This window comes from Bifidobacterium pseudolongum subsp. globosum, from assembly GCF_004155535.1.
Taxonomy (GTDB): Bacteria; Actinomycetota; Actinomycetes; order Actinomycetales; family Bifidobacteriaceae; genus Bifidobacterium; species Bifidobacterium pseudolongum_C.
In genome coordinates this window covers 1-57,671 of the sequence record NZ_RYUH01000012.1, presented here as the reverse complement: position 1 = coordinate 57,671, position 57,671 = coordinate 1, and the positions used below count along the sequence as shown (strand labels likewise).

The following is a 57,671-nucleotide window of genomic DNA, read 5'->3' as shown; positions in this document are numbered from 1 at the left end:
CGCCGGTGATCTTGGTCATCATCGGGTCGCCGCCGGGTAGGCGGTATGTGCGCTTGCCGTCGGTGACCAGATCGGTTTCGCCCGAGACCGCCACGGCGCCCAGTCCCTCGGCATCCCTGGAACGCAGGTACAGGGCCAGACGTTCGGCGGCACGGGCGGCGGTGTCCACGTCGTCGGTGGATTCCACGCCGGCCGGCCCATGCGCGCCGTCGTCGGCGGGGCCGGCGTGTGTGGGGTTCCACATCGATTCGAGGGTGAGGATCTCGGAGGCGTTCGCGCGCACGACCGCCGGCGGCACGTCACGCATGCCGCCGAGGATCTGTGTGCGCGTGGCGCCGAGTCCGGCGGCCACCGGGTCGAGCACCCAACGGTGGCGCTTCTCGTGCAGCGCCTTGGTGATCTCGCCGAGCGCGTCCTTGTAGAACGGCAGCAAGGTGCCCACGTTGATGTAGGTGGCCCCGCTGATCGCCGCGATGTCGATCACATCGTCGGGCAGGAAGCTCATCGCGGCGGTGCCGCCTGCGGCGAGCTGCGCGTTGGCCACAAGGTTGATGGTGACGAAGTTCGTGAACGACTGTGCCATTGGCGTGTCCGCGCGCACCGATTCGACGGCGGAGCGGATGGCTTCGCGAAGCGGGCTCGAGGCCGGTACAGAGGTGGTGGATGGTGATTGGTTCATAACAATGCTCCCTACGATGGCGTTACCCAAACAGGTTCAAAGGGTCAGGCGGCATGCCTCTCTCAACTTCCCCAAGCGGAAGTTCCCCTGCACGTACCGAACCTATAGGGCGCTTGGGACACGTGGCGCGGACGCGTGGCGTTTCACGGTGTTCCACGCGTGGTCTCGGGTGTCACTGTGTGCCGGTAGGCTTGTGGGCTTGTACAAGACCCCAAACCGTTCAAACCAGAAGGTGCATTGTGGCTAATTCCAAACTTGATGAAGTCGTCTCCCTCGCCAAGCGTCGAGGCTTCGTATTCCCGGCCGGCGAGATCTATGGCGGCACGCGTTCCGCCTGGGACTACGGTCCGCTCGGCGTGGCGCTCAAGGACAACATCAAGCGCGAATGGTGGCGTGCGATGGTCGTCACGCGTCCGGACGTGGTGGGCGTCGACACGTCGATCATCCTGCCGTCCGCCGTGTGGGTGGCCTCCGGCCACGTCTCGGTGTTCAACGACCCGCTCATCGAATGCCTCACATGCCACAAACGCCACCGCGCCGACAAGCTCGAGGAATCCTACGCCGAAAAGCACAACGACCAGATGCCTCCGAACGGCCTGAAGGACATCGTGTGCCCCGACTGCGGCACGCGCGGCAACTGGACCGAACCGCGTGACTTCAACATGATGCTGCGCACGCATCTGGGCCCGGTCGAGGACGACAACTCGCTGCACTACCTGCGCCCGGAGACCGCGCAGGGCATCTTCGTCGACTTCAAGAACGTCATGACGAGCTCGCGCTCCAAGCCGCCGTTCGGCATCGCGAACACCGGCAAGAGCTTCCGCAACGAGATCACGCCCGGCAACTTCATCTTCCGCACGCGCGAGTTCGAACAGATGGAGATGGAGTTCTTCGTCGAACCCGGCACCGACGAGGCATGGCAGCAGTACTGGATCGACGCGCGCACCCAGTGGTACCTCGACCTCGGTGTGAAGCCCGAGAACCTGCGCCACTACGAGCATCCGAAAGAGAAGCTCGCGCACTATTCGAAGCGCACCGTCGACATCGAATACCGCTTCGGCTTCCAAGGCTCCGACTGGGGCGAGCTCGAAGGCATCGCGAACCGCACCGACTTCGACCTGGGCGCGCACTCCGAGCATTCCGGCGAGGACCTGAGCTACTTCAACCAGGCGACGGGCGAAAAGTACATCCCGTACGTCATCGAACCGGCGGCCGGCCTGTCGCGCTCGCTCATGGCGTTCCTCGTGGACGCCTACGACGTGGACGAAGCGCCGAACACGAAGGGCGGCGTCGACAAGCGCACAGTGCTGCGCCTCGACCCGAGGCTCGCCCCGATGAAGGCCGCCGTGCTGCCGCTGAGCAAGAAGCCCGAACTGCAGTCGATCGCGCAGGACCTGGCCAGTGACCTGCGCCTCAACGACTGGATGATCGACTACGACGAGTCCGGTGCGATCGGCCGCCGTTACCGCCGTCAGGACGAAATCGGCACGCCGCTGTGCATCACCGTCGATTTCGACACGCTCGACGACCAGGCGGTCACGATCCGCGAACGCGACACGATGCAGCAGGAGCGCGTGGCGCTCGCGAATGTGGCCGAATACGTGGCCAAGCGCATCAACGACAAGCGCACGCGTGTGCCGATGAAGCCCGTCGAGATGGGCGGCGAGGCATGGCCCGACAGCGTGCACATCGCCACCGCCGGCGGCCTGTACTGACCGCACCCGCGCCGCCGCACGCCACGGCCGCAATTGCCCACGGACGCCCCGCGCGCCGTGGGCAATTGCGATGCCGGCGGCACGCACCGCACGTTTTTCAGGAATCTCTCAGGCCGCGTCTGTACGCTGGCTCGCGACCGCTCGAATGGGGATGCATGCACGAAACAGTAGTGAATACCGCCAATGAGACGACGCGACTCGATCCGAGGACGGACAGTGCGCCGGCCCGGCTCGACCATGCGCTCGCGCCGGTGCGGCTCGGTCCGCTGACCGTCGGCACGCCTGTCATACTCTCGCCGATGGCCGGCGTGACGAACTGGCCGTTCCGCGTATTGTGCGAGGAATACGGGCCCGATGGGCTGTATGTGGCGGAGATGATCACGGCGCGCGCATTGGTGGCGCGCAATCCGAAGGCGCTGCGGCTGTGCCGATTCGCGCCGAGCGAGCATCCGCGCTCGCTGCAACTGTACGGCGTCAATCCGGCGATTGTGGAACAGGCGGCCCGCATCGTGGTCGACGAATCGATGGCCGACCATGTGGACCTCAACTTCGGCTGCCCCGTGCCGAAGGTCACGCGCAGGGGAGGCGGATCCGCGCTGCCGTGGAAGATGGACCTGCTCGAAGAGATCATCCACCGCGTGGTGCGCGTGTGCGAACCCGCCGGCATACCGGTGACGGCCAAATTCCGCGTCGGCATCGACCACGACCACGAGACGTTCCTCGAATCCGGCCGTATCGCGCAGGGCGAGGGCTGCGCCGCGGTGACGCTGCACGCGCGCACGACGGCCGAATACTACGGCGGCCACTCCGATTGGACGCGCATCGGCGAGCTCGTGGAGCATCTGGACATCCCGGTGTTCGGCAACGGCGACATCTGGGGCGCCGACGACGCCGTGGCGATGGTGAACGAGACCGGCTGCGCCGGCGTGGCGATCGGCCGCGGTTGCCAAGGCCGCCCGTGGATCTTCGCCGACATCCGCAACGCCTTCGAAGGCAGCGACGCGCGCGTGCGCCCCACACTCGGTGAGGTCGGTGCCGTCGTGATGCGCCATGCGCGTTTGCTCGTCGAGTTCTTCGACGGCGACGAGCGGATGGCGGTGCACGACCTGCGCAAACACATCGCGTGGTATCTCAAGGGATTCCCGGTCGGCGGCTCCGTGCGCGCCGCGTTCATGGGGTGCGAGAGCCTCGCCGAAGTGCAGGCGATCATCGATGGATTGGACCAGCAGGCTCAGCTGCCGGACCGCATCGTGGATAAGCCCAGAGGCCGTGTTCGCTTTGCGAAAAAAGTCCATCTTCCCTACGGCTGGCTGGAAAGCCGGCGGACTACGCGCGCCGAGCGTGAGCAACTGTTTGGAGACGATCCGATGGATGCGGAGTATTGATGCAACGCTGACCGGAACGTCGAAGAAAAACCCACACCAGCACACAACCGCATCTGCTGTATTGCGCAATGGATTGAAAACGGTGAAACACGTAACATTTATCGACCCGTCTGCGATAGAGTAGAGCAAGATACGTAAATGACAGGAGAATACCGTGAGCGAGATTGCCCAGACTGACAATTTCAACGACAAAACCAACATTAAGGTCGTCGGTGTCGGTGGCGCGGGCGGCAACGCAATCAACCGCATGATCGCAGAGGGGCTGCAGAATGTGGAATTCGTCGCCATCAATACGGATGCGAAGGATCTGCTGCGTTCGGACGCCGACGTCAAGATTTCGCTGAACGACGCTTCGAGCCGTGGCCTCGGCGCTGGAGCCGACCCGGAGAAGGGCGCCAAGGCGGCCCAGGACCACCAGTCCGACATCGAAGAGGCCGTCAAGGGCGCCGACATGGTGTTCGTGACCGCCGGCGAAGGCGGCGGCACCGGCACCGGCGCAAGCCCGCTCGTCGCGCGCGCCGCCCGCCAGCAGGGCGCGCTCACGATCGCGGTCGTCACCCGCCCGTTCTCGTTCGAAGGCCCGCAGCGCGCCGCTTCCGCCGCGATGGGCATCGAGAACCTACGCAAAGAGGTCGACGCGCTCATCATCATCCCGAACGACCGCCTGCTCGAGCTCGCCGACCGTTCAATCGGCATCGTCGAGGCGTTCAAGACCGCCGACACCGCGCTGCTGGCCGGCGTGCAGGGCATCACCGACCTGATCACGATGAATTCGTACATCCACGTGGATTTCTCCGATGTCACGTCGATCCTGCGTGACTCGGGCACCGCGATGTTCGGCATCGGCTCGGCACGGGGCGAGGACCGCGCCACACAGGCCGCCGAGATCGCGATCAGCTCGCCGCTGCTCGAAGAGAGCATCGACGGCGCCAACGGCGTGCTCATCAACATCGCAGCCGGCACCGACCTCAAGCTGCAGGAGGCCACGCAGGCCACCGAGCTCATCCGCCGTTCGGCGCATCCGGAAGCGCAGATCATCTGGGGTCTGGCACTCGACGACGCCTATGGTGACGAGATCCGCGTGACCGTGATCGCCGCCGGATTCGACTCGAAGGGCGAAAAGCCGAAGCCGGCCGCCGCGCCCGCCAACCCGTTGCCGCACACGCGCGCCGACGACCCGGTGATCAAGCCGGTGAGCCATACCGGCAGCCTGCCGACCATGGTGACCTCGCCGGCCCCGAACGCCACGCCGATCTTCCAGACGGCACCCGCGGAACAGCCCGCCCAGCCGGTTGTGCCGCAGACGCCCGAAACGCCGGTGTTCGACCCGACCACGGGGCCGGACTATTACGGCTCCAACGACTCGGGCGACCTCGATATTCCGGAATTTCTGCGCTAAAGCACACTGAGACGAAGCGGAAAGGAACACCACAATGCCTGGGTTTATGAAGCGTACGATGTCTTACCTCGGTATGTCAGACGTCGTGCCCGAGGACGAAGACGAGTTCGTTGAGGAAGAAGAGAGCGAATCGTCATTCGATTCGGACCGCTCCGTGACCCCCATCCCGTCCACGGCGCCTGCAACCGCCCCCACGAGCCGCAAGACCGCGGCCCCGTTCCAAGGGCGCGTGAGCCGCATCACCACCATCCACCCGAACTCGTATGAGGATGCCCAGATGGTGGGGCGCGCGTTGCGCGACGGCGTGCCGGTCGTGCTGAACCTGACGGGCGTGTCCGAGGCCGTGGCCTACCGCATCGTCGATTTCTCGTCCGGCGTGGTGTTCGGTGTGGCCGGTTCGATCGAACGCGTCACACCGCGTGTGTTCCTGCTGAGCCCCGCCCGCGTGGACATCGTGGCCGAGGAACCGGAGCAGAGCGCCACGCGCGATTTGTTCTCGGAGTGAACAATACAGCTGTACCCCCAAGCATGCTCCCAGCCTTACGGTAGGCTGGGAGCATGCTTGCTTCATTGGTCTCTGTATTGTTTCACATCATTGACTGGCTGATCGAAGCGTACATCACCGTATTGTTTGTCCGGATGATTCTCGATTGGGTGATGGTGCTCGCACCCCGCTGGCACCCGAGTGGCATTGTCGCTTCGCTGGTACGCATTGTGTATCGGCTCACCGAACCACCGTTGCGTTGGCTCCGCAGATACATCAAACCCATTCCGATGGGGCCGATTTATTTTGACACCAGTTTTTTGGTGCTATATTTCGTGCTGATTATACTACGGGTGCTGATTTAACGGGAATACCGGCAAAGAATATGGTGCGGAAACGCTGTTATCGCAGGTTTCGTGATAGCATCTGACATTAAGACTAACTTAGCCGGGCACAAGCCCAAAGCGAGGTGGAAGATATATGGCTCTTTTGACGCCTAAGGATATTCGGGAGCACACCTTTCAAACGGTGCGTTTCAAGGAAGGGTATGACGTTGACGAGGTAGACGACTTCCTCGATCAGGTCACTGAAACCGTTGAGGCTTTGGGCAAGCAGGCCGTTTCCGGCGGCCAGTCCACGCAGGCCCTCGGACCGGATGTCTCGGCCCTCAATACCAAGATCTCCGAGCTGACCGCACAGGTGCAGTCACTCTCGCAGGAGAATCAGGCGCTCAAGGCCGCCGCTGCACAGGGGCAGGGCGAGCAGGCGCAGGCGCAGATCGCCCAGGCGAACCAGGCCGCCCAAGCCGCGCAGGGCAAGCTCGCGGAGACCGAGGAGAACAACCGCGCCCTCGCCGCACAGAACGAACAGCTCAAGTCGCAGGTCGAGCGCCTGTCCGCGCAGATCGACCAGCTCACCGCCCAGACCGCGCAAGACGCGAACCAGCCGGATCTGGCCGCCGAACTCAACTCGGTGCGTCAGGAGCGTGACCAGTTCCGCGCCGACACCGAGAACCTGCGCCGCGAGCTGAGCTCCGCACACGAGCAGACCGTGCGTGCGCAGCAGCTTGACGCACAGGTCAAGGAACTCAGCAAGCAGCTCGAGGAGTCCAAGCAGCGCGAAGAGCAGCTGCGCAACCAAGTGGCCAAGGTCGAGCCCGACACCGAGACCGGCAGCCTGCAGAAGATCAAGAGCGCCGCCGCCGCCGCCAACAGCGAGCCGGAGCGCGCCACCGCGATGCTCACGCTCGCGATGCAGCTGCACGACCAGTACGTCGACAAGGGCAAGGCCACCGCGAAGGAAATCACCGAGCAGAGCCAGCGCAAGTACGCCGAGACGATTGAGAAGGCGAACGAGTACTCGAGCCGCACGCGCACCGAGGCCGACGAATACAAGCAGCGCACGCACGAAGACGCCGACGCCTACAGCAAGCACACGCGTGAAGACGCCGACAACTACAGCAAGAGCGTGCACGACCAGGCCGACGCGTACAGCGAGAAGACGCGCCAGGAAGCCGACGCCTACAGCGACAAGACCCGCGAGGACGCCGACACCTACATGCAGAACAAGCACGCCGAAGCCGACCAGTATGTGGCCGACAAGACGACCGAAGCCAACAACTACGCCGAAACGAAGACGAACGAGGCCAACACCTACGCGGATTCCAAGGCGCATGAGGCCGACCAGTACGCCGAGCAAAAGCGGCAGGAAGGCGACTCCTACGCCCAGCAGAAGAAGGACGAAGCCGACCAGTATGTGTCCGACCGCCATCAGGAGATGGAGAAGTTCGAAGCCGACGTCAAGGGCCGTGCCGACGACTACAGCCAGACGACCCGCTCCGCGGCCGACGACTACGCCAACCAGGTGCGCGCCAACCTCGAGAACCAGTCCAAGGTCATCGAGGGCAACATTCAGGGCCTCAAGCAGTTCGAGACCGAATACCGTGCGCGTCTGACCGAGTTCCTGACCCAGCTGCAGGCGCAGGTCTCCGACACGAACAACTACAATTCCCTCGAAAACAACTGAGACGGATTGTGACTGAACACATTCAGCGGCACAGACGGCCACGCACACGCGCGGCCGTCTGTGCGTGTATCACCGTAGTGGCACTGGTGGCCGACCAGCTCACCAAGGTCCTCGCCCAAACGTACCTGGCCAGCCACCGTTCGGTCAGGGTGATTCCCAACATGCTCTCCCTGACGCTTGTGCACAATCCCGGCGCATCGCTGGGCATGGGGTCGAACATGACATGGCTCATCGCCCTGCTGGCGATCGTGGCGTGCATCGTGCTCGTGCTGCTCGCGACGAAAACCGATTCGATGCTGTGGACGGTGTGGTTCGCCTTGGCGTTCGCCGGCGCGTTTGGCAATCTGATCGACCGCTTTGCCTATGCGGACGGATTCCTCAACGGCAAGGTCGTGGACTTCCTCGATTACGGCTGGTCCGTAGGTAATGTGGCCGACATCTTCCTGATGGTCGCCGGCGTGGGCATTGTGGTGACGATCCTGTGCAATGTGCCGTTCCGGTCCACCGACACCACCGAGGATGGCGCCACCGGCGAAAGCGAGTAGGCATGGGCACGATCATTCCCGCACCTGATGCACTCATCGGACGTCGGTTCGACGTGGCCGTGGCCAAGATGATGGGGATCTCACGTGCCAAGGCGGCTGACCTCATCGAGACGGGCCAGGCCACGATCGTGGGGCGCACGCCAAGCAAATCGGACACGCTGCAGCTGGGCGACCTTGTGGAGATCACCCTCGAGGAACGCGAGGAGCGTCCCGAACCGGTGGCCACCGACATGGCGATCGCCTACGAGGACGACGACGTGGTGATCGTCGACAAACCGGTCGGCGTGGCAGCCCACGCCTCGGTGGGGTGGACGGGACCCACCGTGCTGGGGTCGCTGCTTGACCGCGGCGTGCATATCACGAGCCTCGGCGCGCCGGGCCGCCAAGGCATCGTCTCACGACTCGATGTGGGTACATCGGGCCTCATGCTCGTGTGCAAGTCAGATCTGGCCTACACCGAGATGCGCCGCCAGTTCGCCGAACACGAGGTGGTCAAGACCTACCATGCTCTGGCGCAAGGCAACCTCAAAGAGAACAAGGCCACCATCGACGCGCCGATCGGCCGCGCCAAGGTCTCCGACTTCCGGTTCTGCGTGACGCCAGCGGGCAAAGACGCGGTGACGCATTGGGATGTCATGGAACGCTTCGGTGAGGCGACACTCGCTTCGGTCAATCTCGAGACCGGCCGTACGCACCAGATCCGTGTGCATTTCTCGTCGATCGGGCACCCGCTTGTGGGCGACGCGATGTACGGGGCGAATCCCCGGCTCAGCGAGGAACTGGGGCTGGAGCGCCAATGGCTGCACGCGATGCAGCTTGAGTTCCGGCACCCGCGCACGCACGTCACCACGGTCGTCACCTCGCAATATCCGGCGGACCTGCAGCATGCGCTTGACATGATGCGCGCGCATCACGCAGATCACTCCACGCCGTCCACGCCACAATAGTGCAGATGGTGAATCCGACGGTGGCGCCCGCGGCGAGCATCCCAAGCGGCAAGAGGCCGAGCATCACCAGGATCATCACGGGGCTCGTGTGCCCCGCGAACAGCGACTGAACGCCGAGCGCGAACAGCACGACCGTCACAATCACGGTGATGAGGCATGCCACGGCGCCGATCGTGCAGCCACGTGCGCGTGCCTGCAAGGCGGCCGGGGCACGGCCACGGCTTGACGCGGTGGCGCGCACAGTGGCGAAGCGGGGCATCGCCTGCATGGGCTGGAGGTACGGCGTCGGCGGTGTCTGCGGCTGGTGAGCGGTCCGGGGCGCCGGCCGGTTGGTCTGTGTTGTGTGTTCCATACGCCCACGCTAGCGGAGCGCCTTGCACGGTGCAAACCGTGCGCGGGCATGTGCATGGACGGCCCGAACGGCGTGTCGGCGCGCCACGCGCCGCATCATGCGCATGGCGCGCAGCCGGTGCCGCAGACCCTTGCGCACCGTCATGCGAAACGGGTAGATTTGAACCTTATGGCTCAATCCGCAAACTTTGTTCAACTGCACAACCACACGCATTATTCGCTGCTTGACGGCGCTTCGAAGATCCCGGATTTGGTCAAGTGCGCCAAGGAGCTGGGCATGCCGGCGGTCGGCATCGCCGACCATGGCAATATGCATGGCGCGTATGAGATGTGGAGCGAGGCGGTCAAGCAAGGTGTCAAGCCGATCCTGGGCATCGAGGCGTATGTGACGCCGGAGACGGCGCGCGGCGACAAATCGCGTGTGCACTGGGGCACCGAGGCGCAGAAAGGCGACGACGTGTCGGGTGGCGGCCTGATCACCCACCTGACGTTGTGGGCGGAGGACGACGAGGGCCTCGTCAATCTGACGAAGGCCTCGTCGGTGGCGAACCTTGAAGGACGCGTGATGCGCTATCCGCGTATGGACAAGGATGTGCTCGCCACGTACAGCAAGGGCGTGATCTGCGGGTCGGGCTGCCCGTCGGGCATCGTGCAGACGCGCTTGCGCCTGGGGCAGTTCGACGAGGCGCTGCGCGCCGCCGGCGAACTGCAGGACATCTATGGCAAAGAGAACTTCTACATCGAACTGATGGACCATGGGCTCGAGATCGAGCGCCGCGTGACGAACGACCTGCTCGACATCGCCAAACGGCTTGGCGCGCCCCTGCTCGCCACGAACGACTCGCACTACGTGCACAAGGAGGACGCCGGCGCGCAGGATGCGATGTTGTGTATCAATTCGGGGTCCACGCTTGATGAGCCGGGGCGGTTCAAGTTCGAGGGCGAGGGCTATTACATGCGGTCGGCCCAGGAGATGCGAGAGTTGTTCCGGGACCTGCCCGAGGCGTGTGACAACACGTTGGAGGTCGCGGAGCGGTGCAATGTGATGTTCGACGACCATGAGGACGGCGCGTTCATGCCGCAGTTCCCGTGCCCGCCGGGCTGGGACGAGACCTCGCTGTTTTTGAAGAAGGTCGAGGAGGGCCTGGAGAGGCGCTATGAGGGCAATGTGCCGGCGCATGTGCTCAAGCAGTCGGATTACGAGTGCGGTGTGATCTGCCAGATGCAGTTCCCGGGCTACTTCCTGGTGGTGGCGGACTACATCCAGTGGGCCAAGGACCATGGGATCATGGTCGGCCCCGGGCGTGGTTCGGCGGCGGGTTCGATGGTCGCGTACGCGATGGGCATCACCGAGCTCGACCCGTTGGAGCATGGCCTGATCTTCGAGCGGTTCCTCAACCCCGAGCGTGTGAGCCTGCCGGACATCGATGTGGACTTCGACCCGGAGGGCCGTCTGGAGGTCATCGACTACTGCCGTGAGAAGTACGGGCATGACAAGGTCGCGCAGTGCGTGATCTACGGCACGATCAAGACGAAGCAGGCGCTCAAGGACTCGGCGCGCATCATGGGCTACGAGTTCTCGATGGGCGAGAAGGTCACCAAGGCACTGCCACCGGCCGCGACCGGCGGCAAGGACGTGCCGCTGCACGACATCTTCGACCCTAAGGCCAAGAGGTACGCCGAGGCGCGTGAGTTCCGCGAGTTGTACGAGTCGGACCCGGACGCCAGGCGCATCACGGATGAGGCGATGGGCATCGAGGGCCTGATCCGCCAGACGGGTGTGCATGCGTGCGCCACGATCATGGGTTCGGAGCCGATCACGGACACGTCGCCGTTGCTGGAGCGCACCGACGGGACGATCACGACGACGTTCGAGTACCATACGTGCGAGACGCTGGGCCTGGTGAAGATGGACTTCCTGGGGCTTTCCAACCTTACGGTGATCGGCGACACGTTGAGGAACATCGCGGCCAACGGCAAGGAGCCGATCGACTACACGAAGATCCCGTTGGACGACAAGCAGACGTACGAACTGCTGTCGCGCGGTGACACGCTGGGCGTGTTCCAGTTGGATTCGGACGGCATGCGCGCCTTGCTCAAGAGCCTCAAGCCGGACAACTTCAACGACATCTCCGCGCTGATCGCCCTGTACCGGCCGGGCCCGATGGATATGGACTCGCACAACAACTACGCCAAGCGCAAGAACGGCCTGCAGCAGATCACGCCGATCCACCCGGAGGTGGCCGAACCGCTCAAGGAGGTGCTCGACGAGACATACGGCCTGATCGTGTACCAGGAGCAGGTGCAGTCCGCGGCCCGGATCCTGGCGGGCTATTCGCTGGGCAAGGCGGACGTGCTGCGCCGCGCGATGGGCAAGAAGAAGCCCGAGGTGCTGGCCCGCGAGCAGATCCCGTTCTTCGCGGGCATGAAGGAGCACGGCTACTCCGAGGAGGCCGCGCAGGCGGTGTGGGACATCCTGGTGCCGTTCTCGGGCTACGCGTTCAACAAGGCCCATTCGGCCGCCTACGGCCTGATCTCGTACTGGACCGCGTACCTCAAGGCGCATTACCCGGTCGAGTTCATGGCCGCCCTGCTGCAGGGCGCCGCGAGCAACAAGGACAAGACCGCGCTCTACCTGGGCGAGGCGCGGCGCATGGGCATCAAGGTCCTGTCCCCGGACGTCAACGAATCCGTCTACGCGTACTCCGCCGTCGGCGACGTCGTGCGCTTCGGCCTCGGCGCCATCAGAAACGTCGGCGAGCAGGCGGTGAACGACATCATCGAGGAACGCAACGGCAAGCGCGGCAAATACGTCAACTTCCTCGATTTCGTGCGCCGTGTGCCGCTCAACGCGCTCAACAGGCGGCTCGTGGAATCGCTGATCAAGGCCGGTGCCTTCGACTCGATCGACCCGAACCGGCGCGCCCTGTTCACCGTGCACGAAGCGGCGATCGAATCGGTCGTGGACCTCAAGCGCAAGCAGGCGGCCGGCCAGTTCGACCTGTTCGCCGACGTGGACGGCGACGGCGAGGACGAAGACGCGATGGGCGACGCCTCTATCAGCGTGCCCGACGTGGAGGAGTGGGACAAGAAGACCAAGCTCAACTTCGAACGCGAGATGCTGGGCCTGTATGTGTCCGACCACCCGCTGTCGGGCATGCAGTCCGTGCTCGCGAATCTGCGTGAGATGTCCATCGCGCAGTTCATCGACCGCGCCGACCGTCTGCCCGAACGCACACAGGTCGTGCTCGCCGGGCTGATCACCAATGTGGACCGCCGCATGTCGAAGAAAGGCAATCCGTGGGCGATCGTGACGATCGAAGACATGGAAAGCTCGATCCAGTGCATGATGTTCGGCAAGGTGTACGAAGCGGCGGCGGCCGACCTGGCCGTCGACACCGTGGTGCAGATGCGCGGCACGCCCGAAGTGCGCGACGAGACGGTGAGCATGCGCGCCACCGAGATGCAGGTGCCGTCGCTCGAAGCGGAGGACGAGCGGCCGGTGATCGTGACGCTGCCGTTGCACGCGCTGCAACGCGACCGTCTTGAGCAGCTCGGCTCGATCCTGTCGAACCATCCGGGCTATTGCGAGGTCAAGCTCGCCGTCTTCGATGACAACGGCAACGCGCGCGTCATGACGATGGGCGACCGGTTCCGCGTCACACGCGACACGAGCCTGTTCGCGGACATCAAGGTCGTGTTCGGGCCGAACGCATTGCTCGGCGCATGACGGCAAGGGGTCAGGTAATCACATCGTGAGATGCGGCGACGCGTGAATCATGCTCGTGACAGGCCATTGTTACGATAGTGCGGTATGAGTGCTGAAAACTACATGCGCATCATTGACCTGCGCGGAAAAACCCTGACCCGTGCCGAAATGCTCGCCGCGATGCCGCGCGCCGAGATGGGCACCGACGAAGCCACCGAACTGGTGCAGCCGATCCTCGACAACGTGAAGCGCAATGGTGCCAAGGCGTTGCGCGAGTATGCCGAGCGGTTCGACCACGTGGTGCCGAAGAAGCTGCGCGTGCCGGCCGACGTGATGGACGCCGCGGTGGCGCAGCTCGACCCCGAGGTGCGCGCCGCGATCGAGGAGTCGATCCGCCGCGCCCGCGCCGTCGCACAGAACCAGGTGCCCGAGGACTTCCACACCGACCTGGCCGAAGGCGCGCGCGTGTCCGAACGCTGGATCCCGGTGCAGCGTGTGGGCCTGTATGTGCCCGGCGGCAAGGCCGTCTACCCGAGCTCGGTCATCATGAACGCCGTGCCGGCGCAGGCGGCGGGCGTCGAATCGCTCGCGATCGCCACGCCGCCGAACCGCAACGACCCGGACGGCTGGCCGAACAAGACGATTCTCGCCACATGCGCGATGCTCGGCGTCGATGAGGTCTATGCCGTCGGCGGCGCCCAGGCGATCGCGATGTTCGCGTACGGCGCGACCGACGTGGACGATCCCACGAACCCGGTGCTGTGCGAGCCGGTCGACAAGATCACCGGCCCGGGCAACATCTTCGTCGCCACGGCGAAGCGCCTCGTCTCCGGCATCGTCGGCATTGACGCCGTGGCCGGCCCGACCGAGATCGCGATCATCGCCGACAAGGACGCGAACCCCGAATTCGTGGCGGCCGACCTGATCGGACAGGCCGAGCACGACGAGCTCGCCGGCTCGGTGCTGATCACCGACAGCCCCGAACTCGCCGATGCCGTGCAGGCGAGCCTGCTCAAGCGCGTGCCGCGCACCGAGCACGCCGAGCGCGTCGAGACATCGCTGCGTGGCCAGCAGTCGGGCATCATCCTCACCGATTCGGTCGACCAGTCGATTGACGCCGCCAATGCGTATGCGGCCGAGCACCTCGAAGTGCAGACCGCTGACCCCGATGCGGTGATCGCCAGGATCCGCAACGCCGGCGCCATCTTCCGTGGCCCGTATTCGCCGGTGCCGCTCGGCGACTACATGTCCGGGTCGAACCACGTGCTGCCCACCTCGGGCACCGCGCGATTCGCCGCCGGCCTTGGCGTGCACACGTTCATGAAGCCGGTCGAAGTGATCGAATATGACGAGCAGGGACTCAAGGAGCTCGCCTCGCGCGTCAACGCGTTCGCCGTCTCCGAAGACCTGCCCGCACACGGCGAAAGCGTGCTGACGCGCTTCGTGGCCGACCCATACGACAAAGAGACGCTCACGAGCCAGGAAGAGGAGGCAGGCCTTCGATGAACGAAGGGATGATTCCCGCGGATCTGCCGCTGCGCAATGACCTGATTGGTGAGGAGCCCTACGGCGCCCCGCAGATCGACGTGCCGGTGTGCCTCAATGTGAACGAGAACCCGTACCCGCCGAGCCACGCGGTCGTGCGCAGCATCGAAAAGCGCATCCGCGAGATCGCGCCGACGCTCAACCGTTACCCGGACCGTGAACACATGGAGCTGCGTCAGGCCTTCGTGGACTACCTGGCCAAGGAATCCCAAGCCTCGCTCACGACCGATCAGGTGTGGGGCGCGAACGGGTCCAACGAGATCATGCTCCAGATATTCCAGGCCTTCGGCGGACCGGGGCGCGCGGCGCTCGGCTGCGACCCCACGTATTCGATGTACCCGGAGTATGCGCGCGACACGTTCACCCAGTGGCACACGGCCCCGCGCAACGCCGACTTCACCCTCGACATGGACCGCACGATCGAGGCGATTCGCGCGATCGAGCCGTCCATCGTCATGCTCACGAGCCCGAACAACCCGACGGGCACGGCGCTGCCGATGACCGACCTGAAGCGGATCCTCGACTTCTGCCAGAACGCGCGCGTCGCGGGCGCCGCGCCCGGTGTGCACCCGATCGTCGTCGTCGACGAGGCGTACATCGAGTTCCGCGACCCGGGCACGCCGTCGGCCACAACGCTCGTCAACACGTACGCGAACCTCGCGGTGAGCCGCACGATGAGCAAGGCGTTCGCATTCGCGGGCGCGCGCGTGGGGTACGTCGCGGCCAGCGCGGGCATCATCGACTGCCTGCGCATCGTGCGCATGCCGTACCATCTTTCGGCGGTCACGCAGGCGACCGCGCTCGCCGGGTTCGACCACACCGACGACCAGCTCGCGCAGGTCGACCATCTGCGTGAGCTGCGCGAGCAGACCGCGCAGTGGCTCAGGGAGCAGACATACAAGGGCGAGCCGCTCGAAGTGGCGCCGTCACAGTCGAATTTCCTCATGTTCGGCGGGCATTTCGACGACCGCGGCATGATCTTCGACGAGATGCTGCGCCGTGGCGTGCTTATCCGCGTGGTGGGGCCGGACGGCTGGCTGCGCGTGTGCATGGGCACCGACGACGAGATGGCACGGTTCCGCGAGGCGCTCACCGCATCGATGCGCGCCGTCGAGGAACAGACGAACCAAGCGAACCAGCAGTAAGGAGCGAGCATGGCACGCACGGCCACGATCACGCGGCAGACAAGCGAATCCACGATTGAACTCAGCCTCGACCTCGATGGCACGGGCAAGACCGACATCGAGACGTCGGTGCCGTTCTACAACCATATGATGACGGCGTTGGGCAAGCATTCGCTCATCGACCTGACGATCCGCGCCACCGGCGACACCGACATCGATGCGCACCATACGGTGGAGGACACGGCGATTGTATTCGGTGAGGCGCTCAAGCAGGCGCTCGGCGACAAACGCGGCATCCGCCGCTTCGCCGACGCCACGGTGCCGCTCGACGAGGCGCTCGCCAAGGCGGTCGTGGATGTGTCGGGCCGGCCGTACTGCGTGTGCACGGGGGAGCCGGAAGGCTTCCAGTACGCGATGATCGGCGGGCATTTCACCGGCTCGCTTGTGCGCCATGTCATGGAGTCGATCGCGTTCCATGCCGACATCTGCCTGCATCTGCACCTCATCGCGGGCCGCGACCCGCACCATATCGCCGAAGCCGAGTTCAAGGCGCTCGCGCGCGCGTTGCGGTTCGCGATCGAGCCCGACCCGCGCGTCGAAGGCATTCCGAGCACGAAGGGCGCGTTGTGATGGCAGACGAACCTGACGAACCCGAACGGCCGGACGACGACGGCGAGCATTTCGACGACGCCGAATTGGAAGCGATGCTCGAGAACTTCGAAGAGGAGTTCCACGAGGGCGAAGGCGGCGCCGGCGAGCCGGCCGATCCCACTGGCGACGAGCCCTCGTTCGAAGACGAGCTCGAAGGCCTGCTGGGCGACAAGGCGAAGGCGGCGTTCATCTGCACGCGGCTCAACTCCGCGGAGCTGCTGGCCGCGTTCTGCCAGATCTCCGACATCTCCGCCGAATGCATCGGATCGGAGCAGGGCGCCGTCGCCGTGTTGCACAACCTCGACGGAGACGGCCCGGAGGCCGCGGTGAAGGACCTGACGAAGGTCGTGGGCGGCCTGTCCGGGCTGCTCGTGGTCAACCGCGCCGACAAGGTGGAAGCGACGGTGTATTACAACGGACAGGCCGGCGAACAACTGCCACCGCCCTTTGTGTTCCCGTCGCTCGCCCCGTTCGTCGAAGACGTGATGCTGGGCATCTCGACGGTGCAGGACGTGCTTGCGCAATCCGACGACGTCGTGTCGTCGGACGCCATGGGACAGACCCGCGCATACGGGATCATCGCGAAGCACACGCACATGGGCGGCGGCCAGTCGTCGATCGAATAGCCGCGGCCACGGCGGAACACTGGAAGGAGAAAGCTATGAAGACGGTTGTCGTGTTCGACTATGGGTTCGGCAACGTGCGGTCCATGGTGCGCGCGCTCGCGGACCAAGGGCTCGACGTGACGCTCACGTCCGACTACCGGCAGGCACTTGAGGCGGACGGCCTTGTGGTGCCCGGCGTGGGTGCGTACGGCGCCTGCATGGAGGGCCTGCGCAAGGTCAGTGGCGACCGGGTCATCTACGACCGGTTGCGTGCCGACCGCCCGGTGCTCGGTGTATGCGTCGGTGAACAGATCATGTTCACCGAAGGCGAGGAGCACGGCGTCGACACCGAGGGCCTTGGCCTGATCGGAGGCGCGGTGACGCGCCTGGACGCCGATGTGGTGCCGCACATGGGCTGGGACACCGTGCAGGCGCCCGAAGGCTCGATTCTGCTTGACGGCGTCGAGGACGAACGGTTCTACTTCGTGCACTCGTACGCCGCATGCGACGTCACGCCGGCCGATACGAGCGAATACCAGATCGATTTCGCCGACGCCCCCGAGCGCGTGGCATGGTGCACATACGGGCGCAGCCGTTTTGTGGCGGCGTACGAGCACGGTCCGCTGTTCGCCACGCAATTCCACCCCGAGAAATCCGCGCAGGCCGGCGCACGGCTGCTGCGCAACTGGGCGAACGTGCTGTAAGCCCCCGCATCTGTAGACCAACCGACCAACCCAACCACCGAAGGAACACATTATGGCATTGACACTGCTCCCGGCCGTCGACGTTCGCGATGGCAAGGCCGTCCGGCTGCGCCAAGGCGAGTCCGGCTCCGAAACGGATTATGGTTCGCCGCTCGACGCCGCCCGCACATGGGTGGACGCCGGCGCGCAGTGGATCCATCTGGTGGATCTGGACGCGGCCTTCGGCACTGGCGACAACCGTGCGCAGCTGCGGCGGATCGTGGCCGAACTGGGCGACGTGGTGAACATCGAGATGTCGGGCGGCGTGCGCGACGACGCCTCGCTCGACGCGGCGCTCGACGCCGGCGCCGCGCGCGTGAACATCGGCACCGCCGCGCTCGAGAACCCCGAGTGGACGGCGCGCGTGATCGCCAAGTACGGCGACCGCGTGGCCGTGGGCCTCGACGTGCGCGGGCACACGCTCGCCGCACGCGGCTGGGTCAAGGAAGGCGGCGACCTGTTCGAGACGATGCGCTTCCTCGACGACGCCGGCTGCAGCCGGTACGTGGTGACCGACGTGACACGCGACGGCATGATGAGCGGACCGAACATCGACCTGCTGCGCGAAGTCGCCGAACGCACCGACGCGAAGGTCACGGCTTCAGGAGGCATCTCCAAGCTCGCCGACCTCGAGGCGATCAAGACGCTCGACGATCTGGGCGTGGACTCCGCCATCCTGGGCAAATCGCTGTATGCGGGGGCGTTCACCCTGCAGGAGGCCCTTGCCGTCGCGGCGGACTGACCTCCGACTCATTTCTTTGAGCAGGGCAGTTCGCCGTCCTTGATCATCTGCTTGAAGACGTGGTAATCCTCTTCGTTCTGGTCCGCATAGGAATCGGCGAATGAGGTCATCGCGTCGTCGAACGTGTCCGTGCCGCCGAGGTAGTTCGCGATCGCGATGCCGTCGCCGGTGCGGGCATGGGCATGCGCAAGGCACCATGCGCACATGCGCCCCAGATCGTTCAACGCCACGTCGTTGAGGTGATTGATGTCGATCGACCCCTTGCCGTTCCACAGCTGGCGCACGTAATAGTCACGCGGCAGGCCGTCGTTCGCCAGGAATTTGGTCCAGCCGAGCATGATGTCGGCGGTGGTCTGGATCAGCTTCTGGCCCTGCACCACGCGTTCGCCGTGCGACGCGTACGGGCTGCGGCCCACAAACCGTTCGAGCACCGAATCGGTGGCCTCCTTCATCTGCAGCATGAGCGGGTCGTGGATGTCACGGCCCGTCAGGATCGACACCCATGCGCGCGTGCCGACGGAGCCGACGCCCACGACCTTGCGCGCCGTGTCGTGGTACGTGTATTGGCTCAACACATGCCGGCGGTCCTCGTACAGCGAATCGCGGTATGAGTCGAACAGCTGCCGCAGCCGCTCACGCAGCGCATCCAGGTCGTTGTATCCCTCAAGGTCGCGGATGGGGACGAGCTCGGGCGGCATCGACTTGAACCGCAGCGTGTCCCCGTCGAGCACGGTGAGCTTCGCGGCGGCGCCGTCGGAGTCCTTGGCGCGCGCCTTCATCACCGCCGCGCGCAGCGTGCGGTTGCGGTGGCCGTCATGCGCGCTTTCGAACTGGTCGAGTGTATGCTCCACGTCCAGATGGTCATACCACATGTCGAGGTAATCCATCTGCGCGAACTGGTCGATCATCTGCCGGTAGGTGCGCACGCACGCGCGCACCGCCTTCTGTCGGTCCTTCGAATAGATGTTGTTGGCGCGCCCGCAGATCTCCACCGACGCGGCGAGGCGCTTGATGTCCCATTCCCACGGGCCGGTCGTCGTCTCGTCGAAGTCGTTGATGTCGAACACCAAGTGGCGGGTGGGGGAATAGAACAGGCCGAAATTGCCGATATGCGCGTCGCCCACCGCCTGCACGGGAATGCCCGTCACGGGCATGCGCGCCAGATCGTTGGCCATGATCAGCGCGGTGCCGCGGTAGAACGTGAACGCGGAGTCGCTCATGCGGTAGTACCGCAGCGGGATGAGGCTCTGCAGGCGCGTCTTCGACTGCTCCTCGAGCAGTCCGATGACCTCGCGCCGATCCGGGTGCACATGCCAGATGGCGTGTGATTCGAGCGGCGCCCGTTCGCGTGCGTCCAGGCCGGCGCGCGCCCGCTCCTTGGGTGTGGCCGCCTGATGCCATGTCAAGTCGATGATGGGGTTGTCTGCGGTCGAATCGACGATCGTGCTGGATTGTGCGCTCATAGTGCACCACGATAGCGCAGCGGTGGCATGGGCCACGTGCCGGGCGAGTCCGCAGAATGGGCATGTTAACGTGCTCCGTAACATCGCCATGGAACGATGGGCTGTTATGGATAAGCAGCAAGAGTTCGCGCTCCGTACCGTTGAGGAGCGCGACGTACGTTTTATTCGCTTGTGGTTCACCGATGTGCTGGGCACCTTGAAATCAGTGGCGATCGCGCCTGCGGAGCTGGAGGCGGCGTTCGAGGAGGGCATCGGGTTCGACGGTTCCGCGATCGAAGGCATGACGCGCGTCTCCGAAGACGACATGATCGTCAAGCCCGACCCGAGCACCTTCCAGATCCTGCCATGGCGCGGTGGGCCGCAGGGCACCGCGCGCATGTTCTGCGACGTGCTCACGCCCGAAGGTGAACCCTCGCTCGCCGACCCGCGCCACGTGCTCAAGCGCGCGCTGTCGAAGGCGAAGGACAAGGGCTTCACGTTCTACGTGCACCCCGAGATCGAGTTCTACCTGTTCGAACGGCAGGACGACTATGCACAGCCGCCCGTGCCGATCGACCAAGGCGGCTATTTCGACCATGTGCCGCGCAGCCCGGGCATGGACTTCCGCCGCGCGACCGTCAACATGCTCGAGCAGATGGGCATCTCGGTCGAATACTCGCACCACGAGGCAGGACCGGGGCAGAACGAGATCGACCTGCGGTACGCCGACGCGCTGACGATCGCCGACAACATCATGACGTTCCGCACGGTCGTCAAGGAGATCTCGCTCGAACGCGGCATCCATGCGAGCTTCATGCCCAAGCCGCTCGCCAACGAGCCCGGCTCCGGCATGCACACGCATCTGAGCCTGTTCGAAGGCGATGCGAACGCGTTCTATGAGGCCGGCCAGGAATTCAACATGTCGATCACCGCGCGCCAGTTCGCCGCCGGCATCCTGTACCATGCGGCGGAGATCTGCGCGATCACCGACCAGTTCGTCAACTCGTACAAGCGCCTGTGGGGCGGCAACGAGGCGCCGAGCTACATCTGCTGGGGCCACAACAACCGTTCCGCGCTGCTGCGCATTCCGCAGTACAAGCCGGGCAAAGGCAATTCCGCGCGCATCGAGTTCCGCGCGCTCGATCCGGGCGCCAACCCGTACCTCGCCTACTCGGTGCTGCTCGCGGCCGGCCTTGACGGCATCGAGCAGAAGATGCAGTTGGGTGAGCCGACGAGCGACGACGTGTGGGAGCTCACCGACGCCGAACGCCAGGCCATGGGCATCCAGCCGCTTCCCGAATCGCTCGACGAAGCGCTGCGCATCATGGAGAAATCCGATTTCGTGGCCGACGTGCTCGGCGAACACGTCTTCGAATACTTCATCCGCAACAAGCGCAAGGAGTGGGAGGAGTACCGCGGCCAGGTCACGCCGTTCGAGCTCAAGGAGTACCTCGCCAAGCTCTGAGCGCTAGACGCGCGGGTCGCCGAACCAGCCCGAATAGATGATCGAGAAATTGCGGTTGCCATAGGTCGAACACGCATCGCCCTCGCCCGCGCCCGCTTCGAGCGCGGCGAGGTTGGGCTGGTACGGCGTGTAGATGTACAGCAACGCGGTGGCCGTGTTCTCGATGTAGACCTCCGAGCCGCCGCATGCGGCGTCCGGATTGAACGGCACATAGTTGAGCGCGCCCGCGTGGAACCCGTATTGGTCCTCGTGCCGCACGTAGTACTGGTAGCGTTCCGCCGACCCGAACACCTGTCGGAAGAACCCGGCGTACTGGGGGTCGCAGCTGTCGTCGTCCGGGCAGCTCAACCCCATGGCGGCCTTGAACCGGAACTCGCTCGGCGTCTTGGTGGCGGTCACGAGCTGTTGCTCTTTCTGCAGCATCGTCAACAGCACTTTCGGCGAGACGTTGCAGGCTTTGGCGGCATCGGCGATGATCGCCGACGCCTTCTGTTTGGACGAACCCTTGTATTCCGTGCAGTAGTCACTCGCCGCACGCGGCTCGGTGCGGAACGCCGCGTTGCGCAGGCAGCCACGCTCGGTGCACTCGGCGCCCTTCTCGTCGAGGAACGCCTGGATCTCCTTCTGGTTCATCGCGGAGCCGTTGAAGAACTGCGTGTTCGAGATGATGTTGCCGGGGTTGAAATCGAACTGCTTTACCAACTGCTGCTGTTCGGCGCGCGCCTGATGCACCTCGGCGCGCCACGAGACGAAGCGCACAAGGCTGATGACGAGCGCGAGCGCCACGATCGAGGCGAGCAGCCCGATGGTGGCCAACGCCGTGCGCTGCCGCACGTTGCCGTGCTTCCACGCATGGGCCACGGTTCTGGCCGCGGCCCGTATGCGCTGGAAGGGGATGTGGCGCGACTGCGTACGTTTGGATGGGGTGTTGTTCGAAGCCATTGGGTCGTCCTTGGAAACCTGGTGGATTGCGCGTGCTCAGCGCAGCGCCTTGGTGATGCGCTGCACGCTGACCGGTTGGTTGGTGCCGAGTTCCTGCGCCCACAGCGAAACATAGAACTCCTCAAGCATCCAGCGTGCGCGGCTGGCCTTGGCCATCGCCTCGTCGCGTGCGGCGCCGACCGGCAGTGCCTTGGCGCGCGTGAGCGCGGCATCCACGAGCTGTTTCGCTTCGTCGGCCTGCCAGGCCCAGCGCACGTCGCGGTTCTTGTCGGTCTTCGCCTTGGCAAGGCGCATCAGGTCGGCGCGCAGGTACACGGGGATGCGCGGCAGGGCGAGTGGGGGCGTGCGCCCGATGAACCCGGGGTTCACGAGTGTGGCGGCGTGTTCGCGCACTGACTGCAGCACCGAAAGCATCGGCAGGTCGGCCACGCCGCCCACCGCCTTCTCCACTTGCGCGTATTGCGCGAGGACCTCCACCACGTCTTTGGCCACGGCGTAGACGGTGTCCTCATACACCTGCCCCACGCCGGCCACGGCCTGGTCGAGCGCGTCGTCGGAGCCGACCTTGTCGATGTCGGGCAGCAGCCGTTTGACGGCGGCGAGCTGCAGGTCGTCGACGAGGGCGGCGGTGGATTGGTACGGCGCGGCGGCCAGACGCAACGTCTCGGCGCCAAGCCAGCGCGACGAGATGCGCTCGGTGGGCAGTTTGAGCCGGTCGAGCGCCGCATGCCACAGCATGTCGGCGCGCGATTGCGTGGTGGCGCCGGCCTTGTGCAACAGGTTCGCCTGGGTGACCGCCTTGCCTTCGTCTGCGGCGCGCTCGGCCTGTTTGCGCACCACGGTGCGGGCCGAGGCCTGTGCTTGGCTGGCGAACCGGCGCTGCAGGTCTTCGAGTGATTTGCCGCTCGCCACGCGTTTGGCCGCATTCGGCGCAGGCTTCCTGCCATGCGCGCGTTTGGGGCGCGGCGCGGGCTGTTCGATCACGAAGGTCATGCGCAGGTACGGCGGCAGCTTGGGCATCAGGCCGTCGAGCACTTCGGGGTGGATCTGCGCGCCGACGACACTGATCGCGGCCTGCGTGAACACATGCGCGAAATCGGGCCATGGATCGCCGTCCGGCGTTTGGGCCGGATGGTCGCGCGTGCCCGAGCCCGGGTCGGCGGGGTAGTGCGCGTCGATCCAAGCCTCGATCTTGGCGGCGGTGTCGGGCGCCGGCACGAACTGCACGCGTAGCTGCTTCGGCAGCGCCTTGATCATCGCCACGATGAGCTCATTGCGCAATCCGGGCACATTCCAGCTGAACTGCGCGGCGCTGACGCGCGAGAGCGCGGTCATCGGGATGTGCACACTCACGCCGTCCTCCGGGTCGGCCGTGTCGTAGATGTAGCTCAAGCGCAGCGACAGCGCGGTCCCGTCCGATCCGACGGTGGTCCAATGGTCGGGGAAGTCGTCCAGGCTCACCGACTCGACGCCGTTGAGGCGGTCCACCTCCTCGGGGTCGAAATCGAGCAGCGTGGGGTTGGTGGTGTGCTCGGTCTTCCACCAGCGCGCCAGTTCGGCCACATTCGTCACGTCTTGTGGCACGACCCGCTCATAGAAGTCGTAGAGGTCCTCGTCGCTCACCGTCTGGGCGATCTGGCGGGTGCGGCTCGCGTCGTCCTGCGCGTCTTCGACGATTGCGCGGTTGCGCGCGATGAAGTCGTCGTATGGGAAGCGCTGTTGGATGTCGCCTTCCACAAGGCCCTGCCGCAGCAGGAAATCACGGGCTTCGAGCGGATTGATGCGTCCCCATTGCACATGCTTGCCGCGCACGATCGGCAGTCCATACAGCAGCACGGTGGCTTCGGCGACCGCGCTGCCGCGTGAAGCGGACCAGTGCGGGTTCGCGTACGTGGTGCGCGTGAGGTCCTTGGCGAGCGGTTCGGCCCACGCCGGGTCGATCTGCGCGCAGTACCGCGCCCACAGGCGGCTCGTCTCCACGAGTTCGGTCGTCATGATCCACGGCGGTGTCGCGGTCGAGGTCGCGGAAGCGGGGAAAATCGCGAAATGCGTGCCGCGTGCGCCCTGATAGTCGTTCTTCGCCATCTTCTGGGCGCGTTTGAGCGCGCGGGCGCGGGCGGCCCCCTTGAGATTCGCATAATCCGAGGCCTTCGGTTCGCGCACCACCTGCATGCCGAGCATCGACAGCAGGCCGGCGAGCATCGACGTGTGGATGCCCTGCGCGTCCCACGAACAGCACAGCGAGTGTGCGGCCTGCTGGTTGGTCGGCAGCGCGCGTATCTGTTCGCTCGGGCGGCTGATGGGAATCGGCTCGCCCACAGTGAACTTGAGCTCGCGGCAGAGCGATCGCAGTTGCGAGACCAAGTCCTTCCACTGGCGCATGCGCAGGAAGTGCAGGTATTCGGTTTTGCACAGACGGCGCAGCGCATTGTTGCTCAGTTCGCCGTCGGCGCCGTACGCGCGGTCCCACAGGTTGAGCGCGGTCAGGAAGTCGCTTGTGGCGTCCGCGTAGCGGTTGTGCAGACGGTCCGCCTCGTCGCGCTTGTCTTCGGGGCGTTCGCGCGGATCCTGCAGGCTCAGGAACGCCACGATCACAATCAGCGCGGCGAGCGTGTTCGGGGTCGTGGCATGCGCCGCCTCGATGAGCATGCGGCCCAGGCGCACGTCGATCGGGATGCGCGCGAGCTGCCGGCCGATGTGCGTGAGGTGGATCTGCCCGCGCTTGCGCGAGATCGCGCGCAGTTCGGTGAGCTCGTTGAAGCCGTCGGAGACCGCCTTCATGTCGGGCGGGTCGATGAACCCGAAGTCGGTGATGTCCTCGGCGGTCTTCGCCACACCGACCGACAGCATGTGGAGCACCACCGCGCCGAGCGACGTGCGCAGGATCTCCGGTTCGGTGAACCTCGGGCGGCTTTCGTAATCCTCGGCGGAGTACAGGCGGATCGCGATGCCGTCGGCGATACGGCCGCAGCGGCCCGCGCGCTGGTCCGCGCTCGCCTGCGAGATCGGCTCGATCGGCAGGCGCTGCACCTTGGCCGTCTTCGAATACCGCGAGATGCGCGCCGTGCCCGGGTCCACCACATACCGGATGCCCGGCACGGTGAGCGACGTCTCCGCCACGTTGGTGGCGATGACGATGCGCTGGTGCCGGTGCGGTTCGAACACGCGGTGCTGGTCCTTCGCGCTCAGGCGCGCGAACAGCGGCATGATCTCAATCGCGTCCGGCCTGCGCATGTCCGCGCACCGCGGGCCGAAGGCATGGCGGATCGACTGTTCGAAATCGCGGATGTCGCGCTCGCCGGACGCGAAGACGAGGATGTCGCGCGGGCCCTGGTCGCGCGCCGAGACCGTCACGAGTTCGACGCACGCGCGCGCCACGGCCGTGGTCATGTCCATCGCCTCGGTGTCCGGACTGCCCGCGTCATTGCCGGACGCGCCGTCGGCGAACCCCGGCACATGGGCCGTCAGCGCGGGCGGTCCGCCGAGCGGCTCATAGCATATGGTGACGGGGTAGGTGCGCCCGGAGACCTCGATGACCGGCACGGGCTTGTGCAGCGCGTCCTCGAAGTGCTTTTGGAACTTGACCGAGTCGATTGTGGCCGAGGTGACGATGAGCTTGAGGTCGGGCCGTTTCGGCAGCAGCGCGGTGAGGTAGCCGAGCAGGAAGTCGATGTTGAGCGTGCGCTCGTGCGCCTCGTCGATCACAATCGTGTCATAGCGGCTCAGGTTCGGGTCACGTTGGATCTGCGCGAGCAGGATGCCGTCGGTCACCACGCGCAGCCGTGTCTTCGGCGAGCTTTCGTCGGTGAAGCGCACCTGATAGCCCACTTCGTCGCCCAAATGCACGCCGAGCTCACTCGCGATGCGTTCTGCCACAGTGCGCGCGGCGAGCCTGCGCGGCTGCGTGTGCACGATCTGGTGGCCGTGCGTGCCGCGGCCGAGTTCGAGCAGGATCTTCGGCAGCTGCGTTGTCTTGCCGGAACCGGTCTGGCCGGAGACGATGACGACCTGTGACGATTGCACCGCCTCGCGGATCGCCTGGCGCGCGCCGCTGACCGGAAGTTCTTCTGGATATTCGAATTTCATAGGGGAAAGGGTCACTCTTTCAATGGGATGCCATGGGAAGCCATGGCTGCAATACGTCGGATCGGTGCGGGCTCAGGGCAGGCGGTGGACTTCGATGACGCGGTAGCCCTTCGAACTCGCATACTTGGCCACGGTGAAGGTGCTGTCAAGGGCCTGCGCCAACCAGCGCATCAGCGAATCGGAGCCGAGGTTCTTCTGGACCACAAGATACGCGTATCCGTCGGGCGCAAGCCTCGGCAGCCACGTCATGAGCAGTGTGTGCAGCTCCTGTTTGCCGATGCGGATCGGCGGGTTCGACCAGATGAGCTCGAACTCGAGCCCCTCGGGCACATCAGCGGCCTCGCCGGCGTGGATGTTGGTGCAGCCGTTGAGTTCGGCGTTGTGCTCGGTCAGTTCGATCGCGCGCTCGTTGACGTCGATTGCGTAGACGCTGGCTGCGGGGGATTCGAGCGCGAGCGCGAGACTGATCGCGCCCCAGCCGCAGCCGATGTCGAGGAAGTCGCCGTGCGCGGGCGGCATCGGCGCATGGCGCAGCAGCACCGATGTACCGAGGTCCACGCGGCCGCCCGAGAAGACGCCGTTCGACGTCTCCACATCGGCCTCGTGGCCGCGCAGTGTCACATGCATCTCATGCCGCACATCCGCCGACGAGGGCGACGCGGTGAAATACTGTTCCGCCTGCTTGTGTGGGTCCTGTGTGTTCATGGCGCCTCGTTTCGTTCCTGATGTATACTTGCGTGTCTGCTGCTTTTCGATGATAGTAAGGCAGACGTAAGTTTTCACGAACAATGTGAGGTGCCTTTGACCGAATCGACCCAATCATGGCAGGGTGACCAGGAATTGACGGACCAAGGTGCGCCGGGCGCGCATGGTCTGCTCGCCGACCAATCCGACGTGCTGCTCGACGACGACGGCATGGGCGCGCAGCCGGGCGACGAGATCTGGCGTGAGCGCGAATCACGCAACCAGCTCAAGCATGTGGTGGGCCTGGGCGAACTCGAGGATGTCACCGAAGTCGAATACCGCAAGGTGCGCCTTGAGCGCGTGGTGCTCGTGGGGGTCTGGTCGTCACGCAACGGTTCGCAGCGCGAGGCCGAGGAATCCCTGCGCGAGCTCGCCGCGCTCGCCGGGACGGCGGGCGCGCAGGTGTGCGACGCCGTGCTGCAGCACCGCTACCGCCCTGATTCCTCCACGTACGTGGGATCGGGCAAGGCGCAGGAGATCGCGCAGATCGTGGCGGCGAACGACGCCGACACGATCATCGTGGACGACGACCTGCCGCCAAGCCAGCGCCGCGCGCTCGAAGACGCCACGAAAGTGAAGGTCGTGGACCGCACTGCGGTGATCCTCGACATCTTCGCGCAGCACGCCACGTCGCGCGAAGGCAAGGCGCAGGTCGAACTCGCGCAGTTGCAGTACATGCTGCCGCGCCTGCGCGGTTGGGGCGCGGCGCTGTCCCGTCAGGCGGGCGGCCGTGCCGCCGGCGCCGACGGCGGCATCGGCTCGCGCGGCCCGGGCGAGACGAAGATCGAGATGGACCGGCGCGTTATCCGCACGCGCATCGCACGTCTGCGCCGGCAGATCGCGCAGATGGCGCCGGCGCGCGAGGTCAAGCGCGGCTCACGCAAGCGGTACGCGCTGCCCACGATCTCGGTCGTCGGGTACACGAACGCGGGCAAATCGTCGCTGACGAACCGGCTCACCGGTTCGGACGAGCTCGTGGAGAACGCGTTGTTCGCCACGCTCGACACCGCCGTGCGCCGTGCGCGCGCGAAGGACGGACGGTTCTACGCCTATGTGGACACGGTCGGATTTGTGCGCCGACTGCCCACACAGCTCGTCGAGGCGTTCAAGTCGACGCTCGAGGAGATCGGCGAATCGGACGTGATGGTGCACGTCGTGGACGCCTCGCACCCCGATCCGTTCGGGCAGATCGACGCGGTGAACGAGGTCCTCAAAACAATCGACGGTGTGGACAGGCTGCCCGTCGTCACCGTGTTCAACAAGGTCGACCTGATTGACGCCGTGACGCGTGAACGCCTCAAGCAGCTCGCGCCGGGCGCGTTCTTCGTCTCGTCGGCCACTGGCGAAGGCGTCGACGCGCTGCGCGCGCGCATCGAGGGGATGCTGCCGGCGCCCGGCGTGCATGTGGAGGCGCTGCTGCCGTACACGGCCGGTTCGCTCGTCTCGCAGATCCGCGAATACGGCAATGTGGACGCGGTGGAATACCGTGACACCGGCATCCTTCTGCAGGCGGACGTGGACGAGCGGCTCGCCGCGCAGATCATGGACCAAGCGCTCGAGGACCCTGTGGACTGATGCGGCGCCGGCCGTGGCCTACACCGCCGCGGCCGGCACACGCCGCCTCTTTATCGCATTGTGAACAAATTGTGGTCTGCTACAGTGAAGATGAATAAACCATGGTTCCGTCACAAGCGGATAAGCTATGCATAAAAGAGGTAGACACATGTCCGATTCACCAATTAAGCCTACAAAGCTTGCCATCGTCGGCGCCGGCGCCGTCGGCTCCACCCTCGCCTTCGCCGCGGCGGAACGTGGCATCGCCCGTGAGATCGTGCTGGAAGACATCGCAAAGGAGCGCGTCGAAGCTGAAGTGCTCGACATGCAGCACGGCTCCAGCTTCTTCCCGACCGTGTCAATCGACGGCTCCGACGATCCGGAGATCTGCCGTGACGCCGACATGGTGGTCATCACCGCAGGCGCGCGCCAGAAGCCGGGCCAGTCCCGTCTGGATCTGGCCGGCGCCACGATCAACATCATGAAGTCCATCATCCCGAACCTCATCAAGGTGGCGCCGAACGCCATCTACATGCTCATCACCAACCCGGTGGATGTGGTCACGCACGTGTCGATGAAGCTTTCGGGCCTGCCGTCGAACCAGATGTTCGGCTCGGGCACCAACCTGGATTCCGCCCGCCTGCGCTTCCTGATCGCCCAGCAGACCGGTGTGAACGTGAAAAACGTGCACGCCTACATCGCCGGTGAGCACGGTGATTCCGAAGTGCCGCTGTGGGCCTCCGCCACGATCGGCGGCGTGCCGATGTGCGATTGGCAGCCGCTGCCGGGCCATGCCCCGCTTGACGCCGACATGCGCGAACAGATCCACCAGGAGGTCAAGAACGCGGCGTACAAGATCATCAACGGCAAGGGCGCCACGAACTACGCCATCGCCATGTCCGGTGTGGACATCATCGAGGCCATCCTCAACGACACCAACCGCATCCTGCCGGTCTCCTCGCTGCTCGACGACTTCCATGGCATCTCCGACGTGTGCATGTCGGTGCCGACGCTGCTCAACCGCGAAGGCGTGAACTCGCGCATCAACACACCGGTTTCCGACCGTGAGCTCGCGGCGCTCAAGCGTTCCGCCGAGACGCTCAAGGAAACCGCCGCACAGTTCGGATTCTGATTTCCGTAAGACATCAGGTGCGTTCAGGGAGGTCGGGCGAGCCCGGCCTCCCTTTGTGTTATGGCACCGCATGAGGGGAGAGGCGAATCAATGGCACATCAACATGGGGCGGGGACGGCCGCGCACACAGCCGGCCACCATCAGCGTCTGCTGACCACCTTGGTGCTCACCGGCACCATTTTCGTGGCCGAGGTGATCGGGGCTGCGGTCACCGGGTCACTCGCGTTGCTCGTGGACGCAGGGCACATGCTCACCGACGTCTCGGTGCTCGCGGCATCCACCGTCACCGCGTTCATGATGCGGCGCAAACCCACGAAGTCGCGCACCTGGGGATGGGCGAGGCTTGAGGTGATCACCGCCGCGGCCGGCGGCCTGCTGTTGCTGTTCGTGGGGCTCTATGCGCTTGTGGAGGCGGTCATGCGCCTCACCGGGCAGGAGGCCGACGGCATCAAGGACGTGCGTCTGCTGCTGTTCTTCGGCGTTCTGGGACTTGCCGCCAACATCGGGTCGATTATGGTGCTGCGCGCGCAGTCGGGTGACAACATGAACATGCGCGCCGCGTTCCTTGAGGTGGTCAACGACGCGCTCGGATCGGTGGCGGTGATCGTCTCGGCCGTGGTGATGATGGCCACCGGCTGGGATGGCTTCGACGCGGTGGCCGGCGGCGTGATCGCGTTGATGATGATTCCGCGGGCATACGTGTTGGTGCGCGATGCGATGCGTGTGCTGCTGGAGGAGACACCGAGCGGGTTGGATCTGGACCAGGTGCGCGCGCACCTGGAGGGTGTGGACCATGTGATCGCGGTGCATGACCTGCATGCGAGCACGGTGGCGTCGGGCATGCCGATCCTGACCGCGCATGTGGTTGTGGACAAGCGGATGACGATGGAGGAGGCCGGCAAGGTGCTCGAACAGCTGCAGCTGTGCCTGTGCGAGCATTTCCCAGTGTCGGTGCCGCACACGACGTTCCAATTGGAGCCGGAAGGCTACACGGGTCCGTCGTCGGCGCAGACCCACGCCTGAGGGCCGCCTGTCACATCTTGCGCAACACCGTGACGACCTTGCCCATGATCTGGGCGTGGGTGCCGTCAATCGGCGCATAGTTGGGGTTGTGGGGGATGAGCCAGATATGGCCGTTTTCGTTGCGGAAGGTCTTCACGGTGGCCTCGTCGTCGAGCAACGCCGCCACGATGTCGCCGTTCTCGGCGGTCTGCTGCTCGCGCACCACCACGAAGTCGCCGTTGCAGATGGCGGCGTCGATCATCGAATCGCCATGCACTTCGAGCATGAAGAGCCTGCCGGTGCCCGTCAGCCGCACGGGCAGGCGCATGACGTCTTCGACATGCTGCTCGGCGGTGATCGGCGCGCCGGCGGCGATCGCGCCCACAAGCGGCACGTCGGTGGACGCTAGGAACGACGCCGATTGGGCGTCGGGGAACGGGCTGACGTCCACGGCGGTGGGGGAGTCGTCCACCACTTCGATGGCGCGTCCCTTGTTCGGGTCCCTGCGGATGCACCCCTTGGACTCCAGCACATTGAGCTGATGCTGCACCGACGACGTGCTCTTCAATCCGCACGCCTCGCCGATCTCGCGCAATGACGGGGCGAAGCCATGTTCGGCGTGCAGCGCGCGGATCGCGGCCATGATGCGCTGCTGGCGCTCCGTCAGGTCGGGTGCGCGGCGTTCCGCGGCCGCGGTCGGGTCGTGTTCGATGCTGCTCATGGTGGGTCCTTTCGTTATGGCACAACAGTACCGTGCCGCACGGAGAAAATCAAACAGATGTTCGAATGCAGGCTTGACAAGTTCGAACATCTGTGCGAATATCGAAACCACAATTAGAACAAACGTTCGAAAGAAGGTTTCGATGAGCGCGTTGGCGTCACATATCTCACGGGCATCCGGTGCAGTGCAGACGGCGGGGGCCAAGGCCCATGTGCGCATGTGGCTCATCGTGCTGGCGGCGTTGCTGTGTCTGGGATGCGCCCTCGCGTCCCATATGCCAGGACTGGGCGAACAGACGGCCTATGCGGGGTACGAGTCGACGGAAGTCGTGCATTACACCGTGCGGCCCGGTGACACGTTGTGGTCGATCGCCAGTCGTTTCACCGATGCGCCGGCGGTGCAGGTGGTGGAGCGCCTCAAAGCCGTCAACGGCCTCGATGACAGCCGCATCGTGGCAGGCCAGCACCTGATCATCCCGGTCTGATAAGGCCATGGCATTGGGGCTGATGGTGCGCGGCGAGCGGAACATGGGTGCACCCGTTGAACAAAAGGCCGAACGTCGGGCTATTGTGAGTGGTATGCATTGCCCATTTTGCCAGAATCCCGACACCAAGGTGATCGATACGCGCATCAGCGACGACGGCCATTCCATTCGCCGGCGCCGTGAATGCCCCAAATGCGGGGGCCGTTTCAGCACGATGGAGACGGCCATGCTGCTGGTGAAGAAACGGTCTGGCAATGTGGAGCAATTCGACCGCAACAAGGTGATCTCCGGTGTGCGTAAAGCGTGCCAGGGCAGGCCGATCGACGAGGAAAGCCTCAAGCACCTCGGCCAGCAGGTCGAGGAGAGCCTGCGTGCGCAAGGCATCGCGCAGGTGCCGTCGGAGGAGATCGGCAAGGCCATCCTCAAACCGTTGCGTGAACTTGACGAAGTGGCCTATCTGCGCTTCGCCAGCGTCTACCAGAATTTCGAAGGACTTGAGGACTTCCAGCACGCAATCGACGAGTTGCGTGTCGAAGACCGCGCGTGAGGTATGGCAAAGGCCCGGAGCTTGAAGGCTCCGGGCCTTTGCCATACCTCACGGCCTATTCGATGACGCGCATGCGGATCGTGCCCGTCAGTGAGGCCAACGCGTCGAGCGTGCGCTCGTCGGGTTTGTTGGCCACGTCGGTCACCACGTACCCCAGGTCGCCTTCGGTTCCGAGCGCCTGCGCCGAGATGTTGATGCCCTGTTCGCCGAGCACCTGGTTGACCGAGGCGAGGATGCCCGGCAGGTTGGCGTGCAGGTGGGCGATGCGTGCGGCCCCGCGGTAGTCGCTCAAGGTGATCTGCGGCAGATTCACGCTGAGCATCGTGGAGCCCTTGAGCCAGTAATCCTCAAGACGCTGCGAGACGAACTGGGCGATGGCCTCCTGCGCTTCGAGCGTGGAGCCGCCGATGTGCGGGGTGAGGATCATGTTGTCCTCGTCGGCGAGCGGCGTGACGATGGGGTCGCCGCTCTTCTTCGGCTCGACCGGGAACACGTCCACGGCCGCGCCGGAAAGGTGCCCGCTGTCGAGGTGGCGCTTGAGCGCGTCGAGGTCCGCCACGAACCCGCGTGAGCAGTTGATGAAGATCGCATCCTGCTTCATGTGGGCGAACTCGTCTTCGCCGAAGAACCCTGTGTTGGATTTGCGTCCGTCCACGTGGATCGTCACGGCGTCGGACTGCTCGAGCAATTCATTGAGCGTGTCGCAGCGCTGGGCGTTGCCCATCGCGAGCTTTTCGTCGAGGTCGTAGAACACCACGCGCATGCCGAGCGCCTCGGCGAGCACCGAAAGCTGTGAGCCGATGTTGCCGTAGCCGATGATGCCGAGCGTCTTGCCGCGCACCTCGTGCGAACCGGACGCCGTTTTGTCCCACAGCCCATGCTTGAGGTGGTGCGTGTGCGCCGGGATGCGGCGCATCAGGCAGATGATGTCGCAGATCACCAATTCCACCACGGACCGTGTGTTGGAATACGGCGCGTTGAACACCGCCACGCCACGGCGGCCCGCATGGTTGAGGTCGACCTGGTTGGTGCCGATGCAGAAGCAGCCGATCGCGGTGAGCGTGGGGCGCGCGTCGAGCACCTTGGCGGTCACGGTTGTCTTCGAGCGGATGCCGAGCAGGTCCACGCCTTCGAGGGCCTCGATGAGCTCGTCCTCGGCAAGCGCGCCCTTCATCGTCTCGACTTCGAACCCGTGGTCGCGCAGGGATTGGGCGGCCAGGGGATGGATGTTTTCAAGTAATAGAGCTTTCGGCATATGCACCACCTTACAAATCGAGCAGCGTTTCGTCTGCTTGTGTCCGGACTATAAGCAGACGCTGCGTGGGGCGGGTGAGCGCCACATACAGGTCGGAGGCCGCGGAGAGCCGTGTGGGCGCCTCCTGCTCGATGAGTCCTGGTTCCACAACCATAACCGCATCGTATTCAAGGCCTTTTACCGATTGCGCGCCGCACACCATGATCTGCTCGTCGAACCGGACGCCGCTGCGCGCGAGCGTGCTGTGCGCCACGGCTTCGTGCACGGCGGCCCGCACGGCATCGCGCAGTTCGTCGGGGACGATGACGGCCACGCGGCCTGTGCCGTCGCCCACAAGGTACGAACCGGCCAGATCAAGGGTCTGCTCGGCGACCTCGGCGTACAGCGCCGCACGATCCGCCACGCTCACGCGCTGCACCGAATCGGGCACCGAACGAATCGCCTTGACGGTGGAGATGTAGAGCCCTTCGCCTTCAGCGAAACGCGCGGCGAGGTCGGAGACCTCACGCGGGTTGCGGTAGTTGATCGTCAGCTCGTTGAGGCTCCAGTTCTGTGGGCCGAACAACGCGTTCATCGACGTGCGCCAGTCACGCGTGCCGCCGAGCGCCGAGGTCTGCGCCACGTCGCCCACGATCGTGAACGAGCGCGACGGGCAGCGGCGGATGAGCATGCGCCAGTCCATGGCGGTCAGTTCCTGCGCCTCATCGACGACGATGTGCCCATAGGTCCATTCGCGGTCCGCGGCGGCGCGCTGCGCGACCAGTTCCGACGAATCGCCGCGCATCTGGTCGGCGAGCATCTTCGACGAGACGATGCCCGACCCGATGCCCGCCTGCGCGAGCGTCTCCTGGGCGTAGCGCTCCTCTTCGGCGCGCTGCGCGTCGCGCGACGCCTGGCGCGCCTGTTCGTGCGGGTCGGGACCCAGCAGTTCGAGCGCCTCGTCGAGCAATGGAATGTCGGACAGCGTGAGCGGGGCGCCCTTGGGCCGGGTGAGCATGCTGACCTGCTCGTCGCTGAGCCATGGCGCGAACCGGCGCAACTGCGCGGGCTTCGAGAACAGCTGGTCGAGCAGCCAGCGGCCGTCCATCGGCAGCCACGCCAGGTTGAGCGTGACGCGCAGTTTGTCGTTCATGCGCAGCTGCGCCATGATGTCGTTGAGCTCGGCCTGTTCGGGCGTGTAGTCGAGCTCTTCGACGACGCGCGTGCGCACCATCGAGAGCATCGACGAGACGAAGGTCTCGCGGGCCTTGTTGTGCGGCTGGCGTGTACGGCGCGCGTCGGCGATCGCCGTCTCGAAATCGGCGGCGCGCAAAGGCGCCGACACGCCGTTGACCGTGATCATGGGCAGCTGCGAGGGCACGCGTTCGCGCGCGGCCACCGCGTTCGCGATCATCTTGGCCATGCGCCGTTCACCCTTGAGCTGGGCCACGTGCGGTTCGTCAACGTGCTGCGTGACGACGCCGGGGATCAGATCGCCGATCGTGCGGCTCACCACGCCGGTCTCACCGAGGGAGGGGAGCACCTGGTCGATGTAGTGCAGGAAGTCCTCGCTCGGGCCCACCACGAGCACGCCGGAGCGTTCGAGCCGGCGGCGGTGCGTGTACAGCAGGTAGGCGGCGCGGTGCAGCGCCACGGCCGTCTTGCCGGTGCCGGGGCCGCCCTGCACCACGAGGGCGCCGGCGAGGTCGGTGCGGATGATCCGGTCCTGCTCGGCCTGGATCGTGGCCACGATGTCGGTCATCTTGCCGGTGCGCCGCGAGCCCAGCGACGCCAGCAGCGCGCCTTCGCCGGTCAGCGTGCCCTGCTCGCTCGCCGTGTTCACATGCGCCGAATGCACGTCGAGCACCTCGTCTTCGATGCCTGCCACGGTGCGGAAGTGCAGGGTGATGTGGCGACGCATCACGATGTCGCCGTGGTGCGACGGCGTGGCCTCGTAGAACGGGCGCGCGGCCTCGGCGCGCCAGTCGGTGAGGATCGGTTCGTGCCGCTCGTCGGAAAGGCCGATGCGCCCGATGTACCGCCGTTCGCCCAAGGTGTTGTCGATCCTGCCGAACACGAGGCGGTCCTCGACGGCGCGCAATTGCGCCAGGCGGTCCTCGTACATCGTGGCGAAGGAGTCACGCTCGGTGCGTTGCGTGGGCGAACCGTGCGACCCCGCGGCACGCACGTCGCTCAACCGTTCCCTTGCCTGCGCCCGCAGCGCGTCAAGGCGCGCGTATGCGCGGTCCGTCATGCGCTGCTCTTCCTGCAACTGTGCTGAATACTGTGACATTTGAACGTTGGTCCCCTGTCTGAAACTTGAGCCACACAAGCGTAGCAAACGGCGGCTACGAGCGCCACATCGTGTGGAAATGGTGCATGTTGGTCACGCCGACGGCGTGTTTTGGCGGCCGGTGGGGATTTTAGGTGAGTGGTGGGGTAAAGTGGGTACCTGAAGGCAGATGCGGACATATTGAGGTGCGGTTCGGAGGTGACTGATGGCAAGCCTGACCGATGCGCAGTTGCCATCGACTGACGAGCCCGCCCCCGATCCGATGTCGCTGGAGATGCCACCGATGCTTCTGGGCACATACACCCCCAAGATCGACGCCAAAGGGCGTGTGGCGTTGCCGGCAAAAATGCGTGCGCAGCTGGGCCGCGGCATGGTCATGGCCCGTGGTCAGGAGCGCTGCGTGTACGTGCTGCCCCAACGGGAGTTCCGGCGCATCGCCATGCAGATGCAGAAGACGTCGATGGGCAGCAGGGCCGCGCGCGAATACCTGCGCATGTTCCTGTCGGGCGCGGTCGACCAGGACCCCGACAAGCAGGGGCGCGTGCTGATTCCGCAGATGCTGCGCGACTACGCCGGCCTTGGTGACGAGATCGTCATCATCGGCGTGGGTACACGGGCCGAGATTTGGAACAAGCAGGCGTGGGAGGATTACCTGACCGCACATGAACAGGGTTATGCGGACATCACATCCGACGTATTGCCGGAACTGGAGTGGTAGATGACGGATTACGCGCACATTCACCAGCCCGTGCTGCTCGAGCAGTGCGTGGACCTTGTCGCGCCCGCATTGCGCACGCCGGGCGCGGTCGCCATCGACTGCACGCTCGGACTCGCGGGCCACAGCATCGCGTTCCTCAAAGCCGCCCCGCAGGCGCGCCTGATCGGCATCGACCGCGACATCGAGGCGCTGCGCATGGCCACCGCGCGCGTCGAACAGGAGGGGCTTGGCGGCCGGTTCATTCCCGTGCATGCGGCATTCGACGATTTCTCGCGCGTGCTCGAGGAGCGTGGCATCGACGCCGTGCAGGCCGTGTTCATGGACCTGGGGCTGTCGAGCCTGCAGATCGACGAGCGCGAGCGCGGCTTTTCGTACGCGCACGACGCCCCGCTCGACATGCGCATGGACGTCTCGCAGCCCCTGACCGCGCAGATGGTGCTCGAACGTTATGACGCCGCTGCGTTGACGCACATTTTCAAAGCGTATGGCGAAGAGCGCTTTGCGCGCCAGATCGCCCAGGAGATCGTGCGCTCGCGCGTGAACGAACCGCTCACGAGCTCGCGGCAGTTGACCGCGCTTGTGGACCGTGTGATCCCGCAGGCCCACCGCGGCAGCGGCAACCCAGCCAAGCGCGTGTTCCAGGCGTTGCGCATCGAGGTGAACGGCGAATTGGAGAAGCTCGCGCGCACGCTGCCGCAGATCGCCAACCGGCTTGCGGTGGGCGGCCGGCTTGTGGTGGAGTCGTACCACTCGCTCGAAGACAAGACGGTCAAATCGTTCATGATGCAGGGCACCCGGGTGGATGCGCCTGCCGACATGCCTGTCGTCCCGGACGACATGCAGCCGTTCTTCGCGCCGCTCACGAAGGGCGCGGTGATGGCCGACGACGAGGAGCGCGAGCACAATCCGCGCGCCACCTCGGTGCGTCTTCGCGCCGTCGAATTGGTCCGTCCGGTGCCGCAGCGTTGGCGCCGGCGGTTTGAGCATGAGGCGGACGGTTCCATGCAGCGCGCGGGGGCGCGCCATGGCTCCACTGGGCACCGCCGGGGAAAGAGGGGTTGATCCATGGGATCCGCAGCACGTTCCACACGTTCGAACGCGGCGCCGGCCGGGCGCCAAAGCCATGAGGCGCGCAGCACGCAGCGGCCCCAGCTGCATGTGGTGTCGAACCGCAGCGCCAACGGGTCCGAGAAACGCGGATTGGCGGCGTTCTGGGCGTGGACCAAATCACGGTCCACGCCGCTTGTGCATATCGTGGTGGCCGTCGTGTTCCTGGGCGCATGCCTGCTGGGCGCACTGCTGTTGCGCACGCAGATGAGCTCCAACTCATTCGAGGCCTCGCGCATCGAGCAGCACATCACGATGCTGCAGCAAGACGTGGAGGACGATCAGGCCAGGCTCGCGCAATTGGAAGCCACGCTGCCTGAGCGCGCGCAGAAGATGAACATGGAACCCGCCAAGGGGTCGCTGTCGATCGACCTGCAGGGCTACCAGCCCGCCGGGGAAGGGGCACACTGATGCGTTCGTTCTCTTGGTCACGACTTACCCGGCGCGTCAAGCAGGCCTCGATCATGGGCATCGTCATGCTGATTGTGGCGCTGCTGTGCATTGGACAATTGGTGCGCATCCAATTGATCGACGGCGCGAGCACCGCACAGGCCGCCACGCAGAACCGCACGGTCAAAGCGGTGTTGAGCGCCAAGCGCGGCAAGATCACCGACACGAACGGCGCGGTGCTCGCGCAAAGCGTGGAGCGCTACACGATCATCGGCAATCCGGAGGCGGCACAGGATTTCGAGCCCACCACATGCACCACGCGCACACGCGACTATTGCCATGAGCTCGACGGCAAACCGTTGCAGACGACCGGTGTGGCCGCCGTGGCGCAATTGCTCGCACCGGTGCTCGGCATGAACGCGGCCGAACTCGGTGGCAAGCTTTCGGGCACCGGCCAGTACGCGATCCTCAAGAAAGACGTGACGCCCGAAGTCAAGCGCAAGATCGCCGACCTGCATCTGGGCGGCATCGTGTATGGCGAACTGAGCAACGAGCGCATCTACACGAACGGCACCCTCATGGGCGCGCTGCTCGGCGGCGTGGATGACGCAGGCAAGGGCGTGGCCGGCATCGAACAGGTCGAAGACAAGACGCTGACCGGCACCGACGGCTACCAGATCTACCAGCAGGGCAACGGCGGCGAAGAGATCCCCGGCACGATGACCGATGCGAAGGACGCGGCGGACGGCGCGGACGTGCAGCTGACGATCGACCGCGACATCCAGTGGCGCGTGGAGCGGATCCTCAAGGACAGCCAGGAGAAATACAAGGCGGCGTGGGGCATCGCCGTGGTGCAGGACGTGCAGAGCGGGCAGATCCTGGCGCTCGCCGACACCGACCAGATCGAAGCCGGCAGCGACGACGCCAAACTCAATGTGGCGCGTTCGGTGAGCCAGACCTTCGAACCGGGGTCCGTGGGCAAGGTCTTCACCATGTCGGGGCTCGTGCAGGAACACCTGCACCAGATGTCCGACAAATTCACCGTGCCCGATTCGCTGACGCTCGACGGGCAGACCTACAAGGATTCGTTCAACCACGGCGCCGAGCACTGGACGCTCGCCGGCGTGCTCGAACAATCCTCGAACATCGGCACGATCCTCGCCTCCGATGCGTTCTCGGACCAGAAGCGCTACGAATACCTGACCAAATTCGGCATCGGCCAGCCGAGCGGCCTCAACCTGCCGGGCGAATCGCAGGGCCTGCTCACCCAGCCGCAGACATGGGACGGCCGTACACGCAACACCGTGCTCTTCGGCCAGGGCTACACCGTCAACGCGCTGCAGATGACGAACGCGATCGCGGTCATCGCCAACCAAGGCGTGCTCAAGCCGCAGTCGATCATCAAATCCATCACCACCCCTGACGGCAGAAGCACCACGCCCGAACAGAAGGAATCCACGCGTGTGATCGACGAAGAGGCCTCCAAGCAGATCCTCAACGCGATGGAATCCGTGTCGGAACACTATTCCTCTCAAGGGTTCGCCGGCGTGAAAGGCTACCGTGTGGCCTCCAAGTCCGGCACCGCCGAAGTGGCCGGCCCCGACGGCAAGCTGAGCTCGCTCATCAGCGACTACTCCGCGATCATCCCCGCCGACAACCCCCGGTTCGTGGTGACCGTGGTGCTCAAGGACCCGGAGGGCAGCTATGGTGGTCTGACGGCGGGCCCGGTGTTCGCGCAGATCGGCGAATTCCTGATGCAGAAATACGAAGTGCCGAACTCCCCGCAACGCAAGAACGCGATTCCGGTGGAATGGTGAGCGACCAGCAGATGACGACCACCCAACAAGAGGAGCAACGATGAGCGCAATCAGTGAAACGACGTCACAGCGTCTGACGCTGGGCATGCTCGAGGACCGCTACGGGTTCTCGCTCGTGCCCGGTTTCGCGCGCGACGTGACCGTGACATCGCTCGCCAACGACGTGGAATCGGTGACGCCCGGGGCGCTGTTCATCCCCGGCGAGCGCATCGAAAAGGCGCGTGTGGCGCTCGCCGTGCAGCGAGGTGCCTACGCGATGCTGCTGCCCACCTCCATGCGCAATGCGATCGACGACCAGCAGATCCCGATCCTGTTCGCCGACCCCACGCCGCAGCAGATAGGCGAACTCGCCGCGGGCATCGCCGGCATGCCCTCCGAATCGATCGCCGTGTTCGCGGTCGCGGGCGCCAGCAACGAGCGCCTGCGTGAAGACGTGGATGCGATCGCGCAGTTCCTGCATATGCTCGGCAACCCGGTGGGCACCCTCTGCAAGGGCGATTCGCAATCGCTCGAACGGTTCCTCGACCTGACCTACCCGGTCGACGCCTTCTCGGTGCAGCGCGTGTTGTCGGTGTGTGTGGAAGACGGCGTGGCGGCGGTCATCATCGCGCTTGACGACGAGACGCTCGCCGCCGGCTCGCTCGAAAGCGTGGGGGTCGACGTGATCGGCTATGACGGCGAGACGCGCAACACGGATGTGGAACAGGCGCTCGCACAGGTGTGCGAACGGTATGGCTGCGTGCTGGACGACAACACGCATGTGGCCGTGCGCACCGATGAGACCGACATGATGGCGATCCAGGCCGACCTGGGCACCGGGCCTTCGCGCCCGCTGTCGCTCGCCATCGCGATGGTGCTTGCGGCCGGCATCCGCAAAAGCAGCATCCGCAGCGCGTTGCGCGTGTCGAGGGAACTGAACTGAACCGGCGGTTCCATACCGCGCAGTGCAAGGAGAATGCATATGATGAAGATGACGTTGCGGCAGGTCATGGCCAGTGTGGACGGCCATGCGGCGGCCGGTGCCGCCATGGACGAAGGGACCGAGGTCACCTCGGCGGTCACCGATTCGCGGCTCGCGCAGCCCGGCTCGCTGTTCGTCGCAATCGCGGGCGAGCATGTGGACGGCCATGATTACGTGGATGCGGCCGCGCACAACGGCGCCGTGGCGGCGCTGGTACAGCATGCCGTGCCAGACGCCGGCATCGCGCAGATCATCGTGGAAGACGGTGTGGCCGCGTTGGGCGAGCTCGCCAAGGCGAACCTGCGGATGCGCCGCAACGAGGCCGCTCCCTTCACGATCATCGGCATCACTGGTTCGGTGGGCAAGACGACGACGAAGGACCTGTTGAAGGCGTTGCTCTCCACCCTCGGTGAGACCGTGGCCCCGGTCGGCTCGTTCAACAACGAGATAGGCCTGCCGCTCACCGCGCTCGAAGTGGACGAGCATACCCGCTATCTGGTGGCGGAGATGGGCGCCAACCACCTTGGTGAGATCGCGCATCTGACGACGATCGCGCCGCCCGACATCGCCATCGTGCTGAAGGTGGGTGTGGCGCACCTGGGTGAATTCGGCTCGGTCGAACACATCGCACAGGCGAAAAGCGAGATCGTGCGCGGATTGCTCAACGACGGCGTGACGGTGCTCAACGCCGACGACGCCCGCGTGGCCCGCATGCAGGACATCGCGCCGGGCAAGGTGGTGTGGTTCGGCATCGAGCACGCGCAGGTGCATGAGCGCGACGGCTATGTGGCCGCGGACGACATCAACCTCGACGATCTGGGGCACCCGGTGTTCACGCTCGTCAGCGAAGCCGGTGTGGAACAGCGTGTGAAACTCGGCATCACCGGACGGCACAACATCATGAACGCCCTCGCAGCCGCGAGCGTGGCGCGCTTGGAGGGCATGCCGCTCGAGCACATCGCCGCCGTGCTCAACTCGGTGCATGCGATCAGCGCGCACCGCATGGCCGTGAGCGTGGTGCAGGAAGGCGATGTGCGGTTCACGCTCATCGACGATTCGTTCAACGCGAACCCCGATTCGATGCGCGCCGGCATCGACGGCATGATGGCATGGCACGCCGGCGACGCCGTGCAGCCCACACGCGTGGCCGTGCTCGGCGCCATGCTCGAACTCGGCGGTGACGAGGCGCAGGCCCACCATGACATCGGCGCCTACGCCGCCCGGAACGGGGCCGACGCGTTCATCGCGGTCGGTGGCGGGAATGACCCGCACCTCAACGCACTGGCGCACGACCTCGCCGAAGGCGCGCGCACCGCGATAGACACAGACGCCGTGTTCTGCGTGGACACCATCGACGAGGCAGACGGCATTGTGCGCGATCTGGGACGCACGCATGAAGGCATGGTCGTGCTGCTCAAAGGGTCGCATGCCTCGGGCCTGAGCTCACTCGCCACCCGCTGGAACGAGGAACGCGCGTAACGGCGCGCGATGCGGCGTGCCGCCACGCGCGCCCACAACGAATAGGAGAACCGTAAGGTGATAGCGCTCATCATTGGAATAGTGGTTTCCCTCGTCATCACGATGATCGGAACGCCAACGCTCATTCGCGTGGTGCACAAACTGCACTACGGCCAGTACATCCGGCAGGACGGCCCGCAGTCGCACCAGGTCAAGCGCGGCACGCCGACGCTCGGCGGCGTCGTCATCGTGCTCGCGGTGCTGCTCGGCTGGGGCGCCAGTGCGTTGTACCGGTATTGCAGCCAGCACATCGTGCCGTCGTGGTCCGCGGTCCTCACCCTGTTCGCGATGGCCTCGATGGGCCTGCTCGGCTTCATCGACGACTTCGCGAAAGTGCGCAAGAAACAGAATGAGGGACTCACCGTCAAAGGCAAGTTCATCGGCCAGTTCATCCTGGCCACGATCTACGCGGTGCTCGCGCTCATGCTGCCCACCAAATCCGGGTTCCCAAGCGCGCAGGCCGGCATGAGCTTCATCGAGACGCCGTTCCTGAGCTTTGACTTCGCGGGCCGGTTCCTCGCCATCGTGCTGTTCGTGATCTGGGTGAACTTCCTGATGGCGGCGTGGACGAACGCCGTCAACCTGACCGACGGCCTCGACGGCCTGTGCGCGGGGTCCTCGATGGTCGCGTTCGCCGGCTACGGCATCATCGCGTTCTGGGAAAGCTACCATCTGCGCGGATCGGGCCACCCCGGCTTCACCTATGCGGTGTCCGACCCCTTCGACCTGACGGTCATCGCATGCTGCGCGGCCGTGGCATGCCTAGGCTTCCTGTGGTACAACTGCAACCCGGCGTCGATCTTCATGGGCGATACCGGTTCGCTCGCCCTCGGCGGCCTGTTCGCGGCCATGTCGATCGCCACGCACACCGAATTCCTCGCCATCATCCTCGGCGGCCTCTTCGTGATCGAGACACTCAGCGACATCATCCAGGTCGGGTATTTCAAGATGACGCACAAGCGCGTGTTCAAGATGGCGCCGATCCACCACCACTTCGAATTGTGCGGGTGGACGGAAGGCAAGGTCGTCGTGCGGTTCTGGATGGTCGAGCTCATGTTTGTGATCATCGGCCTCATGATCTTCTACGCGGACTGGGTCGTGCGCTCGGGGCTGTGACCGGAGGCGCGACCATAAGCGGCATCGGTAACGTCAGGGAAAGGACGAGACATGGATCTCAACAGCAGCACAGTCGTAGTGGCGGGCCTGGGCATCTCCGGGCAGAGCATGGTGGATATTCTGCGCGATCGCGCGGCGCGCGTGATCAGCGTCGATGAACGCAAGGAAGACGCCGACCTGCGCTCCTTTGACGACATCGTGTGGGACGACGTGGACCTCGTGTGCACGTCGCCGGTCTTCACGCCGCGCACGCCGTTCATCGTCGAGGCGCGCAAGCGTGGCATTCCGGTGATCAGCGAGGTCGAACTCGCGTGGCTGCTGCGTGTGGACAACGCGCGCACAGGCGAGCCGGCGCCGTGGATCGGCATCACCGGCACGAACGGCAAGACCTCCACCACCGAGATGGTCTCGGTCATGCTCACGGCCTGCGGATTGCAGGCACCGGCCGTCGGCAACATCGGCAAAGCGGTCTCGCAGGCCGCGCTCGACCCCGCGAACGACGTGCTGTGCGTCGAGCTGAGCTCGTTCCAGCTGCATTTCACCTATTCGCTCGCCTTGGCCGGGGCCGCGATCACGAACATCGGCGCCGACCACCTTGATTGGCACGGCGGCCTTGAGCGCTATGCCGAAGACAAATCGAAGGTCTACGACGGCGCGCGCCGCGTCATCGCCTACAATGCGCAGGACGCGCGCGTCACTGAGCTCGCCTCCGAGGCGCGCGCCGCCGAAGGCTGCGTGCATGTGGGGTTCACGCTCGCCGAACCGCAGGCCGGGCAGATCGGCGTGCGCGACGGGTGGATCGTGGATATGAGCGGCATCGCCGGCGGTGAAGTGGGTGAGGAGACCCGCATCGCGCGCGTCGCCGACTTCGCGCATCTGACCGAGCCCGATGGCACCGTCTACCCGCACCTGCTCGCCGATGCGCTGACCGCGCTGATCCTGGTGTATGCGATGGACGTGGACCACGCCGCGGCGGTGAAGGCATTGCAAGGCTTCAAGCCCGGCGGCCACCGCATCGAGGAGGTCGCGCGGTTGACGACCGACGGCGCGCCGGTGCGCTTCGTGGATGATTCCAAGGCCACGAACGCCCTCGCCGCACAGGCCTCGCTCAAGAGCTTCGCCCCGTCCAGCGTGGTGTGGATCGCCGGCGGTCTCGCCAAGGGCGGACGCTTCGAGGAGCTCGTGGCGCAGGAACACGACCGCATGAAGGCAGCTGTGATCATCGGTGTGGACCAGGAACCGATGCTCGAGGCATTCCGCACATCCGCCCCCGACGTGCCGCTCACTGTGATCGACCCCGCAGACGCCGGGTCGGTCATGCAGCGTGCGGTGGACGCGGCGGCCGCGCTTGCGGCCCCGGGCGATGTGGTGCTGCTCGCACCGGCGTGCGCCTCGATGGACCAGTTCGTCTCGTACGCCGACCGCGGTGACCAGTTCGCCAGCGAATCGCGGCGTTGGGTGGATGAGCATGCCGCAGCCTGAGCGCAAAGCGCGCTCCGCGTCCTCGCGGGGCGCCAGCACGACACCACGGCAATACACGGTCCGCACAAGAGCGAGCCAGAACACCGCCGCGCACGACGCGCCGACGGCGCGCGCCACCCAGCCCCAAAGCCATGCCGCCGATTTTTCAGCCTACCGGGGCTGGCGCATGCTGCTCAATCCGATCTGGTGCTACCACGGATTCGCCCTGTGCGTGTTCATGCTCATGGTGTTCGGCCTGGTCATGGTGTTCTCGAGCTCTTCGGTGAGTATGGTGGCGGTGGGCGCCACACCATGGAGCCAGGCCTTGGATCAGGCGAAGTTCTGCATCATCGGCCTTGTGGCCTTTGCGGTCACATTGGTGCTGCCATATCGTGTGTATGCCAGGTTCTGCATGCCGCTCGTGGCCGTGGCGGGCTTCATGCAACTCCTCACACTGACCCCATTGGGTGTTGAGGTCAACGGCAACAAAGGGTGGATCAACCTCGGCTTCGCCACGTTCCAGCCCGCCGAGCTGGTCAAGTTCGTGCTGTGCATCACGCTGCCCAAACTGCTTGTCGAAGTCGGCAAACGCCATGAGCGGGGTGCCCCGACGCATATCAAGGATTATCTGTGGGCGTTCGGCACATACGGCATCCTGCTCGTGCTGGTGTTGGCGGGCAGGGACCTCGGCACCACGATGATCCTGGTGTTCATTGGCCTTGTGGCGTTCTGCTTCAGCGATTTCCCGCGCAAATGGCTCGGTGCGCTCGCCGTGGGCCTGGCCGGGGCCTGCGTGCTGTTCGCGATCATGAGTCCCAACCGCATGCGCCGCATCCTGGCCACGTACCAGGGGTGTTCGGCGAGTGACATGCAGGACGCCTGCTACCAGGCCACGCACGCCAAATACGCGCTGGCCTCCGGTGGTTTCCTGGGCGTGGGTCTGGGCAATTCACGTGAGAAGTGGAACTACCTGCCCGAAGCGCACAACGACTTCATCTACGCGATCATCGGCGAAGAGACCGGGTTCGTGGGCGCCGTGCTCGTGCTCCTGCTGTTCGCGGTGATCGCATGGTGCATGATCGTCGTGGCGCTGCGCACACCGAACCGCTACACATCCATGGCGCTGTTGTGCTTCACGGTGTGGATCGTGGGGCAGGCGCTCGTGAACATAGCCGTGGTCGTGGGCATCCTGCCGGTCATGGGTGTGCCGTTGCCGTTTGTGTCGGCGGGCGGTTCATCGCTTATCCTATGTTTGGCGGCGGCGGGTGCGTCGATGAGCATGATGCGTTCACAGCCGCAGATCGCGGCCGAACGGCAACGGTCGTAACGCAACCCCAGGCGTATGCAAAGGAACACCATGAACACAGAAGCAAAGCACATCCTGCTGGCCGGCGGCGGCACGGCGGGGCACGTGAACCCATTGCTCGCCGTGGCCGACGCGATCGCCGCGCGCGATCCGGAGGATGCGTCGATCATCACGTTGGGCACCGCGGTGGGACTTGAGGCGGATCTGGTGCCGCAGGCAGGCTACCGTCTCGAAACGATCGAGAAGGTGCCGTTCCCGCGGCGCCCCAACAAAGCCGCCCTGCAGTTCCCGTTCAAATGGAAGCGTGAGACCGCCAAGGTCAGGCAGCTCATCGAGGACGAGCACATCGATGTGGTCGTGGGCTTCGGCGGCTACGCCTCGGCGCCGGCGTACGCGGCCGCGCACCGCATGGGCGTGCCGATCGTGATCCACGAGCAGAACGCGCGCGCCGGCATGGCCAACAAGCTCGGCGCCAAATGGGCCACGTTCATCGGCACCGCATACGACGGCACCGGACTCAAAGCCGGCGGTGAAGGCGAGGTCGAGCGCGTCGGCCTGCCATTGCGACCCGCCATCGCGCGCTTGGCCGCGCGGATGCAAACCGACCGCGCACAGGTGCGCCGCGACAGCGCCCGTGAACTCGGGCTCGACCCGGACAGGCCGATCATCGTGGTGACCGGCGGCTCGCTTGGCGCGGTCAGCCTCAACCGGGCGGTGGCCCAGGCATCCGGCACACTCGTGCGCGACGCGCAGATCGTGCACCTGACCGGCAAAGGCAAGATCGACGAAGTGCGCGAGCTCGTGGCGCAGCATGCGGGGGAGCAGGTGCTGACCGGCCTCGGCGATGACGCGCAACCGGGACACGACTACCATGTGGCGCAGTACCTCGAACGCATCGACAAGGCCTTCGGGTGCGCCGACCTGGTCATCTGCCGTTCAGGCGCCGGTTCGGTGAGCGAACTGACGGCACTCGGCCTGCCCGCCGTCTACGTGCCGCTGCCGATCGGCAACGGCGAACAGCGGTTCAACGCACAACCAGTGGTCCAGGCGGGCGGTGGCCTGCTCGTGGACGACCGCGACTTCACCGCAGCATGGGTCGAATCCCATGTGCCGCAATTGCTCGCAGATCCACAGACCTTGCAGGACTACGGCCGCAACGCATGGCAATACGGCATCCGCGACGCCGCCGACCGCATGGCGCAGCGCATCCTCACCATCGCAGGCGACGCGCGCTGGTGCAGGTGACCACCGGCGCCAGCACAGGCAATACAACAGCAAGACCGATACAAGACAGCAGACACGATACTTGAGGAGTTCACGTGAGTAGCACGCATGACGCACAGACGGTGACGCTCGACCCCACCACCGCACAGTTCGACGAGCAGCAGACCGTGGCAGATCTGGGCCGCACCCATTTCATCGGCATCGGGGGAGCGGGCATGAGCGTGCTCGCCGAGATGCTCCACCAACACCATGTGCCGGTCGACGGTTCCGACAGCCAGCGCGGCCCGAAGACCGACCGCCTCGAATCGCTCGGCATCCCCGTCGAAATCGGGCAGCGCGCCGACAATGTGCACGATGCGCGCGTCGTCGTCTACTCGAGCGCCATCAAGCCCAGCAATCCCGAAATCGTGGAGGCGCAGGCACATGGCGCGCACATCGTGCACCGCAGCGACATCCTCGCCCTGCTCATGCACGGCACACGCGCCGTGACCGTGGCCGGCGCGCACGGCAAGACCACTACAAGCTCGATGCTCGCGCACATCCTGCTCCATGGTGGTGAAGATGCGCTCGCCGACCCGAGCTACGCCATCGGCGGATCGATCCAAGGTCCAGACGGCACCGTGCTCGACGGCGGCCATGCCGGCACGGGCGACGTGCTTGTGGCGGAGGCGGACGAATCCGACGGCAGCTTCGGCAAATACCGCCCCACCATCGCCATCGTGACGAACGCCGAAGCCGACCATCTCGACCACTACGGCGACGAGAAGCACTACCAGCGCGCGTTTGCCGAGCATATGAGCCACGCGTTGGACCACGTGATCGTGTGCGCCGACGACAGCAGTGCGCTCGCCGTGCTGCGCGCACTCGACCCGGCGGACGGTGCGCGCGCCATCGCCTACGGCACGAGCGAACGCAGCGCATTGGGTGATCTGAACGGCGCGCAATACGTGCACATCGTTGCCGAGCAGGAGCACGCGGGCAGTGGCAGCGAGCAGTTCACGCTCGACATCCCTGCCGCAGTGGCTGGTGAAGACATGGTACTGCCGGTCACACTCGCCGTGCCGGGCTTGCACAACGCGCGCAACGCCACGGCGGCGATCCTCGCGGCGATCGAACTCGGCATGCCCGCGCAGGACGCCGCGCGCGCCGCGTCGACATTCCTGGGGGCGGCGCGCCGGTTCCAGATTCGCGGCACCGTGGGCGGAGTCACGGTCGTCGACGACTACGCGCACCACCCGACCGAGATCGGCGCATTGCTCGACGCGGCGCGCCGGCGTTACCCCGACGCCACGATTCATGTGCTGTTCCAGCCACACCTGTTTTCACGCACCAAGTTCTTTGCGCCGCAATTCGCGCAGGCGCTCGCCAAAGCGGACGACGTGATCGTGACGGGCGTGTTCCCGGCGCGCGAACGGCAGGAGGACTTCCCGGGCGTCGATGCGCACACAATCGCCGACGCCGCCGCGGAAGGTGCCACGCCGATCGACGTGGTGGAGGACATGGCCACGGCCGCGCAGATGGTGGCGATGCGCGCCAAGCCGGGCGACGTCATCTTCACCGTCGGCGCCGGGGACATCACCACAATGGGTCCGGTCATTGTGCATGTGCTCGAAGCGCACCATGGCAAGGATGCATGATGGCCGGCCGTTCCGTCAGCTCCTCACCGTCCGGTGAGACCCCCGACAAGCCGGCACGTTCCACACGTTCGGGCCATGCCGTGCCCGCCAAGCGTGTCGCGCGATCGGCGAGTTCGGGCAATGGCGCACCATCCGGCAGCCGCAGGGTGGCGCGCAGCGCGTCATCGGGCACGCACACCGCGCACGAGTCCGGGCGCGCCGCCCGGTCGGTGGCTTCCGGCGCCGTACACACGCCACACACGGCGGTGGACAGCGACACCGGCGCAGCCAGCCATGCGGAACAGTCGGTGGCGGCATCACAGCCCCGCAAGAGGCGCAGATCCGTGCGCTTGGTGTTCGCCGCGGCCGGCGACGCCGTGGCGCGCCGGCGGTCGGCGAAGCAGGCGCGCGCGCAGGTCAAGAAACCGCGCATTGTCGAGGAACGCACCGGGGCGACGAGGCCGGGCGCGTTCGTAGACGCGAACAACCTGCCGAGCGAGGATGTGGTGGCGAAGACACTGCAGGAGACGGCGGGCGCGATCGGTGTGGCCACACGACCCAAGGTCGTGGACTTCGCGGCGCGGCAGAAGGAGCAGCGGAAGGCCAACACACGGCGCATCGCCGCCCGTGTGGCCGTGGCGTTCGCCGCGCTGGCGGCGGTGGTCGCGCTCGTATGGCTGCTCTTCTTCTCGCCGGTCTTGCGATTGGAACCCAACAACATCAGCGCGTCGGGCGCGAACGAATGGGTGAGCAACGAGCAGATCATGGCGATCGCCAAGCGGCAGGCGGGCAAATCATTGCTCTTGGTCTCCGACGGCGCGGTCGAGCAGCAGCTGTCGCAGATCCCGGGCGTCTCGTCGGCCACCGCCGAGAAGAAATTCCCCAACGGCCTGCATGTCTCGGTCACCGCCCAACGGCCGGCCGCCATGCTCAAGGAGCCGTCGGGAAACACGTTGACGGCGGTCGACAGCAAGGCGCGCAACCTCAATGCGGTCAACGGGTCCGCGCAGTCCGTGCAGGGCATTCCGGTCATCGAGGTGGACAATGTCGGCAAAGCGCTCAGCAAGCGCGCGGTGCAGTCGGCGCTCGTGATTCTCGACGCATTGCCTGAATCCATGCGCAACGCCATCGTCAAGGTGCAGGCGAACACGCAGGATTCGATCACGACGCAGCTCGACAACGGCATCAGCATCGTGTGGGGCGACGATTCGGACTTGAAGCTCAAGATGGCCATTGTCGACAAGATCATGAACGACCCGAACGTGATCGGCGACAAGAAGCAGATCAACGTCTCCGCCACGGCGCGCCCGATCATCAAATGACCTTGGGGCGCCGCTTACCGCGCGGTGTCGGCGAGGCGCGCCTCGAGCTGCTCGACAATCTGCGCATGGCGCTTTTCGTCGATTCGCACGCGGGTCAGGAACACCACGAGGCTCAGCACAATGCCCACGGATGGCACGATGTATGCCCATGTGGTGAAGGTGTGGATGTTGCCTGCGGTCATGTCGGCAGCGGACACCGACCCGACCATGCCCGCGGCCACGGCGACGAATCCGACGATGCCGTTCGAGAACGCGCCGGCGATCTTGTCGAGCATCGGGCGCACGCTGAGCGTCACGGCCTCGTTGCGGCGTCCTGTCTTGAGCTGGCCGTATTCAATCGAGTCGGTCATCGTCAGGATCGCCGTCATCTGGATCGTCTGCGCGGGCAGATAGAACAGCACGAGCGCGACGATCACGACCGCGAGATTGCGCGGCGCGGCGATGAACATCGCATAGCCGGCGATCATCAGCGCCATGCCTGCAGTGAACAGCCACCGGCGTGGAACCACGCGGTTGAGCAGCGGGTAGAGCGGGGTCGTGAGCAGGCCGGTGACCACGGGGATCACACCGGCGAGCGCGAACTGCTCCGGCATGCCGAGCACATAGGTGAACTGGTAGAACAGCACGCCAGTCGTCGCCACGTTCGCCACCGCGTACAGCAGGTAGCTCAACGCCATCCACAACAGCTGGTCGTTGCGCCCGATCGCCTTGAACGCGTCCAGCGGCTTGCAGTGTTCGTCGCTGCCGCGCAGTTCGTTGTGCTGTTCGCGCGTGCCGAAGGCCACGGTCCATGCGGTGAGCAGTCCGAACAGTGCGATGATGACCGCGAACGCGGTCCAACCGGGCTGCCCTTGTGCGTGCTCTCCGGTGAAGCGGAACGTGAAGTAGCTCACGATCGGGATGACGATGACGGTGACGCCGTTGTACCCGAGCGAGCCGGTGAGCGTGCCGAGCGACGTGTAGACGCCGCGCTCATGCGAATCGCTCGATAGGGCGGGGATCATGCCCCAGTAGGAGATGTCGCGCGCGGAATAGAACACGTCGAGCAGGATGAAGGTGACGATGAACGCCGCGATGAACCATGTGGTGTTGACGTTCACGAGCCCGAAGATGCCGGTGAACACGACGACGAGCAGCGCGGATGGCACAATGCCTCCGATGAACTGCCAGACGCGGAACCGGCCCCAGCGTGTACGCGTGTTGTCGACGATGTTGCCGAGCAGGGGGTCAAGGAAGATCTCGGCGATGCGGATCGCCACGACGAGCGAGGTGATCAGGGCGATCATGCGTGCGGCTACCGCCCGGTCGGTTCGTGCGAACAACGCGGTCGTGGTGTAGGTCATGAAGAACGTGCTCATTGCGTTGTAGAACGCCGCCTGCCCCAGATTGCCGATTGCGAACGCAACATGTTGCCCTGTTGAGCCCTTGGCCTTGGTGTGCCCATGGTGCGTGGCCGACTGCGATGTTGGCCGAGGTGTTGTTGTGGTCATGTCATCCTCCAGTGATGGGTGATCCTCATTGATCTCTTGCAGATGCAGACTTTACTTATATAGGTAAATAAGTTTATCGACGTGTGGGAAAACGGTAGTGTTGCGTATGGGTTGTTCGGCGTGTCGGTTTTTGCTGATATATCGCGATATTGAGGTAGGGCAAGGGGGTTGGTGAGCACACGGTATATCGACTGAGTTGTTCTATGGAGTGCGTTCATCTTGCACATTTTTGATAAATAGTTTACTATCGAGAACGCACAAGAACCACGGGCGACGCAGCCCGCGTTCGCACCAACGCTACGACGAGGAGCAGGAATGGCACAGTCAGATACCACCACGCACATGGAACCGCCGCGCGGCACGGCCTTGGATGCCGCCAGGAAAGGGGGCATGGCACTTCCGGCCGGGGAGGAACGCGCACAGCTTGGCCAGCCAAGCGTGCGCTGGCTTGTCGACCCAGCCGTCTTCGCGGTCAACCGGTTGCCCGCGCACACCGACCATGTGACCGTCGACGGCGCGTCCGGCACGTTGCGGCAGTCGCTTGATGGTGTATGGCGCGCGCGGGTCGTGCCGTCGCACCTCGACCGTTTGCCGATGGAAAGCAAGGACGAGCGCTGGCAGACCGCGCACATCCCGCCGGCGTTCGCCTCATCGTGTTTCGACGACACGGGATATGCGGATGTGAGCGTGCCTGGCTGCCTGGAGACGCAGGGGCTCATGCGCCCGCAATACGTAAACATCCAGTACCCGTGGGACGGGCATGAGCAGCCGCAGGCGCCGCATGTGCCCAACAGCAATCTCGTGGCACTCTACCGCCGGACGTTCGACGCCGATCCACGCGTGCAGCAGGCGTTGCGCGCCGGCGAGCGCGTCTCGCTGACGTTCGACGGCGCGGCGACCGCGATCTACGTGTGGCTCAATGGCGCATTCGTCGGGTATGCGGAGGATGCATACACGCCGAGCGAATTCGACGTGACCGACGCGCTGCACGAGGAAGGCAATACGCTCGCCGTCGCGTGCTTCCAGTACTCGAGCGCGAGTTGGCTGGAAGACCAGGACTGCTGGCGCTTCCATGGACTGTTCCGCAGCGTGCGCCTCGACGTGCGCCCGCGCGTGCATGTGCGCGACATGCAGGCGACCGCCGACTGGGATGTCGCGGCGCAGTGCGGTGTGCTCGACCTACGGCTTGCGCTCGAAGGCGACGCCACCGCACATAGCGCCGATGTTCGTGTATGCGCGGCGGACATGCCGTTGTGGGAGACGACGCTGGACGTGGATCGGCAGCCGGCGTCGGCCGATGACGCGGTGCTGCGCGTGCGCGCCGCGATCGCCGACGTGCGCGCATGGAGCGCCGAGGAGCCGAACCGGTACCGCGTCGACGTGCTGGTGCGTGATGCCGAGGGACGGCTGGTCGAGACCTCAAGCGCGGTGGTTGGATTCCGCCATGTCGAGATCGAGCATGGCGTCTTCACGCTCAACGGGGAGCGGATCGTGCTGCGCGGCGTCAACCGCCACGAATTCGACGCACGGCTCGGCCGCAGCGTCACCGAAGAGGACATGCTGTGGGATGTGCGCTTCATGAAGCAGCACAACATCAATGCGGTGCGCACCTCGCACTACCCGAACCAGACCCGGTGGCTCGAACTGTGCGACGAATACGGCATCTACATGATCGACGAAGCCAATCTGGAGACACATGGCAGCTGGAATCTGCCCGGCGACGTGACGGATGGCAAGTCGATCCCCGGCGATGACCCGATGTGGCTCGCCGCGTGCGTGGACCGTGCGCATAGCATGGTGGCGCGCGACCGCAACCATGCGTGCGTGGTCGCGTGGTCGCTCGGCAACGAGTCGTACGCGGGCACGGTGATCGAACAGATGGGGGAGCGGTGCCACGCATGGGACCCCACGCGCCCCGTACATTACGAAGGTGTGCAGTGGAACCAGGCGTACAGCGCAATCTCCGACTTCGAATCGCGCATGTACGCGAAGCCCGACGACATCCGCGAGTACCTTGAGCACAATCCGACCAAGCCGTACATCTCGTGCGAATACATGCACGCGATGGGCAATTCGCTCGGCGGGCTGAGTGAATACACCGCCCTTGAGCGTTACCCGCACTACCAAGGCGGTTTCATCTGGGATTTCATCGACCAGGCGTTGTGGCAGCAGTTGGAGGACGGCACGGAGCGGCTCGCGTACGGCGGTGACTTCGGCGACAGGCCGAGCGACATGAACTTCAGCGGCGACGGCATCGTGTTCGCCGACCGCACGCCATCGGCGAAAGCGCAGGAAGTGAAAGCGCAGTATGCGCCCGTGCGCATCAGAGTCGAGCCCGACCGTGTGCTCGTGCACAACGGCAATGTGTTCGTCGGCACGGCCGACAGCGTGTTCGTGGCGCGCATGCTGATCGACGGGCGGGAAGTGTGGAGCACCGCGCGCACGCTCGACGTGCCCGCCGGCGAGACGCGCGTGCTCGACCTGGCGTTTCCGCCGGTCGAGGACGTGCAGCCGTCCAACGGCGACAGCGCACTGCATGCGCACGAAGTGGTCTACGAAGTGAGCCAACGACTCGCGCACGACACCGCGTGGGCCGACGCCGGCCACGAGCTCGCCTGGGGGCAGTGCGCCCGGCCGCTCGACGAGCGTGCGCTCGCCGCATGGCGCACCCCGGCCGCGGTGGAATCCGGTGCGCGCGTCGCGCTGGGGCGTTGGAACGGCGGCATGAGGCTGGGGTCGCGTGAGATGCTGTTGTCGCGCACGCAGGGCGGCATCGTCTCAATGCGCGACGGCGCGCGGGAGATGGTATCCCGCGTGCCGAGACTCATCACATTCCGCCCGCTGACCGACAACGACCGCGGTGCCAGCAGCGGCTTCGACCGCGCGCAATGGTTCGGCGCAGGGCGCTATGCGCGCGTGGTCACCGGCATCGGGCAGGTGGAATGGGATCCGGGCCGTGGCGAGCTCACCGGCGAATACTGGTATGAGCTCGCGGATGGCGCGCACACCACTGTGCCGGTGCGTTACAGCATCGATAGCGCGATGCAGCTGCACGTCGAGGCCACATGGCCGGGCGAGGCGGACGCGCCGAGCCTGCCCCTCTTCGGCCTTGAATGGGTGTTGCCCGTACGCTATTCGCAGTTAGAGTTCTATGGCCCCGGCCCATGGGAGACCTATGCCGACCGTGACCGCGCGAAAGTCGGCGCATGGCGCACGACCGCGTTCGACGATGTGCAACCCTATCTCGTGCCGCAGGAGACCGGCAATCATGCGCATGTGCGCTGGGCGCGCGTCACCGACGAAGACGGCCATGGCCTGCTCGTCGAATCCGCGCGCCCCGGAACGGATCTCGCGCTGAGCCTGCTGCCATACGACACGCTGACCATAGAGGCGGCGACGCATCAGGATGAGCTGCCGAAGCCGCGGCACATGTTCCTGCGCATGCTCGCCGGGCAGATGGGCGTCGGCGGCGACGATTCGTGGGGCGCGCCCGTGCACGACCGCTATCAGCTCGACGCCGCGCGCGAACTGACGCTCGATGTGACGATGCGCCTCGTGTGAATCAGGCGCGCAAGCTCGCTCACTGCGGTTGCGGCGGCTGGAAGCTCGCGCGGCATATCAGCTTCGTCGAGATGAGGATATGCCGGCGCGTGGCCCGGTCGCGCGCAATCGCGTCGGTGAGTGTTTCGAGCGCGGTGTATACGAGTTCATGCCGGTCGATGTCGAACGAGCTCAATGCGGGCGCGGTGTATTGGCAGATCGGCAGATTGTCGACGCTCACCACGGCCATGTCGTGCGGCACACGCACGCCGGCCGCGGCGAGTGCCTGCAGCACGCCAACGGCCATCGGGTCGGACGCCACCACAAGCGCGTCGGGCAGTGCGTCGGGGGAGTGCTGTGCGAGCATGCGCTCGGCGAGCGCGCGGCCGTTGTCCACGGTGAACGGGCCGCTGGCGTAGATCAGCGCGTCGTTGTCCAGATGCAGACGCCGGCTCCAGTCGGTGAACGCAAGCGTGCGGATGTCCTCGGGTTGGTTGTGCAGGCCCATGATCGCGCCGATGCCGCCGATGAAGCCGATGCGCGTGTGGCCGGCGCCCTGCAGTGCGTCGAGCGCGTCGAGCATGGTCTGGCTCAGGTCGGGGCGCACCGAGTCGAACCAGTCGGGGGCCGGGTTCGTGTCGATGAACGTGCCGTACGGCAACGCGCGGCGCAACTGCCCAAGCTGTTCGCGTGTGAACGTGGCGGGGCCGATCGCGATGAATCCGTCGTAGTCGTCGGCGGCGTCTATCAGTTCGTCGATCGATGCGAAGAACGCGAGCGTCGACCCCTGCTCTTCTGCGGCGGTGCGCAGTTCCTCGCGCAACGACTGGAAGTAGGCGTCCTGCAGTTCATCGATCTCCGGCGGCGCGTTGAGCACGGCGATCATGCGGCTCGTGAACGCGGTGTAGCCGAGTTGGGCGGCCGCGCGCATGATGCGGCGACGTGTCTGCGCGGTGATGCGCAGCTTGGCGTCGCCGTTGAGCAGGCGTGAGACGGTCGCCTGTGAGACCCCTGCGAGTTCCGCGATCTGTTTGCGTGTGGCCATGCCGCTCTTCTCGCCTTCCTGTGTACGTGCGTGTGGAACCGACTTTATTCGTACCCGCACCCAGTGGCGTGCGGGTGTTGGGCATGCTGTGCGTCTTGCGTGTGCGCGCGGGGCGTGCTATATTGAAAAGTCCGGCTTTGCGCCGGTGAGTTTGATAATTCAAAAGGGGCCGATCGGTTTCGACGGTGATCTGTTCGCTTCGGTGAAGCGTGCCGAGAATGCAGAGTCCGCTCGTGATGTTCTCTGTGAACAAAATAAGTGCTAAATCTAACCGCACTGAGTTCGCTCTCGCTGCCTGATTTTTAGTCAGGACTTAACCAGCGAGCAGCCGCTCCGTTCACTCTCCCGTGTCTTCGGGGAGATGCTGAGCGTCGTTAAGAAGACTTGCCTGTGTCATTGCACTGCAGGGTGACATAGGGACTTTTGCTGCAGCTAGGCTCGCCATCTGTTGTCTGCGATATTGATGGGAGCCGAAAAACTGCCCTCTGTGGCCAGCAGACTACGCACGTAGAAGAACGAGGGTACGGTCACCGGACCGGGGTTCAATTCCCCGCGGCTCCACTTGTACAGCGCCACTCCTGCACGGGAGTGGCGTTTTTTGTTGCCGTGCCAACGTTTGGGTTATACGCCAAAATGTGTGTCCTTTTGACTAGTTGCTGTCTTGCCATGGCGTGCTCCTGTGGAAGTCGTTCCATTCGATGCCGGTGCCGTATCGCTGCGGCATGCCGGTCTGGTCGTGCATGGT

At 65.2% G+C, this 57,671-nt stretch carries 45 protein-coding genes, 1 other RNA gene and 1 riboswitch (1 of these 47 running past the window's edge); of the genes, 36 read left to right on the top strand and 10 right to left on the bottom strand.

From position 1 onward, the window contains the following. Positions 1-679, bottom strand: partial view of a hydroxyethylthiazole kinase gene (locus PG2093B_RS06660; protein WP_129897825.1) — the 5' portion only. Its footprint begins 212 nt before the window's first position; only the first 679 of its 891 coding nucleotides appear in the window; it begins with the start codon at positions 677-679; the stop codon falls past the left edge of the window. Then, positions 671-778, bottom strand: a riboswitch (TPP riboswitch). (Overlaps the previous gene by 9 nt.) A 140-nt stretch (positions 779-918) precedes the next feature. Between PG2093B_RS06660 and PG2093B_RS06655 the strand changes: the two genes are divergently transcribed. From PG2093B_RS06655 to priA, 16 genes are all read left to right on the top strand, one after another. Then, entirely contained in the window at positions 919-2,394 is a 1,476-nt protein-coding gene (locus PG2093B_RS06655; protein ID WP_026644061.1) for a glycine--tRNA ligase, read from the top strand. 155 nt (positions 2,395-2,549) lie between these two features. After that, positions 2,550-3,779, top strand: coding sequence for a tRNA dihydrouridine synthase DusB (gene dusB / locus PG2093B_RS06650; protein WP_129897824.1), 1,230 nt, complete (start codon positions 2,550-2,552; stop codon positions 3,777-3,779). Between the two features lie 154 nt (positions 3,780-3,933). Beyond that, complete coding sequence (gene ftsZ / locus PG2093B_RS06645) at positions 3,934-5,178, top strand: cell division protein FtsZ (RefSeq protein WP_129897823.1); 1,245 nt, start codon at positions 3,934-3,936, stop codon at positions 5,176-5,178. Between the two features lie 34 nt (positions 5,179-5,212). Further along, entirely contained in the window at positions 5,213-5,683 is a 471-nt protein-coding gene (locus PG2093B_RS06640; protein WP_129897822.1) for a cell division protein SepF, read from the top strand. Between the two features lie 53 nt (positions 5,684-5,736). Further along, on the top strand, positions 5,737-6,027 hold the full coding sequence (locus tag PG2093B_RS06635) for a YggT family protein (RefSeq protein ID WP_022858046.1): 291 nt from the start codon (positions 5,737-5,739) through the stop codon (positions 6,025-6,027). Positions 6,028-6,142: 115 nt separating this feature from the next. Beyond that, a complete protein-coding gene (locus PG2093B_RS06630; protein WP_129897821.1) occupies positions 6,143-7,687 on the top strand; it encodes a DivIVA domain-containing protein in 1,545 nt (514 codons plus the stop codon). A 20-nt stretch (positions 7,688-7,707) separates the two neighbouring features. Then, positions 7,708-8,232 carry a signal peptidase II gene (locus tag PG2093B_RS06625; protein WP_129897860.1) on the top strand — a complete coding sequence of 175 codons (525 nt, stop codon included), beginning with the start codon at positions 7,708-7,710 and terminating at the stop codon, positions 8,230-8,232. A gap of 2 nt (positions 8,233-8,234) precedes the next feature. Further along, the gene (locus PG2093B_RS06620; RefSeq protein WP_129897820.1) at positions 8,235-9,179 is read left to right on the top strand and encodes an RluA family pseudouridine synthase; all 945 of its coding nucleotides are present in this window, start codon (positions 8,235-8,237) and stop codon (positions 9,177-9,179) included. A 149-nt stretch (positions 9,180-9,328) separates the two neighbouring features. Next, positions 9,329-9,487 (top strand): hypothetical protein, encoded by a 159-nt coding sequence (locus PG2093B_RS08990; RefSeq protein ID WP_165369732.1) that lies wholly within the window; start codon positions 9,329-9,331, stop codon positions 9,485-9,487. A gap of 212 nt (positions 9,488-9,699) precedes the next feature. Next, positions 9,700-13,260: a DNA polymerase III subunit alpha gene (gene dnaE, locus PG2093B_RS06615; protein WP_129897819.1), complete on the top strand. Its 3,561-nt coding sequence runs from the start codon at positions 9,700-9,702 to the stop codon at positions 13,258-13,260. 102 nt (positions 13,261-13,362) lie between these two features. Beyond that, positions 13,363-14,745 (top strand): histidinol dehydrogenase, encoded by a 1,383-nt coding sequence (gene hisD, locus PG2093B_RS06610; RefSeq protein WP_022858041.1) that lies wholly within the window; start codon positions 13,363-13,365, stop codon positions 14,743-14,745. Beyond that, positions 14,742-15,929 (top strand): histidinol-phosphate transaminase, encoded by a 1,188-nt coding sequence (locus tag PG2093B_RS06605; protein ID WP_129897818.1) that lies wholly within the window; start codon positions 14,742-14,744, stop codon positions 15,927-15,929. Before hisD ends, PG2093B_RS06605 begins: the two co-directional genes overlap by 4 nt. 9 nt (positions 15,930-15,938) lie before the next feature. After that, positions 15,939-16,538 (top strand): imidazoleglycerol-phosphate dehydratase HisB, encoded by a 600-nt coding sequence (gene hisB, locus PG2093B_RS06600; RefSeq protein ID WP_129897817.1) that lies wholly within the window; start codon positions 15,939-15,941, stop codon positions 16,536-16,538. Next, a complete protein-coding gene (locus tag PG2093B_RS06595) occupies positions 16,538-17,185 on the top strand; it encodes a hypothetical protein (RefSeq protein WP_129897816.1) in 648 nt (215 codons plus the stop codon). Before hisB ends, PG2093B_RS06595 begins: the two co-directional genes overlap by 1 nt. A 35-nt stretch (positions 17,186-17,220) precedes the next feature. Beyond that, the gene (hisH, locus tag PG2093B_RS06590; RefSeq protein WP_095507976.1) at positions 17,221-17,868 is read left to right on the top strand and encodes an imidazole glycerol phosphate synthase subunit HisH; all 648 of its coding nucleotides are present in this window, start codon (positions 17,221-17,223) and stop codon (positions 17,866-17,868) included. A gap of 52 nt (positions 17,869-17,920) precedes the next feature. Further along, positions 17,921-18,649 (top strand): bifunctional 1-(5-phosphoribosyl)-5-((5-phosphoribosylamino)methylideneamino)imidazole-4-carboxamide isomerase/phosphoribosylanthranilate isomerase PriA, encoded by a 729-nt coding sequence (gene priA / locus PG2093B_RS06585; protein ID WP_129897815.1) that lies wholly within the window; start codon positions 17,921-17,923, stop codon positions 18,647-18,649. Positions 18,650-18,657: 8 nt separating this feature from the next. Here priA and PG2093B_RS06580 read toward each other — a convergent pair whose 3' ends face one another. Further along, on the bottom strand, positions 18,658-20,112 hold the full coding sequence (locus PG2093B_RS06580) for a DUF2252 domain-containing protein (RefSeq protein WP_129897814.1): 1,455 nt from the start codon (positions 20,110-20,112) through the stop codon (positions 18,658-18,660). A 106-nt stretch (positions 20,113-20,218) separates the two neighbouring features. On the opposite strand from PG2093B_RS06580, the gene glnA reads away from it, so the two are divergent. Further along, positions 20,219-21,556: a type I glutamate--ammonia ligase gene (gene glnA / locus PG2093B_RS06575; RefSeq protein ID WP_022858034.1), complete on the top strand. Its 1,338-nt coding sequence runs from the start codon at positions 20,219-20,221 to the stop codon at positions 21,554-21,556. A 3-nt stretch (positions 21,557-21,559) separates the two neighbouring features. Here the strand turns inward: glnA and PG2093B_RS06570 are convergent, their stop codons facing one another. The 3 genes from PG2093B_RS06570 to PG2093B_RS06560 all read right to left on the bottom strand — a co-directional run bounded on the left by PG2093B_RS06570 (position 21,560) and on the right by PG2093B_RS06560 (position 27,289). Further along, positions 21,560-22,498 carry a hemagglutinin gene (locus PG2093B_RS06570; RefSeq protein WP_242502845.1) on the bottom strand — a complete coding sequence of 313 codons (939 nt, stop codon included), beginning with the start codon at positions 22,496-22,498 and terminating at the stop codon, positions 21,560-21,562. A 36-nt stretch (positions 22,499-22,534) separates the two neighbouring features. After that, positions 22,535-26,584, bottom strand: a complete 4,050-nt coding sequence (hrpA, locus tag PG2093B_RS06565) for an ATP-dependent RNA helicase HrpA (protein WP_129897813.1) — start codon at positions 26,582-26,584, stop codon at positions 22,535-22,537. A gap of 72 nt (positions 26,585-26,656) precedes the next feature. Then, entirely contained in the window at positions 26,657-27,289 is a 633-nt protein-coding gene (locus PG2093B_RS06560; protein ID WP_129897812.1) for a class I SAM-dependent methyltransferase, read from the bottom strand. Positions 27,290-27,499: 210 nt separating this feature from the next. On the opposite strand from PG2093B_RS06560, the gene hflX reads away from it, so the two are divergent. The 3 genes from hflX (at position 27,500) to PG2093B_RS06545 (ending at position 31,037) form a co-directional block, all read left to right on the top strand. Then, positions 27,500-28,903, top strand: a complete 1,404-nt coding sequence (gene hflX / locus PG2093B_RS06555) for a GTPase HflX (protein ID WP_129897858.1) — start codon at positions 27,500-27,502, stop codon at positions 28,901-28,903. Between the two features lie 148 nt (positions 28,904-29,051). Further along, positions 29,052-30,014, top strand: coding sequence for an L-lactate dehydrogenase (locus tag PG2093B_RS06550; protein ID WP_101399564.1), 963 nt, complete (start codon positions 29,052-29,054; stop codon positions 30,012-30,014). A gap of 90 nt (positions 30,015-30,104) precedes the next feature. Then, positions 30,105-31,037 (top strand): cation diffusion facilitator family transporter, encoded by a 933-nt coding sequence (locus PG2093B_RS06545; RefSeq protein ID WP_129897811.1) that lies wholly within the window; start codon positions 30,105-30,107, stop codon positions 31,035-31,037. Between the two features lie 10 nt (positions 31,038-31,047). Here the strand turns inward: PG2093B_RS06545 and lexA are convergent, their stop codons facing one another. Next, positions 31,048-31,794, bottom strand: coding sequence for a transcriptional repressor LexA (lexA, locus tag PG2093B_RS06540; RefSeq protein ID WP_207215004.1), 747 nt, complete (start codon positions 31,792-31,794; stop codon positions 31,048-31,050). A gap of 85 nt (positions 31,795-31,879) precedes the next feature. On the opposite strand from lexA, the gene PG2093B_RS06535 reads away from it, so the two are divergent. Both PG2093B_RS06535 and nrdR read left to right on the top strand, forming a co-directional pair. Then, on the top strand, positions 31,880-32,221 hold the full coding sequence (locus tag PG2093B_RS06535; RefSeq protein ID WP_129897809.1) for a LysM peptidoglycan-binding domain-containing protein: 342 nt from the start codon (positions 31,880-31,882) through the stop codon (positions 32,219-32,221). Between the two features lie 94 nt (positions 32,222-32,315). Continuing rightward, positions 32,316-32,768: a transcriptional regulator NrdR gene (nrdR, locus tag PG2093B_RS06530; protein ID WP_026647905.1), complete on the top strand. Its 453-nt coding sequence runs from the start codon at positions 32,316-32,318 to the stop codon at positions 32,766-32,768. Positions 32,769-32,823: 55 nt separating this feature from the next. On the opposite strand, the gene serA is transcribed toward nrdR, so the two are convergent. Together serA and PG2093B_RS06520 are read right to left on the bottom strand one after the other, a co-directional pair. Further along, positions 32,824-34,023, bottom strand: coding sequence for a phosphoglycerate dehydrogenase (gene serA / locus PG2093B_RS06525; RefSeq protein ID WP_095507968.1), 1,200 nt, complete (start codon positions 34,021-34,023; stop codon positions 32,824-32,826). Positions 34,024-34,033: 10 nt separating this feature from the next. Next, entirely contained in the window at positions 34,034-36,295 is a 2,262-nt protein-coding gene (locus PG2093B_RS06520; protein WP_129897808.1) for a HelD family protein, read from the bottom strand. Between the two features lie 262 nt (positions 36,296-36,557). Between PG2093B_RS06520 and mraZ the strand changes: the two genes are divergently transcribed. From mraZ to PG2093B_RS06460, 12 genes are all read left to right on the top strand, one after another. Continuing rightward, positions 36,558-37,013, top strand: a complete 456-nt coding sequence (gene mraZ, locus PG2093B_RS06515; RefSeq protein ID WP_225532120.1) for a division/cell wall cluster transcriptional repressor MraZ — start codon at positions 36,558-36,560, stop codon at positions 37,011-37,013. Then, a complete protein-coding gene (gene rsmH / locus PG2093B_RS06510; protein ID WP_129897807.1) occupies positions 37,014-38,075 on the top strand; it encodes a 16S rRNA (cytosine(1402)-N(4))-methyltransferase RsmH in 1,062 nt (353 codons plus the stop codon). A gap of 3 nt (positions 38,076-38,078) precedes the next feature. After that, complete coding sequence (locus PG2093B_RS06505; protein WP_129897806.1) at positions 38,079-38,531, top strand: hypothetical protein; 453 nt, start codon at positions 38,079-38,081, stop codon at positions 38,529-38,531. 53 nt (positions 38,532-38,584) lie between these two features. Then, on the top strand, positions 38,585-40,327 hold the full coding sequence (locus tag PG2093B_RS06500; protein WP_431520217.1) for a peptidoglycan D,D-transpeptidase FtsI family protein: 1,743 nt from the start codon (positions 38,585-38,587) through the stop codon (positions 40,325-40,327). Between the two features lie 40 nt (positions 40,328-40,367). Next, on the top strand, positions 40,368-41,249 hold the full coding sequence (locus PG2093B_RS06495) for a UDP-N-acetylmuramyl peptide synthase (protein ID WP_129897804.1): 882 nt from the start codon (positions 40,368-40,370) through the stop codon (positions 41,247-41,249). A gap of 39 nt (positions 41,250-41,288) precedes the next feature. Next, positions 41,289-42,767 (top strand): UDP-N-acetylmuramoyl-tripeptide--D-alanyl-D-alanine ligase, encoded by a 1,479-nt coding sequence (locus tag PG2093B_RS06490; RefSeq protein WP_129897803.1) that lies wholly within the window; start codon positions 41,289-41,291, stop codon positions 42,765-42,767. A 57-nt stretch (positions 42,768-42,824) separates the two neighbouring features. Then, positions 42,825-43,922: a phospho-N-acetylmuramoyl-pentapeptide-transferase gene (gene mraY / locus PG2093B_RS06485; RefSeq protein ID WP_129897802.1), complete on the top strand. Its 1,098-nt coding sequence runs from the start codon at positions 42,825-42,827 to the stop codon at positions 43,920-43,922. A gap of 51 nt (positions 43,923-43,973) precedes the next feature. After that, a complete protein-coding gene (murD, locus tag PG2093B_RS06480) occupies positions 43,974-45,404 on the top strand; it encodes a UDP-N-acetylmuramoyl-L-alanine--D-glutamate ligase (protein ID WP_129897801.1) in 1,431 nt (476 codons plus the stop codon). Next, on the top strand, positions 45,385-46,710 hold the full coding sequence (locus PG2093B_RS06475) for an FtsW/RodA/SpoVE family cell cycle protein (protein WP_129897857.1): 1,326 nt from the start codon (positions 45,385-45,387) through the stop codon (positions 46,708-46,710). The genes murD and PG2093B_RS06475 overlap by 20 nt, the downstream gene beginning before the upstream one ends. A gap of 30 nt (positions 46,711-46,740) precedes the next feature. Further along, the gene (gene murG / locus PG2093B_RS06470) at positions 46,741-47,934 is read left to right on the top strand and encodes an undecaprenyldiphospho-muramoylpentapeptide beta-N-acetylglucosaminyltransferase (protein WP_129897800.1); all 1,194 of its coding nucleotides are present in this window, start codon (positions 46,741-46,743) and stop codon (positions 47,932-47,934) included. 74 nt (positions 47,935-48,008) lie between these two features. Then, positions 48,009-49,550: a UDP-N-acetylmuramate--L-alanine ligase gene (gene murC, locus PG2093B_RS06465; protein ID WP_129897799.1), complete on the top strand. Its 1,542-nt coding sequence runs from the start codon at positions 48,009-48,011 to the stop codon at positions 49,548-49,550. A 209-nt stretch (positions 49,551-49,759) separates the two neighbouring features. Then, positions 49,760-50,851, top strand: coding sequence for a cell division protein FtsQ/DivIB (locus PG2093B_RS06460; RefSeq protein ID WP_431520216.1), 1,092 nt, complete (start codon positions 49,760-49,762; stop codon positions 50,849-50,851). A gap of 14 nt (positions 50,852-50,865) precedes the next feature. Here PG2093B_RS06460 and PG2093B_RS06455 read toward each other — a convergent pair whose 3' ends face one another. Beyond that, positions 50,866-52,341, bottom strand: coding sequence for a glycoside-pentoside-hexuronide (GPH):cation symporter (locus tag PG2093B_RS06455; protein WP_129897798.1), 1,476 nt, complete (start codon positions 52,339-52,341; stop codon positions 50,866-50,868). Positions 52,342-52,731: 390 nt separating this feature from the next. Here PG2093B_RS06455 and PG2093B_RS06450 point away from each other — a divergent pair, with 390 nt between their 5' ends. Next, positions 52,732-55,902 (top strand): glycoside hydrolase family 2 TIM barrel-domain containing protein, encoded by a 3,171-nt coding sequence (locus tag PG2093B_RS06450; RefSeq protein ID WP_165369730.1) that lies wholly within the window; start codon positions 52,732-52,734, stop codon positions 55,900-55,902. A 19-nt stretch (positions 55,903-55,921) separates the two neighbouring features. Here PG2093B_RS06450 and PG2093B_RS06445 read toward each other — a convergent pair whose 3' ends face one another. Next, positions 55,922-56,926, bottom strand: a complete 1,005-nt coding sequence (locus tag PG2093B_RS06445) for a LacI family DNA-binding transcriptional regulator (RefSeq protein ID WP_129897797.1) — start codon at positions 56,924-56,926, stop codon at positions 55,922-55,924. A gap of 165 nt (positions 56,927-57,091) precedes the next feature. Between PG2093B_RS06445 and ssrA the strand changes: the two genes are divergently transcribed. Next, positions 57,092-57,490: a transfer-messenger RNA gene (gene ssrA, locus PG2093B_RS06440) on the top strand. The last annotated feature ends 181 nt before the right edge of the window (positions 57,491-57,671 follow it).

Excerpts from the sequence above, each read along its gene's own strand:
- dusB (WP_129897824.1), top strand. The coding sequence starts at position 2,550 with ATGCACGAAACAGTAGTGAATACCGCCAATGAGACGACGCGACTCGAT.
- PG2093B_RS06640 (WP_129897822.1), top strand. The coding sequence starts at position 5,213 with ATGCCTGGGTTTATGAAGCGTACGATGTCTTACCTCGGTATGTCAGAC.
- PG2093B_RS06635 (WP_022858046.1), top strand. The coding sequence starts at position 5,737 with ATGCTTGCTTCATTGGTCTCTGTATTGTTTCACATCATTGACTGGCTG.
- PG2093B_RS06630 (WP_129897821.1), top strand. The coding sequence starts at position 6,143 with ATGGCTCTTTTGACGCCTAAGGATATTCGGGAGCACACCTTTCAAACG.
- PG2093B_RS06620 (WP_129897820.1), top strand. The coding sequence starts at position 8,235 with ATGGGCACGATCATTCCCGCACCTGATGCACTCATCGGACGTCGGTTC.
- PG2093B_RS08990 (WP_165369732.1), top strand. The coding sequence starts at position 9,329 with ATGAGGCATGCCACGGCGCCGATCGTGCAGCCACGTGCGCGTGCCTGC.
- dnaE (WP_129897819.1), top strand. The coding sequence starts at position 9,700 with ATGGCTCAATCCGCAAACTTTGTTCAACTGCACAACCACACGCATTAT.
- hisD (WP_022858041.1), top strand. The coding sequence starts at position 13,363 with ATGCGCATCATTGACCTGCGCGGAAAAACCCTGACCCGTGCCGAAATG.
- PG2093B_RS06605 (WP_129897818.1), top strand. The coding sequence starts at position 14,742 with ATGAACGAAGGGATGATTCCCGCGGATCTGCCGCTGCGCAATGACCTG.
- hisB (WP_129897817.1), top strand. The coding sequence starts at position 15,939 with ATGGCACGCACGGCCACGATCACGCGGCAGACAAGCGAATCCACGATT.
- PG2093B_RS06595 (WP_129897816.1), top strand. The coding sequence starts at position 16,538 with ATGGCAGACGAACCTGACGAACCCGAACGGCCGGACGACGACGGCGAG.
- hisH (WP_095507976.1), top strand. The coding sequence starts at position 17,221 with ATGAAGACGGTTGTCGTGTTCGACTATGGGTTCGGCAACGTGCGGTCC.
- priA (WP_129897815.1), top strand. The coding sequence starts at position 17,921 with ATGGCATTGACACTGCTCCCGGCCGTCGACGTTCGCGATGGCAAGGCC.
- PG2093B_RS06580 (WP_129897814.1), bottom strand. The coding sequence starts at position 20,112 with ATGAGCGCACAATCCAGCACGATCGTCGATTCGACCGCAGACAACCCC.
- glnA (WP_022858034.1), top strand. The coding sequence starts at position 20,219 with ATGGATAAGCAGCAAGAGTTCGCGCTCCGTACCGTTGAGGAGCGCGAC.
- PG2093B_RS06570 (WP_242502845.1), bottom strand. The coding sequence starts at position 22,498 with ATGGCTTCGAACAACACCCCATCCAAACGTACGCAGTCGCGCCACATC.
- hrpA (WP_129897813.1), bottom strand. The coding sequence starts at position 26,584 with ATGAAATTCGAATATCCAGAAGAACTTCCGGTCAGCGGCGCGCGCCAG.
- PG2093B_RS06560 (WP_129897812.1), bottom strand. The coding sequence starts at position 27,289 with ATGAACACACAGGACCCACACAAGCAGGCGGAACAGTATTTCACCGCG.
- hflX (WP_129897858.1), top strand. The coding sequence starts at position 27,500 with ATGGGCGCGCAGCCGGGCGACGAGATCTGGCGTGAGCGCGAATCACGC.
- PG2093B_RS06550 (WP_101399564.1), top strand. The coding sequence starts at position 29,052 with ATGTCCGATTCACCAATTAAGCCTACAAAGCTTGCCATCGTCGGCGCC.
- PG2093B_RS06545 (WP_129897811.1), top strand. The coding sequence starts at position 30,105 with ATGGCACATCAACATGGGGCGGGGACGGCCGCGCACACAGCCGGCCAC.
- PG2093B_RS06535 (WP_129897809.1), top strand. The coding sequence starts at position 31,880 with ATGAGCGCGTTGGCGTCACATATCTCACGGGCATCCGGTGCAGTGCAG.
- nrdR (WP_026647905.1), top strand. The coding sequence starts at position 32,316 with ATGCATTGCCCATTTTGCCAGAATCCCGACACCAAGGTGATCGATACG.
- serA (WP_095507968.1), bottom strand. The coding sequence starts at position 34,023 with ATGCCGAAAGCTCTATTACTTGAAAACATCCATCCCCTGGCCGCCCAA.
- PG2093B_RS06520 (WP_129897808.1), bottom strand. The coding sequence starts at position 36,295 with ATGTCACAGTATTCAGCACAGTTGCAGGAAGAGCAGCGCATGACGGAC.
- mraZ (WP_225532120.1), top strand. The coding sequence starts at position 36,558 with ATGTCGCTGGAGATGCCACCGATGCTTCTGGGCACATACACCCCCAAG.
- rsmH (WP_129897807.1), top strand. The coding sequence starts at position 37,014 with ATGACGGATTACGCGCACATTCACCAGCCCGTGCTGCTCGAGCAGTGC.
- PG2093B_RS06505 (WP_129897806.1), top strand. The coding sequence starts at position 38,079 with ATGGGATCCGCAGCACGTTCCACACGTTCGAACGCGGCGCCGGCCGGG.
- PG2093B_RS06500 (WP_431520217.1), top strand. The coding sequence starts at position 38,585 with ATGGGCATCGTCATGCTGATTGTGGCGCTGCTGTGCATTGGACAATTG.
- PG2093B_RS06495 (WP_129897804.1), top strand. The coding sequence starts at position 40,368 with ATGAGCGCAATCAGTGAAACGACGTCACAGCGTCTGACGCTGGGCATG.
- PG2093B_RS06490 (WP_129897803.1), top strand. The coding sequence starts at position 41,289 with ATGATGAAGATGACGTTGCGGCAGGTCATGGCCAGTGTGGACGGCCAT.
- murD (WP_129897801.1), top strand. The coding sequence starts at position 43,974 with ATGGATCTCAACAGCAGCACAGTCGTAGTGGCGGGCCTGGGCATCTCC.
- PG2093B_RS06475 (WP_129897857.1), top strand. The coding sequence starts at position 45,385 with ATGAGCATGCCGCAGCCTGAGCGCAAAGCGCGCTCCGCGTCCTCGCGG.
- murG (WP_129897800.1), top strand. The coding sequence starts at position 46,741 with ATGAACACAGAAGCAAAGCACATCCTGCTGGCCGGCGGCGGCACGGCG.
- PG2093B_RS06455 (WP_129897798.1), bottom strand. The coding sequence starts at position 52,341 with ATGACCACAACAACACCTCGGCCAACATCGCAGTCGGCCACGCACCAT.
- PG2093B_RS06450 (WP_165369730.1), top strand. The coding sequence starts at position 52,732 with ATGGCACTTCCGGCCGGGGAGGAACGCGCACAGCTTGGCCAGCCAAGC.
- PG2093B_RS06445 (WP_129897797.1), bottom strand. The coding sequence starts at position 56,926 with ATGGCCACACGCAAACAGATCGCGGAACTCGCAGGGGTCTCACAGGCG.